Here is a 57,671-nt window from a genome sequence, read left to right as displayed (position 1 = left end):
TCGAGCCAACAGGGCATGACTCAGTATAATTGCCGCCAACGACGCAGACGCCATTAACCTGATAGGGACTCTTTTGCGTACCATTCACCCAGCCAAAGCGGTTATTACCATAACCCACTTCCAGCACTGCAATTCGCAGTTGTGCTCCACCATGATCCTGAGTTGTCGCAAGCTTATTTGGGCCAATATATTCCCAGGCTCCGCCATTTTGCGTTGATGCCACAGCATAGACATAGACAGAACTCAATGCAGGCGCTGGCGCACGAAGAGGCTTATAGTCCTGAGAAGAGGATTCATTTGCAGATGTTGGATTCTCCACAAGGGGAGAGTCGAATGCTGTAATTACCTCCGCTACTGGCTCTTCCAGATCCTGAGAATAAGCCGGAAACATCGCACTAACCAACATACTGAATGCAACTCCAATATATATTTTCTTTCTCATCCTGAGTAATTCCATTTAAATACAGCCAATCGCTGCATGTAAACTATGAATCAAAATGTTATTTTTTTCAGTAAAAAATCACAAAAAAAAACAAAAACATTTAAATTAAAAATAAAATAATTACCCAATTATTTATTTTTATAAAAATTTTAAAAATATTCGCAATATCATTATCATTCATAACGAAATCATACGCATGGAAATTATATTGTATTCTACTATTTAATTACGGTTCTAACCAAAGCGCCCGGTAATATAATCCTCTGTGCGCCGCTGCGTCGGAGAGGTAAACAGATCGTCCGTACGATTGTACTCGATCAGTTTACCCTGATTGATAAACGCGGTGTAATCCGACACGCGAGCTGCCTGCTGCATGTTGTGCGTCACCAGCACCAGCGTGAAATGCTGCTTTAGCGTTCCCATCAACTCTTCAACAATTAGCGTCGAAATCGGATCAAGCGCGGAGGTCGGTTCGTCCAGCAACAACACTTCCGGCTCAATGGCGATCGCCCGGGCGATCACCAAACGCTGCTGCTGTCCGCTGGATAGCGTCAACGCGTTGTCGCTCAACCGATCCTTTACCTCATGCCAAAGCGCCGCTGCACGTAGCGCACGCTCAACGGCATCATCCAGAAATCGGCGATCGCGTAGCCCCTGTAATCTCAGGCCATAAATCACGTTTTCATAGATCGACTTGGGAAACGGATTCGGTCGTTGAAAAACCATACCTACCCGACGGCGCAACGTAGCAACATCCAGCTGCGGGTCGTTGATAAGCATCCCATTCAGCCTGATATCACCTTCGGTACGGCAGTCGTCCACCAGATCGTTCATACGATTAAAGCAGCGTAACAGCGTGGATTTGCCACAGCCTGACGGGCCAATCAGCGCTGTCACCTGATTCTTCGGAATACGAATCGAAATATCGTTCAGTGCCTGCTTATCGCCATAGTAAAGATTCAGATGTTCCACGGTTAACGTCGTCTGCTCATCACTCAGTTGATGAACATCAGGCAGCAGTGCCATCTCCTTTTGTGTCATAAATCCCATAACTTCATCCTACTTTCAGAGTGATAACGAACGGTATTTCTCACGCAGAACATGGCGAATCCCAATCGCTGCAAGGTTCAATCCAACAACAATCAACACCAGCAGCAGTGCGGTGATGTACACCAGTGGTCTTGCCGCTTCGACGTCTGGGCTTTGGAACGCCAGATCGTAGATTTGGAATCCCAGATGCATAAATTTTCGCTCAAGATGCAGATAAGGGAAAATGTCATCAACCGGTAAAACCGGCACCGACTTCACCACGCCGACCAACATCAGCGGCGCGGTTTCCCCCGCGGCACGCGCCACAGCGAGGATTAAACCGGTCATCATCGCGGGAACCGCCATCGGCAGCACAACATGCCACAGCGTTTCGGCTTTGGTAGCCCCCAACGCCAGTGAACCGTGGCGCACAGACATTGGGATGCGCGACAGCCCTTCCTCCGTCGCCACAATCACCACGGGTAGCGTCAGCAGTGCCAGCGTCAGTGACGCCCACAGCAGCCCTGGCGTACCAAACGTCGGATTCGGCAGCGCTTCAGAATAGAATAGTTGGTCCAGCGTGCCGCCGATAAGATAAACAAAAAAGCCTAACCCGAACACGCCGTACACAATGGACGGCACCCCGGCCAGATTGACCACGGCAATCCGCACCCAGCGCGTTAAGCTGTTTTTCCCCGCGTACTCATGCAGATAAACCGCGGCGATCACGCCCAACGGCATCACGACAATAGACATCAGCACCACCATCAGCACCGTGCCAAAAATGGCGGGGAAAAGGTGGCCTGCGCTGTTGCTGTCCGGCGAATAGTGTACCAGCATGAATTTCGCCTGCTCGCCCCAGTGGCTGACTTTTTCCCACAGGTTCATCGCATTAGGGAACCAGGCCTGTTCAATGTCCCTGAGCGGGATAAGATGAACGCTGCCGTTTGCATCCCGCAACTGCACGGTATCGCGATTAATGTCCAGATTGAGTGAGGTTAGCTGGCGCGACAGCTCATCAAAGCGGCGTTGCAGTTCAATGCGCTCAGCCTGAAGACGGGCTACCGTCTGATTATCCAGCGTCTTGGCCTGCTGCCGCTTTTTCTCTTCCAGCCGCAGCGTTTCAAACTGCTGGTTAATCTTCGCCATCTCTCCCATGCGGATGGCCTGCGCCTTCGCCAGCAACCCCTGCACCTGCTCGATGCGATGCTTCAACGTTGCAGGGAGATCCGTCGCCACCAGCGGCTGCTCGCCCTCCAGCATGCCAGCCAGATAGCCATAGGCCGTGCCATTGTTCGTCCGCTTCAACACCAGAATATCGGCAGGTTTATCAAAGCGGACAATATCGCGCGACAGCAGCGAGCGGAAACTCTGCCCATAGATTTCACGCCGACCAATTTTGATCAAATAGCGGGTTTCAGCGTCCCCGGGCGAAGAGGACAAACCGGCCTGTTCCAACTGCTGGGACGAAAGCGTCTGCTCCGCATAAATTTCCCCTATCAGCGCACGCTGCGCACCTTGTTCCGGCTGCAACGTCAGCAACCAAACGGGCTGCGGCCACAGATAGCGCATACCCTGCCCCGCCAGCAGCACGATGATTGCCAGCATCGCCAGCAGGCTAATAGAAATTGACGATGCGGTCAGCCACACCCAGGGCCTTCCCGAACGGAACCAGCGCTTCACGCGTTTTCTCCTTCATCACGGTAGCGTTGACGTAAGCGCTGCCGGATAGTTTCAGCCAGCGTATTCACGATGAACGTGAAAACAAACAGCGTTAATGCCGTTAAGAACAGCACCCGATAGTGACCGCTGTTCGTCACCGCTTCCGGCATTTCAATAGCGATATTCGCCGCCAGCGAACGCAGCCCCTGAAGCAGGCCTTCATCCATAATCGGCGTGTTGCCCGTCGCCATGAGCACAATCATGGTTTCCCCCACGGCGCGGCCAAAACTCAGCATCAGCGCGGCGAAAATCCCAGCGCTGGCGGACGGCAGCACAACGCGCCACAGGGTTTGCCACGCCGTCGCTCCCAGCGCCAACGATCCCTGACTTAAGCGAGCTGGTACGCTGAACAGCGCATCTTCCGCTAGCGAAAAAATCAGCGGGATCAGCGCGAAGCCGAGGGCAACGCCCGCTACCAGCGTATTACGTTGGACAAAATCATCGCCTAACCACTGATATAGCGGCTGTCCCAATACTGCGATTTCGATATGTGGCGCAAGCCAGCAGCCGGCCACAAATGTCAGCAAAATGGCAGGGATAAGGAAGAGCGCGTCCCAGCCAGCAGGGAAACGGGTGCGCCAGCGCGTCGGCAGGCACTCAATCAGCCAGCCGCAGCCGAGCACGGCCAGCATCCATAAAATCGGCATGACCAGAATGGCTGACAAATACGTCGCAAAATGCGGAGCCAGCCAGATGGCGGCAATCAGGCCGACAACCACCGTCGGCAGCGCGCCCATGATTTCTAGCGTGGGTTTAATCCAGCGTCGCAGCGTCGGCGACATAAAGCAGGCGGTATAAATCGCGGCAGACAGCGCCAGCGGAGTCGCAAATAGCATGGCGTAAATCGCCGCTTTCATCGTGCCCAGCATCAGGGGCATCATGCTGAATTTAGCCTGATAGCTGTCATCCGCAGACGTGGATTGCCAGATATAGGCAGGCTCTGGGTAGTTCTCGTACCACAGCTTTTGCCACAGCCCGCGCCAGCCAATATCGGGATACGGGTTATCAACCTGATAGCGATGCCAGCCCTGCGCCGTTTCAACCAAGATGGCAGAACCGCGTGGCGAAAACGCCAGCGTTTGTGCATGGGCTGGTAGCATCTGCGTCAGCAGCGCATGAGACTGTTTACTGGCAAACAGCGACAGTTCACCCTGTGCATTCAATGTGGCAAAGACTCGTCGCTGCGCCTCCGTTGCCAACAACACCGATTCGCCCACAACGTGCGGAAACTGACGCGTCTCCGTCAGCGTGGCACCCTTTTCGCCCGGAACCTCAAACCACTGGCTAATCCGCCCGTCAGCAGCCTGCACCAGCAGCGATCGTCCACCAGACAACAACGCCAGATGCAGCGGTTCCGCCAGTTGTAACTGTCGCTCTTCCCGCAGCGTCAGCGCGTTCGCCCCCACTTGCCACAGCGTTAATGTCTTACCGCTGAGCAAATACACTTGCTGCCCGTCGGGCGTCAGCAGCATTTGGCTAATCGTACCCGCCGGAAGCGTAATCTGCGCCCGTTGCCGCACGCCATTTTTATCAACATCGGCAATAATCAAGGCATTTTCCTGCCCGATCGCCGCAACAACGACATGCTTTTCACCCACCGCAGCCACTGCCAGATGACGCAGCGGCTGCGCGGGTAACCCAAGCGAATACGCCTGCTCACCCAGCGGATAATCCCAGACTGGAGAACGGTTTTCTGTACGCGATAATACGGGCTGAACGAAAATCAGACGGCCATCAGGCTGACTCAGGGCATAAACCTGTCGCTCGCCCTGATTCTGCGCCAGCAAACTCAGCGCGGGAACCAACTGAATACGCGACATAGGCTGGTTTTCCGCAAACGGAATAAACTCGCCATAGCCCTGACTGTCGATGCGAAACCCGATTTGCCCGTTGTCGCTAAGCCCCAGCGCTAGCGACGGCTCCGCACTGTGGCGTTGCACCGTTTTTTGGCCGTTAACAGTGGGGGAAAGGAACAGTGGCGTCACCACATACAGTAGATAGAAGAAGATTAACAACAGCATAGCCAGCACCAGTAGCCCACTGCCCGCAACAATGCGGTGAACCAAACGATCGATCCACGCTCGCCGACGATCCCGATACTGTGATGTGTTGCCTGTGTTTACCATTATTCTCGCCGTTAGAGTGAAGCCGCCAGAGTCGTGTTGCTAACGTATTGCGGGTAGCATATGTTGCCTTTACGCCCATAATATGACAATGGTAAGTCTGTCTATGAATTAGATTTTATCGTCATCAACACGCCATAATGTTGTTGTACCCTATACCCACAGAGGAAGGGTATGAATATTGGATGAACCTTCAGTACATGAGTTGAGCGGAGTGACAATGGGTCAGGACAAACTCTACATAGAGAAAGAATTAAGTTGGTTATCCTTTAATGAACGAGTACTTCAGGAAGCAGCAGATAAAAGCAATCCGTTAATCGAACGCATGCGCTTTCTTGGCATTTACTCCAGCAACCTTGATGAATTTTATAAAGTCCGTTTTGCCGATTTGAAAAGACGCATTCTGATTAACGAAGAACAAGGTCTGGACGGCAATCTGCGACACCTTTTAGGTAAAATTCAGGCGCGCGTACTAAAAACCGATCAAATCTTCGATAGTTTGTACAACGAGCTGTTGCTGGAAATGGCGCGTAACCAGATTTTTCTGGTCAATGAGCGTCAGGTTTCCCCTAACCAGCAAGAGTGGCTGAGGGACTACTTCCGGCAATATCTGCGCCCGCATATCACGCCAATACTCATCTTTAACGAAACCAATCTAGTGGAGTTCCTGAAGGATAACTATACCTATCTTGCCGTCGAAATTATTCGTGGCGATGAGATCAATTATGCCCTGCTGGAAATTCCTTCGGATAAAATACCGCGTTTCGTCAACCTGCCAGCGGAAGCGCCGCGCCGTCGTAAGACCATGATCCTCATCGATAACATTCTGCGTTACTGTCTGGATGATATCTTCAAGGGCTTCTTTGATTACGATGCGCTGAACGCGTACTCCATGAAGATGACGCGCGATGCAGAATACGATCTGGTGACGGAAATGGAATCCAGCCTGTTGGAATTGATGTCTTCCAGCCTGAAGCAGCGCTTAACCGCCGAGCCGGTGAGATTTGTGTATCAGCGTGATATGCCGGACGCCATGGTTACGATGCTACAAGAGAAATTGGGGATCTCTTCCTTTGACTCTGTAATCCCCGGCGGGCGCTATCATAATTTCAAAGACTTTATTTCTTTCCCGAACGTCGGACGCGCCAATCTGGTCAACAAACCGTTGCCCCGCCTGCGACACTCCGGGTTCAACCATTTCCGCAATGGGTTTGATGCGATTCGCGAGCGTGACGTTCTGCTCTATTACCCGTACCACACTTTCGAACACGTATTGGAACTGCTGCGACAAGCCTCTTTCGACCCTAATGTGCTGTCCATCAAAATCAATATTTACCGCGTCGCCAAAGATTCCCGCATCATTACCTCAATGATCCATGCGGCGCACAACGGTAAGAAAGTGACGGTCGTGGTAGAACTACAGGCACGCTTTGACGAAGAGGCAAACATCCACTGGGCCAAGCGTCTGACTGAAGCTGGCGTGCACGTCATTTTCTCGGTGCCTGGGCTGAAGATTCACGCCAAACTGTTCCTGATTTCCCGCCGCGAAGGGGAAAACATCGTGCGTTACGCGCACATCGGCACCGGTAACTTCAACGAGAAAACCGCCCGCCTGTATACGGATTACTCGCTGTTGACCGCTGACGAACGCATTACCAACGAAGTCCGTCGCGTCTTCAACTTCATTGAAAACCCTTACCGCCCAGTCAGCTTCGAGCACCTGCTGGTATCACCACAGAACTCACGTGACAAGCTCTACCAATTGATCGATACCGAGATCGAAAATGCGCTGGCGAATCGTGATGCGGGCATTACGCTTAAGGTAAATAATCTGGTGGATAAAGGGCTGGCGGAAAAGCTGTATCAGGCTTCGTCTGCGGGCGTAAAAATTAATCTGCTGGTACGCGGCATGTGTTCACTGATCCCTAATTTACCGGGGATCAGCGAAAATATTCAGGTCATCAGTATTCTTGACCGCTATCTGGAACACGATCGGGTGTATGTCTTCAACAACGGCGGGGACAAGAAAGTCTACCTCTCTTCTGCAGACTGGATGACACGCAATATTGATTATCGCATTGAAGTCGCAGTGGAAATTCTGGATCCCATTTTGAAAAACCGCGTGCTGGAAACGCTGGATATTCTGTTCAGCGATACGGTGAAAGCCCGTGTCATTGATAAAGAGTCGAGCAACCGCTATGTCTCACGCGGTAACCGGCGTAAAGTACGCGCGCAAAATGCGATTTACGACTACATCAAGGCGTTGGAGCAACCTGGAGATAAGCCTGAATAATGCCGTTAACGAACAATGAAAAAACCGAGATAAAGCCGCAAGAGTTCGCAGCTATCGACCTAGGCTCCAATAGTTTTCACATGGTGATCGCACGCGTGGTAAACGGTGCGCTTCAGGTATTGGGGCGTTTAAAACAGCGGGTGCATCTGGCCGACGGGCTGGACAGCAAAAACATACTCAGCGAAGAAGCGATTCAACGCGGCCTGAGCTGTCTGGCGCTGTTTGCTGAACGCCTGCAGGGCTTCCCTGCGGTGAACGTCTCCATCGTCGGAACGCACGCGCTGCGTCAGGCAGCCAACGCGCAGGAATTTTTGCGCCGCGCGGCGGATATCATTCCCTATCCGATAGAGATCATTTCCGGCCATGAAGAAGCCCGCCTGATTTTTATGGGCGTAGAGCATACACAGCCAGAAAAAGGCCGCAAGCTGGTCATCGATATCGGCGGCGGTTCTACAGAGCTGGTTATCGGTGAGGATTTCGAGCCAATGCTGGTGGAAAGCCGTCGGATGGGGTGCGTCAGCTTCGCACAGCAGTTTTTCCCGAATGGTGAAATTAGCGAAGCCAACTTCAAGCGCGCCCGGCTGGCCGCAGCGCAAAAGCTGGAGACGCTGTCCTGGGAATACCGCATATACGGCTGGAAATTCGCCCTCGGTGCGTCAGGAACGATCAAGGCCACGCACGAAATTCTGGTAGAGATGGGTGAGAAAGATGGCCTAATTACTCCTGGGCGGCTGGAAATGCTATGCACGCAGATTTTGCAGTTTAAGCACTTCAAAGCGCTGAGTCTGCCGGGTCTGTCCGAAGATCGTCAGTCAGTGCTGGTGCCCGGTCTGGCTATTCTGTGCGGTATTTTCGATGCACTGGCGATCAAAGAACTACGCCTGTCCGATGGCGCATTGCGCGAAGGCGTACTGTACGAAATGGAAGGCCGATTCCGCCATCAGGATATTCGTATCCGCACCGCGCAGAGCCTGGCGACCCATTACAATATCGACCGCGAACAGGCACGACGCGTGCGGGAAACCACGCAGCAGCTTTATGCACAGTGGGCAGAGCAAAATCCTAATCTGGTGCATCCACAGCTTGAGGCTATTTTAAACTGGGCCTCCATGCTGCATGAGGTTGGATTGGGCATTAACCATAGTGGCATGCACCGTCATTCCGCTTACATTCTGCAAAATACCAATCTGCCCGGCTTCAATCAGGAACAGCAGCTTGTGCTGTCCCTAATCGTGCGATTGCACCGTAAAGCGATCAAACTGGAAGAGTTGCCGCGGTTGAATCTGTTCAAAAAGAAACAGTATTTGCCCATGATGCAACTCTTACGCCTTGCCACGCTGTTGAATAACCAGCGTCAGGCAACGACAACGCCGGAATCGTTACGGCTGCATACCGATGACAACTACTGGACGCTGACGTTCCCACGCGACTTCTTTACCAATAACACGCTGGTACAGCTGGATTTGGAACGGGAACAGGAATATTGGCAGGACGTCACTGGCTGGAAGCTGATAATTGAGGAAGAAAAAGCCTGATTGATGAAAACGTTACGTGAAAACCCGAACCTACGCCGAACAGTAAAGTGGTGCAAAATCGTGCAGCCGAGCTGGCCGGTGAAGCTCGGTTAACGTAAAGTTTACAGGGATAGGGCCGATACCAAAATGATGGTTGGCGAGAATTTTCGCCAACATCATGCAACCTCGGCGGAAAGGTACGCTTCCTTTCATGCCGGATATGGATCCACTCAGTGTTAAGGAGAGTAAAATGGATGTATCGCAGATTGCATCATTTACTAGCGACCTCAGTACTATGCGTACCAGCAGTGAGGCCAGTGCGCTTATGGTGAAAAAATCGATTGATAATCAAGAAGCTGTCGTCTCCGGTATTTTGAAGGCATTACCCCCTCTGCCAGCAAATCCGGCGATTGGGCGTAACGTCAATACCACGGCGTAATCCCCTTGCACCACACAACCCGCTTATTCATTTTTGAGCGGGTTTTTTACTGATTCCCTTTGTCCCTTATGTCCTTTCCTCTTCGCGCGGGTTTCTCCCCCCCTCTCTCCTTGCACCGAACGTGCGAAAACCGGATCGATCATCATCTTTTTCACTGAGGTAGATTGACCTCGCCTACTGCTTGTGCCTAAATAAACAACAGCGAATGTTCGCTTTCACAGAGGATTAACTGGTAATGTCCACGCTTACCCACAAACGACGATTATCGATACGCCCACGACGAAGTGGCTCTCGGATCGCCCGTGCCGTTTTACTCATCAGCTTCATTATTCTTTTAGGCCGCTTTGCTTACTCCACCATCACCGCGTTTGGTCATCATCAAAACAAACAGCAGCAACATGCCGAACAATTACTGCTCCCTACCAACGTACTTGTCAATCAGAAAGAGTAGCGCTTAACCAACCCGTTTCTTATATTCTCTTTTTTCTTCATCAGGCTTTGTTGCCTTCGTATTCCCGTGCCCGTCATTCACGTCGTTGCCTATTGAGATGATGCCGTACCAATAAAAAAACGTCGGGAGCGTTTTTCAACGTTGCGTAGCAACGGCCCGTAAGGGTGACGGACGAGGATGTCCGTCATAAAAAAACGGCAGTGCGAATCTTCGCAGCCACCGTTTTTATTAATCAATCGTGTTCATCAATCAATCATGAACTTGCTTCAAGCCGGACTTAGACGATAGTCAGGGTCACGTCGATGTTGCCACGCGTTGCATTGGAGTATGGGCAAACGATATGGGCTTTCTGCACTAAATCTTCAGCCACGGCGCGATCCAAGCCTGGCAGGGAAATTTTCAATTCGACTTCAATACCAAACCCTGTTGGGATGGCACCGATGCCTACGCTACCGTTTACCGTGGTGTCAGCGGGTACGGCGATCTTCTCACGCGCACCGACAAATTTCATCGCCCCCAGGAAACAGGCAGAATAGCCCGCGGCGAACAGCTGCTCTGGGTTCGTCCCTTCACCGCCTGCGCCGCCCAGCTCACGTGGGGTCGTCAATTTAATATCAACCGCTTTATCGGAAGACACCGCACGACCATCACGACCACCGGTAGCTTGAGCATGAGCAACGTATAATACTTTTTCAATAGACATAATGTGACTCCAGATAGTTAGGGAATGACCTAAGGCAGTATAGATGCTGCTCAGGCCTAATTAAATAGCGAAAAATAGAATCGCACACTACTTATTTACTTAAAACAAAACACTTAGACATAGACTACTTAGCAAATATGACGCTGTCTGACAGGCTTCGGATGCTCAAGACAACCGCGAGTATCTTCAAAGATGCCCAATCAGATTCTTACGCAGCGTCTCTAAATCTTTTTTGATCGTCTGCAACTGGTCAAGATGACATTCCGTCGCGCAAAACACGCTTTCAGGAATCGCTCGTGCCTGTTGCTGAAGTGCTCGTCCTGCTTCGGTTAACCCGATCAGCACCTGACGCTCATCTTCCGTTCCCCGATTACGCACCACTAAGCCTGCGCTTTGTAACCGCTTGAGCAACGGCGTTAGCGTAGCGGAATCGAGATACAGACGCTCGCCCAACTCAGACACCGTCAAACCATCACGCTCCCACAGCACCAGCATCACCAGATATTGGGGATAGGTCAGATTCAGTTCAGACAGCAAACGACGGTACAGTTTATTCATCGCCAGATTGGCTGAATACAGTGCGAAGCACAGCTGTCCATCCAGTTTGTAAGCGTTGTCGTTCATCGTCTCTGCCATCGGTATCAGTTACGTTTCTGGAACTGACTCTATATCGCCAAAAATTAAGTAGCAAGCGATTTAATAATCCGTTAGATAAATTTTTTCATAAAAAATACGTCTGGGTACACTATCGCACACCTTTCAGACGGCGATTCGTCAGTAATCCTATTCTTAATCTACTGATATTGCGCTACGTTTAATAAAACACGGATAAAAAACAGATCGAGCATAAAACATTATGTCGAGTGTAAAAAAACTTACCGACCTCCGGCGCCGTATCTCCCTTCTGCTATTGGAAAATAAAGAACTGGTTGAAGACATTATCAACCGGCAACCGCGCGTTACAGCAGGCGATGACGCAACGTTGGGCGACAATGCTGCATTAAATAACAACATTAGGCTGCGCGAAAAAAGCATCCTGCTCGATCAGACCGCAGAAATCAGCGAGCTTATCATCGAGCTGCATGCCGCTGACCTTGCCGACCTGCTGGAATCCTTACCACAGGATGAACGGCTGGCGCTCTGGCGGCTTATTCCTATAGAGAAGCGCGGCCGCGTGTTGATTGAGGCCTCTGATAGCATTTCTGACGATCTGATCGGCGATATGCAGGACAAGGAAATCCTCAGGGCGGTTCGGATACTGGATGTTGATGAGCAGGCTCAGCTGTCTCGCCTCGTCCCCCGTCATCTGCTGGGCAGAATACTGACTTCGCTTGAGCCGAAGCAGCGCGCGCAGCTACGTGCCGCCATCAATTATGATGAAGACTGCCTCGGCCACATGATGGATTTCAAACTCATCACCGTGCGCGCTGATGTCACGCTCGCGGCCGTACAGCGCTATCTGCGCTACCGCAAAAAGATCCCCAATTCCACCGATAAGCTGTTTGTTACCGATCGCAAGAACACGCTGATCGGCGAGCTATCGCTGGCCAGCATTCTGCTCCACTCGCCTCAGACTATGGTCAATGACGTCATGGACGATCAGCCGTTGAGGTTTCAGCCTGAAGATAAAGTCGAAGAGGCCGCAGGGGCTTTTGAACGTTACGATTTAATTTCCAGCGCCGTGGTCGATAGCAAAGGGAAACTCATGGGACGCCTGACGATTGAGGATATCCTCGACGTCGTGAACCGGGAAAGCGACAGCAATCTGCGGCGTTCAGGGGGCTTAACGCCCTCTGAAGACGTCTACGCGCCCGTGTATAAATCGTTTCGCAATCGCTGGGCATGGCTGGCCATCAATCTTTGTACGGCGCTCATTGCCTCGCGGGTCATCGGCCTGTTCGAGCATACGCTGTCCCATTTGGTCGCGCTGGCGACGCTCATGCCGATTGTCGCCGGCATCGGCGGGAATACGGGCAACCAGACGATCACCATGATTGTGCGTGCTCTGGCGTTGCATCAGCTTGAACACGGCAAGAAATCGTACCTGCTGCTTAAAGAATTAGGCGTTGCGCTGGTCAACGGGGTGATATGGGGCACGATCATGGGCGTGGTGACCTTCCTGCTCTATGGTAATGCCGCGATGGGGGGCGTGATGATGCTGGCGATTCTGCTGAACCTGCTGCTCGCCGCGCTGATGGGCGTCGCTATCCCGTTAGTCATGATGAAACTCGGTCGCGATCCAGCCATCGGCTCCAGCGTAATGATTACGGCGATCACGGATACTGGCGGCTTCTTTATCTTCCTTGGGCTGGCAACGCTGTTCCTGCTGCCTTAAACATATGCGATGTAAAACACATGAAATGTAAAAAGGGCTTTAATCAAAGCCCTTTTCCCTCATCTTTCCCAGGCTGAACTTAACTCACACGCCCTGCACCGCCGGATGCCTGACACAGATAGATGGACGGCTGAAGGCCGGTGCGCGCCGGATATTCACGTTCGATCACCTGTTTGACCTCGTCTGTCAGCGCCGAGGGGATAAGGGCGACGATGCAGCCACCGAAACCGCCGCCGGTCATACGCACACCGCCCCGCTCACCCACATACTCTTGAATCAGATCCACCAGCGCATCGATCGGCGGCACGGTAATTTCAAAGTCGTCGCGCATGGAAACATGCGATTCCGCCATCAGCGTAAACAAGCGGTGCGCATCCTGACGCGCCAGCGCATCGGCCGCTTCCAGCGTACGGCTGTTCTCGGTAATAACATGGCGCGCACGGCGTACCGCTACCGGATCCAGTCCCTCGATTCCCGCTTCAAACTGTGCGAGTGAAACATCACGCAGCGCCTTGACGTTAAAGTGACGCGCCGCAGCTTCACACTGCTGACGACGTGTGTTGTATTCGCTGTCCACCAGCCCACGACGCACGTTGGAATTCACGATCAGCACGTCAACGCCGTCGAGCATACGCACAGAACGCCCTTCCAGAGAACGGCAGTCGATCAACATCGCCTGATCCGCGCGTCCTTGAGCGGAAATAAACTGATCCATAATGCCGCAGCTACAGCCGACAAAATCGTTTTCCGCCTGCTGACCGTTCAAGGCCACATCTAGCTGGCTGATGTCCAGATTATTCAGTTCTTTGAATGTCTGCCCAATCACGACTTCCAACGAGGCCGATGAACTTAGTCCTGCACCAGAAGGCACATTTCCGGAAACTACCATATCCATACCGCTGAGCGGTAAGCCACGCGCCAGCAAAAACTTCACCGTTCCACGGATATAGTTCGCCCAGGTATAGTCCGGGTGAGGCACGATCTCTTTGGCGAGATCGAATTCATCCTGCTGGTTGTCAAAGTCCACCGCGACCACCCGCACAATGCCATCCTGACGTACCGCCGCGCTGACCACCGTCTGGTAATCGATAGCACAGGGCAAGACAAAACCATCGTTATAGTCGGTGTGCTCACCAATCAGGTTGACCCGGCCGGGAGCCTGAATAGCCGCGTGCGGCGCATAGCCAAATAATCGGACAAAAACAGACTCGGTTAACTGACGTAGAGAATCAATACGGCTCATAAAATGACCTCAAATTTGCTCACGAAAATGGATATCACTCACGCTGCGTAAACATTCAGCGGCCTGCTCTGCCGTCAGATCACGCTGTGCCTCAGCCAACATTTCATAGCCGACCATAAATTTGCGTACGCTGGCGGAACGTAATAACGGGGGATAAAAATGGGCATGCAGCTGCCAGTGTGCGATGTCATCACCCTTGAACGGCGCGCCATGCCACCCCATCGAATAAGGGAATGAACATTGGAACAAGTTGTCGTAACGGCTGGTCAGCTTTTTCAGGAGCCGCGCCAGATCGTCACGCTGAACGTCACGTAGCTGTGGCAACCGCTGTACAGCGAACTTGGGCAGTACCAGCGTTTCAAACGGCCACGACGCCCAGTACGGGACAACCGCCAACCAGTGCTCCGTTTCCACCACGATGCGCGACCCATTAGCCTGCTCGCGTTGAACGTAGTCCAGCAGTAACGGCGAACCGTGACGGGAGAAATAGGCTCGCTGCTGTTCGTCCTCACGTAGCACCTCATTGGGCAGAAAATCGTTAGCCCAAACCTGACCGTGCGGATGGGGATTAGAACACCCCATCATCGTCCCTTTGTTCTCAAACACCTGAACCCACGGATACCGCTTGCCTAGATCTTCAGTCTGATCGCTCCACGTATCGATCACCGCTTTCAGCGCCGGTAATGAAAGCTGAGGCAGACTTTTACTGTGATCGGGAGAAAAACAGATCACACGGCTGACGCCCCGGGCTTGCTGAACGCGAAAAAGCTCGTCGTCGCCCGACGGCGCCTCTGGCGTGTCTTCCATCAGAGCCGAAAAATCATTCGTAAAAACAAAGGTGCCCTGATAGTGCGGGTTGATATCGCCAGTAATACGTTTATTACCCGCACACAGATAGCAGGTCGGATCGTAAGGCGGCGGCGTGGCGCGATCCGGTTCATCCTGCTGCCCTTGCCAGGGGCGTTTGGCGCGATGCGGAGAAACCAGAATCCACTCGCCTTTCAGCGGGTTAAAACGGCGATGCGGATGTTCAGTCGGCTCAAACTGCATAAACTATTCCTCAATACAAAACACAAATTCGGTACAACCGCGGCACCATCCGCAACCCATTGTATGGCGCTAACAGTCCGTCAGAGATCTGGAAGAGGCATCAGGTCAGTCCGTAAACTCAGCCAGAAAACCCCCTTAATGTAATCAGTTTCACACTATGGCATGGATAAAATAGCTGTAATAATGCTAAAGAAAGATAGTCAACTATCGTTTAGCCACCACATGAGTGTAATCGGTTACCCTAAATTTAAACCCCGAAATGGTATTTTGGAAGAGAGAAATGACCGATGATTGTTGATAGCGATCACATAAGTACGGTCTGGATCAAAAAGGAAAGGAGGTCGGGTAGGTAACATCGCCTAAAAACCTGTACATTTATAAATATAAGTAATCGATTTTTTCTTTTAACGTGTGCGTTAGGCTGCGGTTCGCCTCACCACGCATTTGACCGCTCAGGAATGCCAATGGCCACAATAAAGGATGTTGCTCGTCTATCAGGTGTATCAGTCGCTACGGTTTCGCGCGTGATTAATAACTCGCCCAAAGCCAGTACTGCGTCAAGGGAAGCCGTACACAAGGCCATGGCGGAGCTGCAATATCATCCGAACGCCAATGCCAGAGCGCTCGCGCATCAAAGTGCAGAGACTATGGGGCTGGTTGTCGCGGATGTGTCCGATCCCTTTTTCGGAACGATGGTTAAATCTGTCGAACAAATTGCCCAGGCAACCGGCAACTTTCTGCTGATTGGTAACGGCTATCACAATGCCGAGCAGGAAAAGAAAGCCATTGAACAGTTAATTCGCCACCGCTGTTCCGGGCTAGTCGTGCATGCAAAGATGCTTTCAGATGAAGAACTGGCGGCACTGATGAGCCACATTCCTGATATGGTGCTCATCAACCGTACCTTACCCGGTTATGAAAACCGCTGCGTTGCACTCGACGATCGCTACGGCTCCTGGCTGGCAACGCGTCATTTAATTCAGGAAGGACATCAGCGGATCGGTTTTCTCTGCTCTAATCACCAAATTTCCGACTCCGCCGACCGCCTGCAAGGCTATATGGATGCGCTGCAAGAGCACGGCATCGCACGGGATGAACGCCTCATTGCCCGTGCCTCGCCAGACGAGGTGGGCGGCGAATCTGCCATGATGGAGCTGCTGAGCCGGGGCGGCAACATGACAGCAGTCGTGTGTTACAACGATTCCATGGCCGCAGGCGCGCTTTCTGTCCTGAGTGATAACAGCATCAGCGTACCGCAGGATATGTCGGTGATTGGGTTTGATGACGTATTGATCGCTCGCTACCTCCGCCCTCGCCTGACCACCGTGCACTATCCGGTTTCCGCCATGGCAATTCAGGCCGCAGAATTAGCCATCGCGCTATCTCACGGTAAACAACTCAGTGAAACCACGAACATGTTTAGCCCGACTCTGGTACGCCGCCATTCGGTGAGTCCCCCGGCCCGTAAGAAGTAGTCGCCTTTCACCAATGTCGCTTGCCTGACGCAATACTCATTTGCATCAGGCAGGTAGCGACATCATTGCCTTCTGACCTCACCCCCTTGTTTGCGCTTTCCTTTTAACTGACCTCCTTTCCCTCTATTCCAAAAATGTTTCCTACTCGGCATCGCATCACTCCTTTTATGTAACGCCACCGATTCTGACATAAAAAAATTTTATGCTGCATTTTAGACGCACCAGAAAAACGTGTAACCAGTTACACATCATTACACAGCGAATAACACCGCTCCAGTGCTGATAAATAATCAAAACATCATATGTAACATCGTTACATCAGTGTAAATATTGGTGTAACTCTTTTATATTTTGTGAGAACAATCATGTCACGCGCCATTTTATTCCCCCATAATCCTTCGCCATGAGTGGAAACGCTTTACCTCCGTTCACGTCATGTTATTTGGAACATCCACATTCTTACCCGAATAAGCGAAAGGTATATTATGAAAAGAAAACTGCTGACAACATCCATTGCGCTGAGTTTGGCAATGCTGGCAACCCCTTCTTATTCTGTTGATTTTTCAGGATACTTCCGTTCTGGCGTGGGTGCATCAAACCACGGAAAACAACAGGCAGCCGATAAAAGTTATGTGGGAAGATTAGGTAACGAAGATGACACCTACGGCGAAATCCAATTAGGGCAGCAGCTGTATAACGAAAATGGGAAAACGTTTTACTTCGATAGCATGATTTCCATGTTCTCCAATGGCTCGAACGATAATGAAACGACAAAAAACGACGATGCCGAGTTTGGTTTGCGCCAGTTAAACCTTCAGGCAAAAGGCTTTGTACCTGGACTGCCGGATGCCACGGTCTGGGCGGGGAAACGCTACTATCAGCGTCATGACTTGCACATCATCGATACCAAATACTGGAATATCTCCGGTGCGGGTGCCGGGATCGAAAACGTCAAAGCGGGCGAAGGCGCGTTCTCTTTTGCCTGGATCCGTGCCGATGCTGAAAACATGAACGTCGACTGTAGCAACAGCATTAACAGTCAGGAATGTCAAAGCAGAACAGATACCTACGACGATCTGAATATCAACTATCTGGACGCACGCTATGCGGGCTGGAAGCCGTGGGACGGCGCGTGGACGGAGTTTGGTATCTCCTACGCGATGCCAAATGAAGCGGACACGCAGAAAAATATCTTCCTCGCGGAAGGGCAAAAATTCGATCCTAAAAACTCGATGATGATCACGGGTGAGCTCAGCCACTACTTCTCTGGCCTCAAATCCAACCAGAAACTGGTGCTGCAATATGCCGACAAAGGGCTGGCGCACAACATGGTCGATCAGGGCGGCGGCTGGTATGACGTCTGGAGCATCAACGACAGCGCCAAAGGCTACCGCGTCATTCAGACTGGTGACCTACCAATCACTGATAATATTTCTCTTAGCCATGTTCTGACCTACGGTAAAGCGGATGAAATCAGCCGCTGGCGCGACAGCACAGAATTATTGTCTGCGGTAGGTCGCGGCCAATATGTCTGGACCAAGAACCAAAAAACCTATCTGGAAGCCGGCGCATATCAGAAAAAAGATAGCTGGAAAGCGGGTACAGAAACCAAATACAGTGGTGAGAAATACACGCTGGCACACGCCTTCACCGCCGATATTCCCATGATGACACGCCCGGAACTGCGCTTCTTCGTTTCTTACCAAAACCGTGGAAATGAAAACCGCAACACCTTCAACGACGATCGCAGCAATGCAGTGAACTTCGGTATTCAGGCAGAAGCCTGGTGGTAATACCGCACTAACCCTCAGCTCGGTGGGTCCATCATTCCCATCGGGTGTTTCCCAAAAGGCTTTCTACCGAGAGCCTTTTTCTGTTGCGGATGGTATCCGCTGTAAAATGTTCACTGCATCCTGTGTGGTAGTGCGAAAATTTCGTGCGTGTTAACTACCGAGCAAATCTGTGATTTCACCACACGCCCGACAAGGCGCGCTCAATCGCCGCAGCGCCTTGACCACTGGCTTTTCGGCGCTAATTGCGTCGCTACGCGATGCCTTCGGCGTTCGTGGCCGATATTCGGACCGGCAGTGACGCGTTCCCGACGCGGCACTGCCTTTCGCCGCATCCATGCGGCTCACCCGACGGCCATGCCCACCTCAGCGCAATTTTTTACGCCAGAGAAACCCAAAACAGCGGAATATTGAGAGACAGATGATTTTATCAGCAGCAATTAAGGTTGAGCGCCCTTCGCGGGCGCTGTTTAGTAGGGGTTTTGCTATTCAGATCAAGCGATTCAAAAACTTAACTACGCGCTGATACGCAGGCCATCAGCGTTGAACACCAGACAGTTATTCGGGGAGAAGAAGACCTCAATATGTTCATAAGGCTTGAAGGCACTGTCGCCCGCCAGCAGAAGTTTGAAGTTATCGATGCCACAGCATTGGCCGAACAGGTAGGTACTGTTACCTAAACGTTCGACGACTTCACAACCGAATGACAGGCGAATCCCCTCACCTTCCGGTGACACGTGTTCCGGCCGCAGCCCCAGCGTTATCGTGCTGCCAACAGTCAGTTCGCCAGTGCGAATCGGCAGCTCAAGCTGCAACTGCTCAGCAACATTCACCGTCAGGCTATCCGGCGTCCAATCGATGACCTGCGCAGGCAGGAAGTTCATTTTTGGCGAGCCGATAAAACCCGCAACAAACTGGTTAACCGGATGATAATAAAGCTCCATCGGCGATCCTACCTGCTCGACTTTGCCGTAATTCATGACCACGATTTTATCGGCCAGCGTCATGGCTTCGACCTGATCGTGCGTCACGTAGATCATCGTCGTTTTCAATTCCTGATGCAGTTTGGCAATGTGCAATCGCATATCCACGCGCAGCTCTGCATCCAGGTTCGACAGCGGCTCATCAAACAGGAACACTTTCGGGTTACGTACGATGGCGCGCCCTATCGCCACACGCTGGCGCTGCCCACCCGATAGCTCTTTCGGTTTACGCTCCAGCAGGTGAGACAGTTGCAGCGTCTTCGCCACCATCTCGATTTGGTGCTTAATCTGGTCTTTCGGAACGCCATTCACGCGCAGGCCGTAGCCCATATTCTCAGCGACGGTCATGTGCGGGTACAGCGCATAAGACTGGAACACCATCGCCACACCACGGTGAGCGGGGGCAACATCATTCACCACGGCCTCATCAATCATGATTTCACCGCCCGTGACATCTTCCAGCCCGGCAATCATTCTCAGCAACGTCGACTTACCACAGCCAGACGGCCCAACAAAAACGGCGAACTCTCCATCCGCAATCGTCAGATTCACATCGTGAAGCGTAATCGTTTTGCCAAAATGCTTACTCACTCTATCCAACTGGATCGACGCCATAACGGTAACCTCTTGATAATTTTGCTTTTCAGGATATAAGCGCTGAGTCACAACGGCCCAGTGGTCGTCTACTCAAAATGGCTCGGTAGCCCTTCCAGACGCATTAGCATCCGGCCAGATTTACCTGCACGCTGGTCATAATTGCAATATAACAGCATGGTGTAACCGTTTGCACAAACAGGGGGTTACTTTTGTGCATAAGATCACAGCCTTTACATGTTTCGCTGGCAGACGTGGCGCACTCTGCTTAATGTAATCGCCATTGGTGTAACCGTTATCCTAGTTTGTGGAAAACGCGCAACAAAGCGTCAAGCGCCACACAGCGACGATCGCCAAACAACGTGTACTGTTAGATGCCTCATTCCCTTCGGTGTACTGCCGTGTGATGTAACGTTACACCAACATCGCACAGGGACAGCAAAAACGGTGAAAACGGGAAAGTACGCGACAATTTCCGACCATGATTGGCCCACCAGGGCTTTGAGGACTAATGATGAAAATGAAAACACTGACCACCGTCATTATGATTTCACTGGGTATCACCGGCGTACTCAGCAAATCAGCGCTGGCAGCCGACAAAGAACTTCTGGTATGGGAAGATATCAAGAAATCCGACGGCATCGCCGACGCGATCAAAGCCTTTGAAAAACAGAATAATGTCAAAATCAAAGTGCTGGAAACGCCCTACGCGCAGCAGATTGAGAAACTCCGTCTGGATGGCCCAGCAGGAATCGGCCCGGATGTGATCGTGATGCCACACGATCAGGTGGGTACCGCCGTGGTTCAGGGATTGATCAGCGAACTGAAGCTGGACCAGACGTTCCTGTCGAGTTTCACCAAACCAGCGCTGGAAGCACAAACCTATAACGGTAAGCTGTACGGCGTGCCGAAAGCGGTTGAAACCACCGTGCTGGTGTACAACAAAGACCTGATGCCACAGCCGCCGGAAAAATTTGACGATCTGTTCACCTTCTCCAAACAGCAACGTGCGGAAGGCCGCTATGGCCTGCTGGCGAAGTTTGATGAAATTTATTACGCCTATGGCGTCATCGCTGGGATGGGTGGCTACATTTTCGGGCAGAACAGCAACGGTTCACCAAACGTAAAAGACATCGGTCTGGATAAACAAGCCACTATCGATGCCGTCAACTACATCAAGAAATTCTATGCCGATGGCCTGTTCCCACCGGGCATCGTCGGTGAAACCGGCGCTAACGCCATCGATTCCCTGTTTACCGAGAAAAAAGCCGCTGCCGTGATTACCGGTCCGTGGGCGTTCCAGCCGTACAAAAACGCAGGCGTAAACTATGGTGTAGCCCCACTGCCGCTGCTGCCAAACGGCGAGCATCCGCGTTCGCTGCTGGGCGTGAAAGGCTACAGCATCTCCACCTACTCTAAAAACAAAGCGCTAGCGCAGAAATTCATTGAGTTCATCAATCAGCCTGAGTACGCCAAAATTCGCTTCCAGTTAACCGGTGAAATCCCACCTATCGCGGCGCTGGTTGACGATCCGCTGATTAAGGATGACGAAAAATCCCGTGCTGTCGCGATCCAGTCTGGCTATGCCGTTCCTATGCCGAGCGTACCGGAAATGCAGGAAGTCTGGACACCTGCGAACAGCGCGCTGCAACTGAGCGTAACGGGCAAGCAGGACACCAAAGCGGCGCTGGAATCTGCCGTGAAGATTATCAAAATGCAGATCGAAGCTAACCACAGTAACCAGTAATCCCCCGCACCACCGTGGGTCAACATGGGATCCCTTATTTCTCCCCCAATCGGTTTCGGGATGTGAGGGATACCCATGTTTTTAAGAAAATGGAGGTAGATGTGACCGTCAACGCCAGCGGCCTTACGCCACAAGAGAGAGGATGTCGCCACGCCAGAACGGCTGTATTGCTGGCGCTCATCCCCGGACTCGGACAGATTTATAATCGCCAGTTCGTCAAAGGCGCACTTTTCTTTATCGTCATGGTCTGCTTCATCGGCATATTCCATGATTTCCTGCGGAACGGTGCCTGGGGGCTCATCACGCTGGGCACTGAGCTGCCGCGCGATCACTCTATTTTTCTGTTGGCAAAAGGCATTATCAGCGTGATCGTCGCCGCCTTTGGCGTCGGCGTTTACTATTTGAGCCTGCGCGATGCCTACGCGTGCGGTGCCAGACGCGATAAAGGTCTGCCGTTGAATAGCGTGAAGAAGCAATATCAGATGCTGCTGAGCGAAGGCTTCCCTTATCTGATGATCACCCCCGGCTTCATCTTGCTGGTCTTTGTCGTGGTTTTCCCGATTATTTTCGGTTTTTCCATCGCCTTTACCAATTACAACCTCTACCACACGCCGCCCGCCAAGCTGGTCGACTGGGTAGGGATGACGAACTTTATCAACATCTTCCGGCTCGATCTCTGGCGCTCAACGTTCTTTGACGTGCTGCAATGGACGGTGATTTGGACGCTGATTGCGACCACACTCCAGTGCGCCGTAGGCATCCTGCTGGCGATTTTGGTGAACCAGAAAGGGCTGCGTTTCAAGCCGCTGATCCGCACCATCCTGATCCTGCCGTGGGCAGTGCCGGGCTTCGTCACTATTCTGGTCTTCGCGGGGATGTTTAACGAAACGTTTGGCGTGATTAATAACGGCATTCTGGCCGCATTGGGGATTGAGCCTAAAGCGTGGATGACCGACCCGTTCTGGGCCAAGACCGCGCTGATTCTGATGCAAACCTGGTTAGGCTTCCCGTTTGTGTTCGCCATGACCACCGGCGTATTGCAGGCGATTCCTGACGATTTGTACGAAGCCGCAACGATTGACGGCGCCAGCAGTTGGTACAAGCTGACCACCATCACGCTGCCGCTGGTGCTCTACTCCATTGCACCGATCATCATCACGCAGTACACGTTCAACTTTAATAATTTCAACATCATCTATCTGTTCAACAACGGCGGACCGGCGGTGATCGGCTCCAACGCGGGCGGGACGGATATTCTGGTGTCCTGGATTTATAAGCTGACCATGTCTTCTTCCCAATATGCGATCGCAGCCAGCATCACCATTCTGCTGTCGATTTTTGTCGTGGGCGTCGCACTGTGGCAGTTCCGCGCCACCAACTCCTTCAAACAAGACAACATGGCATAGGAAAGCGCGCAGATGAAAAAGCACAGCGTTAAACGCCAGAATTTTATCAAACTCGGCCTGACCTACCTGCTGTTGACGATCGTGGCAATCATCATTATTTATCCACTGATCTGGACGGTTGGCGCGTCGCTGAACCCCGGCAACAGCCTGCTCAACACCTCGATCATCCCAGATAACTTCTCCTTTATTCACTATGAGGAGCTGTTTAACGGCCAGATTGACTACGCGGCATGGTACTGGAACTCGATGAAAATCAGCTTCCTGACCATGATTCTGACGCTAGTCAGCGTCAGTTTCACCGCGTATTCCTTCTCTCGTTTCCGCTTTCGCGGCCGCCAGAATGGGCTGATGTTGTTTCTACTCTTGCAGATGATCCCGCAGTTCTCCGCGCTGATCGCCATCTTCGTACTAGCGCAGATGCTGGGGCTGGTGAACAGCCATATTGCGCTGGTGCTGGTTTACGTCGGCGGCATGATCCCGATGAATACCTATCTGATGAAAGGCTATCTGGATGCCATTCCGAAAGATCTGGATGAGTCCGCGCGTATGGACGGCGCGGGTAACTTCCGCATCTTTATCGAGATCATTATGCCGCTGTCCAAACCGATCATCGCGGTGATAGCTCTGTTCTCGTTTACCGGCCCGCTGGGTGATTTCATTCTCTCCAGCACCATCCTGCGCACGCCGGATCAGTACACGCTGCCCATCGGGCTATACAACCTGGTCTCACAGAAGATGGGAGCCAGCTACACCACCTACGCCGCGGGAGCCGTGCTGATCGCGGTACCGGTCGCCATTCTTTATCTTTCATTGCAAAAGTACTTTGTCTCCGGCCTGACCTCAGGCGGAACCAAAGGGTAATAACTCAACATCTGTACCTATTCCAGGAACGTAAAATGAAAATGAAAAAACGCGTACTGATGGCCGCCATGCTGGCAACTGGCCTGTTGACCTTCTCCCTGCCGCAAACCCTGTATGCCGCAGAGAATGTGACGATCAATAAGTTGACGAACGTCCCTGCCGATTTCATTAAAGGCGCGGATATTTCCATGCTGAACGAGGTGGAAAAGCACGGCGGAAAATTTTATGACGAACATGGCAAACAGAAAGATGCCATGCTGATCCTGAAAGAGAACGGCATTAACTATATCCGTCTGCGCATCTGGAACGATCCGAAAGATGCAGCGGGCAACGGTTACGGCGGCGGTAACAACGATCTGGCGACCACGCTGGCGCTGGCTAAACGCGCCAAAGCGAACGGAATGAAAGTGCTGCTGGATTTCCACTACAGCGATTTCTGGACCGACCCGGCCCACCAAAACAAGCCTAAAGCCTGGTCTGGCCTAAACGCAGCGCAGCTCACGACTGCCCTACATGACTACACCAAAGCCACCATTAGCGAATTCCAGAAAGCGGGCGTCATGCCGGATATGGTGCAGATCGGTAACGAACTGAACGGCGGGATGCTGTGGCCGGAAGGAAAAAGTTGGGGTCAGGGTGGCGGCGAATTCGATCGCCTCGCGGCGATGCTGAAAGCCGGTATTCAGGGCGTGAAGGACGTACAGGGCGCGAATAACGTCAAGATCATGCTGCATCTGGCGGAAGGCACCAAAAACGACACCTTTATCTGGTGGTTCGATGAAATCGTCAAACGTAACGTCCCGTTTGATGTCATCGGTGCCTCGTTCTACACCTACTGGAACGGCCCCATCAGCGCGTTGCAGTACAACATGAACGACGTCACCAAACGCTACAATAAAGACATCATCGTGGTTGAAGCCGCCTATGCTTACACGTTGGAAAACTGCGATAACGCGGAAAACAGCTTCCAGCAAAAAGAGTTGGATGCCGGCGGTTACCCTGCTTCCGTTCAGGGTCAGGCCAATTACCTGCACGATTTGATGCAAAGCGTCATCAACGTACCCAACCAGCGCGGCAAAGGCGTCTTCTATTGGGAGCCAATCTGGCTGCCTACCCTCGGTGCAACCTGGGCCACGAAAGCGGGTATGAAATACAACAACGACGAATGGAAAGAAGGCAACGCACGGGAAAACCAAGCGCTGTTCGACTGCAAAGGCAACGTACTGCCTTCCATCAAAGCGTTTAAGTAAGTCGTAAACCGTATTCAGAGCGTGACAACCCGTTTAACTGAACAAGAGCGGCGATAATGGGATAGAAGAGTAAAGCGTTTGCGCCATGGACAAAAACGTCAGGAACGTTTTTGAACGTCGCTTGCGGCGGCCCTGCAAGGGTGAATCTCAGGGATGAGATTCATATCCGCGCAACCCGAGCGTACAGGGATGTATTCACAGCGTCTTTACGATCTACCCATCATCGCCGCATAAGCACATTGCCAGCTATCTCGAACACGCAAACCGTATTCAACGCGTTGACAACCCGTTTAGGAGAGAACGATGTTCAAATTCCCCCCGCTAAGCAGCAAAGTGCCTGTTCTGCTGCACGGCGCAGACTATAACCCTGACCAATGGCTGGACGACCCAGAGGTTCTGGAAAAAGACATTGAGATGATGAAGCAGACCCAGTGCAACGTCATGTCCGTGGGTATTTTCAGCTGGTCTGGGATTGAGCCGGAAGAAGGTCGCTACGAATTTGGCTGGTTGGATGGCATCCTCGACACGCTGTATGCCAACGGTATCTTCGTTTTTCTGGCAACGCCGAGCGGCGCACGCCCGGCTTGGCTATCGCAGAAATACCCAGACGTACTACGTGTAGGCAGTAATCGCGTGCAGGCGCTGCACGGCGGTCGCCACAACCACTGCCTGAGCTCGCCGAACTATCGCGAGAAAGTAAAACAAATCAACACCCAGTTGGCAAATCGTTACTCGCACCATCCTGCGGTGATCGGCTGGCATATTTCCAACGAATACAGCGGCGAGTGCCACTGCGATACCTGCCGCAGCACCTTCCAGAGCTGGCTGAAAGCGCGCTACGGCACAATAGACGCACTGAATAAAGCGTGGTGGAGTACCTTCTGGAGCCACACCTACACCGACTGGTCACAGTTAGAACCCCCGTCGCCCATCGGTGAAGTATCCATCCACGGCTTGAATCTGGACTGGAAACGCTTTAACACCTCACAGGTCAGCGATTTCTGTGCCGCAGAAATTGCACCGCTAAAAGCCGAAAATCCGTCTCTGCCAACGACGACGAACTTCATGGAATACTTCTATGATTACGACTACTGGCAGTTGGCGAAGGTGATCGACTTCGTATCCTGGGACAGCTACCCGCTGTGGCATAACGCGGAAGATGACTGCACGCTGGGCGCCTACACCGCGATGTATCACGATCTGATGCGTACGCTGAAAGGTGGAAAACCGTTCTACCTGATGGAGTCAACGCCAAGCCTGACCAACTGGCAGCCGATCAGCAAACTGAAAAAGCCGGGCATGCATATCCTGTCTTCGCTTCAGGCCGTCGCGCACGGGTCAGACTCCGTGCAGTATTTCCAGTGGCGTAAGAGCCGCGGTTCCGTTGAAAAATTCCACGGTGCCGTCGTCGATCATGTCGGACATATCGACACCCGCGTTGGCCGTGAAGTGCAGGAATTGGGTGACATACTCAACAAACTCGCACCGGTAGCGGGCAGTCGGGTTGACGCCAAAGTCGCCATCATTTTCGACTGGGAAAGCCGCTGGGCGATGGACAACGCCCAAGGGCCGCGCAACGCGGGGCTGTTCTATGAGAAAACCGTCACCGAGCATTATCGTACGTTCTGGGAACAGGGCGTGGCGGTGGATATCATCAACGCCGATGTCGACCTCAGCGGTTATCAGCTCGTGATCGCACCGATGCTCTACATGGTACGCGATGGCTTTGCCGAACGTGTCGATGCCTTCGTCAAACAGGGCGGTAGCTTCGTCACCACCTACTGGTCTGGCGTCGTCAACGAAACCGATCTGTGTCACCAAAACGGTTTCCCTGGCCCGCTTCGCCCTATCATGGGGATCTGGGCAGAAGAAATCGATGGGCTGTACGATCATGAAAGCAACAGCATTAGCGGTCTGGACGGCAACGAGCAACGTCTGGTCGGCCCGTATCAGGTCACCCACCTGTGCGAGCTAATTCATCTTGAAGGCGCGCGTGCGCTGGCAACCTATGACAGCGATTTCTACGCGGGTCGCCCAGCCGTTACAGTCAATGATTACGGCAAGGGTCAGGCCTATTACATCGCGTCGCGCAACGACCTCGCCTTCCAGCGTGATTTCTTCACCACGCTGATACAGACGCTGGATTTACCGCGTGCGCTACCGACCGATCTGCCTTACGGCATTGTCGCTCATCGTCGTGATGACGGAGAAAGCGAGTTCATCTTCGTACAGAACTACACGGCAACGCCGCAACAGATCGCGCTGCCTGCCACCTACGAGGAAATGACGACGGGCAGCACACTTTCAGGCTCGCTCGACCTGTCAGGCTACGGCTGCCGGGTCCTACGCCGCGCGCTACAGTAAGGCTCATGCTTGTTGGCTAAGCATTACGATACTGGGCGAGCACAGTGCAGACGTTCCTACAGAACCTCATCACCGTGTGTCGCCTAACAGTAATGTTACGCGAACGGCATTATCATACGCACGCTGATAAACAAACGAAGAGGTGACTACGATGGGCAAGATTCACAATTTTCGGAAATTGTTCGCATCAATGTTGGGTAAGCAAATCACCGAGATTGAAATCGCTTCACCGCTAGACAAAGAAAACTTGCAGCAGTTGGTAACCGCCTTTGGCGGCAAAGAAAATATCGTCAGTCTGGATGCCTGTATCACCCGCCTGCGGGTCGAGGTTCACAGCCTGCGGCTGGTTAACAGCGACAGCTTACAAAAACTGGGCGCTATCGGCGTGATCATCGTCGGCCATCAGGTGCAGGCCATCTTCGGCACCCAGTCGGATAACCTGCGGCGCGAGTTAGCCGCCTGGTTTGAGGATGATGGAGCAGAAGCGCGCTAAATGTTCGCTGTCTCTTAGTCACATTTTTATGCCACTGTTGAGGCGGTTTCGTGCGCGATAAATGTTGTAAATGTATGAGTATCTTGCCGTTATCTGGCGTAAAAATTATGCAGCGGTGGGCTTGACCGCCGAGTGAGCGACAGGACGTCGCGAAAACCAGTGCCGCGTCGGGAACGCGTCACTGGTGGCTCGATTAGCGGTCATGAACACCGATGGCACCGCGTAAGCGGCATAATTCCCGCCAAAAGCCGGGGTTCATAGGGGGCTGGCGTAGCCCCCTATGTCGGGCGCGTGCTACGAGGTAGCATGAAAATGGCGGTATGATGGCGCACGAAACCATTTCCACACCCGCATATAAAGTGTAATGAAGAAACACCTGCGAAGAAGGCAATTTCCTAATAGCGACTCGCGCGATTCAACAGTTCGATATCTTCTGCTGGAAGCACCAGCCGCGTCGCGCCCGCCAGTTCAGCAACCTGCTCCAGCGACGTTGCACTGGCGATTGGGGCAGTGATGCTCGGACGTGCGATCAGCCAGGCCAACGCGACCTGCGATGGCGTCGTCTGATGCGCATTCGCCACGCTATCCAACGTTTCCAAAATGGTGCGACCGCGCTCGTTCAGGTATTTTTCTACTACGCCCTGCCCGCGTGCGCTTTTCGACGCATCCTTCGGCTGACGATACTTGCCTGACAGAAACCCGCTAGCCAGCGAATAGTAGCTAATGACTCCAATCCCTTGCTCACGCACCAACGGCTCTAGCGCGGCCTCATAACCCTGCCGATCGTACAAATTGTATTCCGGTTGCAGCGTTTCATAACGCGCCAGATGATTGGCTTTACTGACTTTCAGCGCCTCCGCCAGACGCGTCGCACTGTAGTTAGACGCCCCAATCGCGCGCACTTTGCCCTCTTTAATCAGCTCATCAAACGCGGCCAGCGTTTCTTCCAGCGGTGTATCTTTGTCGTCAGTATGTGCCTGATAGAGATCGATGTAGTCAGTTTGCAAACGCTGTAATGAGGCCTCGACCGCCTGTCGAATATAGCGGGGAGACAGCCCTTTCTTGCCATCGCCTAAATCCATACCCACTTTGGTGGCGAGAATGACCTTGTCACGCTGGCCGCTTTTTTTCAGCCAGTTACCGATGATGGTTTCAGATTCACCGCCCTGATTGCCGGGAGCCCAGCGCGAATAAACATCGGCGGTATCAATGAAATTCAGCCCGTGCGCCAGCAGCGTATCCAACAGGCTGAACGACGTCGATTCGTCAACCGTCCAGCCAAAGACATTACCGCCGAAAGAAAAAGGTGGAACCACGATCCCAGAACGTCCAAGCTCACGTGTGGTATCTGATACTGACATAATCACTCTCCTTTTGAATCATGCAGAAAACATCATAAAAAACCCGCGCCTACCTGACATCTACGGTAGGGCAATGCCACTTTCTGTTTGGGATAAGAATAATGAATGACCAGAAAGACGCAAATAACGAGACGTAGCATTTAGTTTAGATAAAATCCCAAGGTATAATTGTTTTTTTGCGTTCTTCCTCTCATTTTTAATGCACGCGTTACATAAAATGACGTGGAAAATTTGGCCTGCCTCATATTTGGAGCACACATGTCCCTGTCCCATATCGCGCAATTTATTCTGGCGCTGGTTGTTGTTGCGGCGCTGGCACTACTCGTCTGCCGCGATCGTAAAAGTATTCGTATTCGTTTTATTATTCAGTTACTCGTCATCGAAATTTTGCTCGCTTATTTCTTCCTGTACTCCGACATTGGATTAGGCGCAGTCAAAGGGGTCGCAGCGCTGTTCGACAAACTACTCGGATTTGCAGGTCAAGGGACGGACTTCGTATTCGGTGACATGGTTAACAGTGAGAAGAACCTGATTTCCTTCTTCTTTAAAGTACTCTGTCCTATCGTCTTCATTTCCGCGCTGATCGGTATCCTGCAACACATTAAAGTGCTGCCCATCATCATCCGCGCGATTGGTACGGTCCTGTCCAAAGTGAACGGCATGGGTAAACTGGAATCCTTTAACGCAGTCAGTTCACTGATTCTCGGCCAGTCAGAAAACTTCATTGCCTACAAAGACATTCTGGGCAAGATGTCCGAAAAACGCATGTACACCATGTCAGCAACCGCCATGTCGACCGTTTCGATGTCTATCGTCGGTGCGTACATGTCTATGCTGGATGCTAAATTCGTCGTTGCCGCGCTGATTCTGAACATGTTCAGTACCTTCATCGTGCTGTCGCTGATTAACCCCTACAAAGTCGGTGAAGAGCCGGAATTGCAGTTGGGTAATCTGCATGAAAATCAGAGCTTCTTTGAAATGCTGGGCGAATACATTCTGGCAGGCTTCAAAGTTGCCGTTATCGTTGCAGCAATGCTGATTGGCTTCATTGCACTGATTGCCGCAGTCAACGCGATTTTCAGCGCCATTTTTGGCATCAGCTTCCAGGAAGTCCTCGGCTACGTGTTCTATCCGTTCGCCTGGATCATGGGTATCCCGTCTCACGAAGCCCTTCAGGTTGGTAGCATCATGGCAACCAAACTGGTTTCTAACGAATTTGTGGCGATGCTGGAACTGCAAAAAGTAGCAGGCGAACTGTCTCCACGCAGCGTGGGCATCCTGTCTGTGTTCCTGGTGTCCTTCGCCAACTTCTCGTCCATCGGTATTATTGCTGGCGCGATTAAAGGCCTGAACGAACAACAGGGCAACGTGGTTTCCCGTTTTGGCCTGAAACTGGTTTACGGTTCTACGCTGGTGAGCATCCTTTCCGCCGCTATCGCCGGTCTGGTGCTGTAATCCTTCATCACGTTATAAAATTTTTATCTCTATCCGGCAGCCTTGTGCTGCCGGATTCTTTTTCCTACAAACCCTGACATATCTTCCATAATTCCTTCATTTTTGTCCGGCATCCCTTGTTTAAACTAGTAAAATAAGGCCATTGGTCTAATAACGTGCTGGGTATGACAGCCAACGCACATGCAGCGTGAAGTATGCGGCTACGCCGTGCTTCCCGTGCAACCTGGAGAGAGTAATCCATCACTATGAATGCCAAACGTATCCGAGGCCTGCTGGTACTTGCCGCCGTTATCGCTATTGCCGTACTGATCTGGCGCCATTTTACCCAGACACCACCTGCCGCCTCTGGCACGAGTGAACAGCATGCCGCCCGTACGTCACATTCGGGAAGCAACAGCAATGGCGGTGGACGCCGCGCTGCTATGCGCACGTTGGCCCCCGTGCAGGCTGCGATGACGCAATCCGCTTCCGTGCCCTATTATCTGTCAGGTTTAGGCACTGTGACGGCGGCCAACACCGTGACGCTGCGCAGCCGGGTGAATGGTCAGTTGATGGCGCTCCACTTTCAGGAAGGGCAACAGGTTAAGGCTGGCGAGCTGCTGGCGGAAATCGACCCGCGTCCTTTTCAGGTTGAGCTGACGCAGGCTCAGGGACAGTTGGCAAAAGATCAGGCCTCACTGGCTAACGCCCGACAGGATTTAGCGCGCTATCAGCAGTTGGTGAAAACCAACCTGATCTCCCGTCAAGAACTGGATGCGCAGACCGCCGCCGTTCGTCAGGCGGAAGGCACGCTAAAAGCCGATGAAGGTGCCGTCGCCAGCGCACAGCTTCAGCTGGATTACAGCAAAATCACCGCCCCTATCAGCGGTCGGATCGGTTTAAAACAGGTCGATGTGGGGAATTACATCACCAGCGGCGACACCAATGGCATTGTCGTGATTACGCAGACCTACCCTATTGATGTGGTCTTTACCGTACCGGAAGCGGAAATCTCCACGATTCTGAGTGCGCAGAAATCAGGTCAGCCGCCCGTGGTAGAAGCCTGGGATCGCGCTAATCAAAAGAAACTCTCGCAGGGCATCCTGCTGAGCATGGACAACCAGATCGACACCACCACGGGCACAATCAAGCTCAAGGCGCGTTTTGACAATCTGGACGATGCCCTGTTCCCGAACCAGTTCGTGAATATCCGCATGAAGGTCGACACGCTGAAAAATGCCGTCGTCGCGCCATCCGCCGCCGTACAAATGGGCAATGAAGGCCGCTTTGTCTGGATTCTGAATGATAAAAATGAAGTGAGTAAGCGTCAGGTTACCACCAGCATTCAGTACGGCCAGTTGGTTGTGGTGACCGCCGGGCTGGACGCCAATGTTCAGGTTGTGACTGACGGTATCGACCGCCTGACCGAAGGCGCGAAAGTGGAAGTCATTCCCTCAGCGTTGACGGAGAAAACGCCCGCAATCGCTGGAGAGAAATCCTGATGCAGGATACCGTTCCAGCCAGCGGCGGTGGCCCGTCGCGCCTGTTTATCCTGCGTCCGGTCGCCACGACGCTGCTGATGATCGCCATTCTGCTCGCCGGTATTATCGGCTATCGGGCACTGCCAGTGTCCGCACTGCCCGAAGTCGATTATCCGACGATTCAGGTCATTACCCTGTATCCCGGTGCCAGCCCCGACGTGGTGACCTCGGCGATTACCGCGCCGCTGGAACGGCAGTTCGGCCAGATGTCTGGACTAAAACAGATGTCGACGCAGAGCGCAGGCGGCGCATCCGTTATCACGCTTCAATTCCAGCTTGAGCTATCGCTGGACGTCGCCGAACAGGATGTGCAGGCCGCTATCAATGCGGCCAGCAACCTGCTACCTAACGATCTGCCCTATCCACCGACCTACAGCAAGGTAAATCCAGCAGATCCGCCGATTATGACGCTGGCCGTCACCTCCAGCACCATGTCGATGACACAGGTGCAGGACATGGTGGACAACCGCATCGCGCAGAAAATCTCACAGGTGGCGGGCGTCGGTCTGGTGTCATTAGCCGGTGGCCAACGTCCGGCAGTGCGGGTAAGGCTGAACGCCCCTGCGCTGGCGGCGTACGGCCTAACCAGCGAAACGATCCGCACCGCCATTACCGCCGCCAACGTGAATTCCGCCAAAGGGAGTCTGGATGGTCCAACGCGCTCGGTCACGCTCTCCGCCAACGATCAAATGAAATCCGTTGATGACTACCGCAAGCTAATTGTTGCGTGGAAAAATGGCGCGCCAGTGCGGCTTCAGGATGTCGCGACTATCGAACAGGCCGCCGAGAATATTCATCTCGGTGCCTGGGCGAATCGGCAGCAGGCGATCATTATCAACGTTCAGCGCCAGCCGGGTGCCAACGTCATCACGACTACGGACAGCATTAGCAAGATGCTGCCTGCGCTAAAAGCCAGCCTGCCGAACTCTGTCGAAGTCACCACGCTGACTGATCGCACCACCAGCATTCGCGCCTCGGTGAAAGACGTCCAGTTTGAGCTGCTGCTGGCTATCGCGCTGGTCGTGATGGTGATTTACCTGTTCTTGCGTAACGCCGTCGCTACGCTGATCCCCAGCATTGCCGTGCCGCTGTCGCTGATTGGCACCTTTGCCGCCATGTACTTTCTCGGTTTCTCCATCAACAACCTGACGCTCATGGCGCTCACCATCGCCACTGGTTTCGTGGTGGATGATGCCATCGTAGTGATTGAAAACATCGCCCGCTATATCGAAAAAGGAGAGAAACCGCTTAACGCAGCGTTGAAAGGCGCGGGAGAAATTGGCTTCACCATTATCTCTCTGACCTTCTCGCTCATCGCGGTGCTGATCCCGCTGCTGTTTATGGGCGATATCGTCGGACGCTTGTTCCGCGAATTCGCCGTCACGCTGGCGGTATCTATTCTGATTTCCGCCGTCGTTTCGCTCACGCTGACGCCCATGATGTGCGCACGAATGCTGAGCCATCAGTCACTGCGTAAACAGAACCGCTTTACCCGCGCCAGCGAACGTTTCTTCACTCGCCTGATTGATGCCTACGGCGTCTGGCTGCGCAAGGTGCTGAATCATCCGTGGCTGACACTCAGCGTCGCACTCGGTACGTTGCTGCTAACAGTTTTGCTCTATATCTGGATCCCGAAAGGCTTCTTCCCGATACAGGATAACGGCATCATTCAGGGCACCGTGCAGGCACCGCAGACGGTCTCGTTCAGCAATATGGCCGACCGCCAGCAGCGCGTCGCATCCATCATCATGAAAGATCCGACGGTGGAAAGCGTGTCCTCGTTCATCGGTGTTGACGGCACAAACGCCGCGCTGAACAGCGGCCGACTGCAAATCAACCTGAAACCGCTCAGTGAACGCAGCGAACGTATTCCAGAGATCATCAGTCGTCTGCAACAGCAAACTGCCCAGATCCCCGGCATTCAGCTGTATCTGCAACCGGTGCAGGATCTCACCATCGACACCCAGATTAGCCGCACGCAATACCAGTTTACCTTGCAGGCGATGTCGCTGGACGAGCTGAGCGAGTGGGTGCCAAAGCTGATGACCGAGTTGAAAAAACTGCCGCAGCTAGAGGATGTCAGCAGCGACTGGCAAGACGGCGCAGCGGTCGCCTACGTCAACGTGAACCGCGACAGCGCTAGCCGTCTGGGTATTACAATGTCACAGGTCGATAGCGCGCTGTACAATGCCTTTGGTCAGCGACTGGTTTCCACCATCTATACGCAGGCCAGCCAGTATCGCGTGGTGCTGGAGCACGATACGACCAACAACACCGGTCTGGACGCGCTGAATGACGTGCGCCTCATCAGCAGCGACGGCGGAACCATTCCGCTCAGCAGTATTGCTACCATTGAGGAGCGTCAGGGGCCGCTGGCGATCAACCATATCGACCAGTTCCCGTCAACGACAATCTCCTTCAACGTCGCTAAAGGCTATGCGCTGGGCGAAGCCGTTGATGCCATTACGCAGGCCGAGCAGCAGATGAACCTGCCTGCGGATATCACCACTCGTTTTCAGGGCAGTACGCTGGCGTTCCAGTCAGCGCTGAGCAGCACCGTGTGGCTCATCGTGGCGGCGATTGTCGCGATGTACATTGTGCTTGGCGTGCTATACGAGAGCTTTATTCACCCGATCACCATCTTGTCTACGCTGCCAACGGCGGGCGTCGGCGCACTACTGGCGCTCATGATGGCGGGGAATGAGCTGGATGTGATCGCCATTATCGGGATCATTTTGCTCATCGGGATCGTGAAGAAAAACGCCATCATGATGATCGACTTCGCGCTGGCGGCGGAGCGAGAACAGGGCATGAAACCGTATGACGCTATTTATCAGGCCTGTCTGCTGCGTTTCCGGCCGATTTTGATGACCACGATGGCGGCGCTGCTGAGTGCGCTGCCGCTGATGCTGAGTACTGGCGTCGGCGCAGAACTGCGCCAGCCGCTGGGGATCTGTATGGTCGGCGGCCTGATCATGAGCCAAGTCCTGACGCTGTTTACCACACCGGTGATCTACCTGCTGTTTGATCGTCTGGCGACGCGATTCCGCCGTGCGCCACGTCAGGAGGAAGAAACCGAGTGAAGTTCTTCGCCCTGTTCATCCACCGCCCCGTCGCCACCCTGCTGCTGACGCTGGCCATCGCGCTCTGTGGCGTATTAGGTTTCCGCCTGCTGCCGGTGTCGCCGCTGCCGCAGGTGGATTTCCCAGTGATCTCGGTCAGCGCCTCGCTGCCCGGTGCTTCGCCGGAAACCATGGCCTCTGCCGTCGCCACGCCGCTGGAGCGGGCACTCGGCAGGATCGCGGGCGTCAGCGAAATGACTTCCACCAGCTCACTCGGTAGTACGCGCGTTATTCTGGTATTTAATCTCGACAGGGATATCAACGGTGCGGCGCGTGATGTGCAGGCAGCCATTAACGCGGCACAGAATCTGTTGCCGTCCGGCATGTCTAGCCGCCCGACCTACCGCAAAGTCAATCCGTCCGATGCCCCCGTCATGATTCTGACGCTGACCTCGGACACCTACAGTCAGGGACAGCTGTACGACTTTGCCTCTACCCAGCTGTCGCAGAAAATTTCGCAGATGGAAGGCGTTGGCGATGTCTCCATCGGCGGGAGTTCGCTGCCTGCCGTGCGCGTCGCGCTGAATCCGGTGGCGCTGTTTAATCAGGGGATTTCCCTCGATGAGGTGCGGCAGGCTATCGCGCAGGCGAACGTGCGCCAGCCGCTAGGGAACGTGGAAAACAGCCAGAAAAGCTGGCAGATACAAACCAACGATGAACTCAAAACCGCCGATGCCTACGCGCCGCTGATTATCCACTACAACAACGGGGCAGCCGTCCGCCTGAGCGACGTCGCCACGGTAGAAGATTCGGTGCAGAACTCCCGTAACGCAGGGATGGCGAACTCGAAGCCTGCGATTCTGGTGATGATTCGCCGCGCGCCGGATGCCAACATTATCACCACGGTAGACAATATCCGCGCCGCGATGCCGGAACTGCGCGCCAGCCTGCCCGCCGAAATACAGCTGGACGTCGCACAGGATCGTTCACCCACCATTCGCGCCTCGCTGGCGGAGGTCGAGCAATCGCTGATTATCGCCGTCGCGCTGGTTATTCTGGTCGTCTTTCTGTTCCTGCGTTCAGCCCGTGCAACCGCCATTCCAGCGCTGGCCGTCCCGGTGTCGCTTATCGGCACTTTCGCGGCCATGTATCTGTGCGGTTTTAGTCTGAACAACCTGTCGCTGATGGCGCTTACCATTGCCACCGGTTTCGTGGTGGATGACGCCATCGTGGTGCTGGAGAATATTTCCCGCCACATCGAAGCCGGCATGAAGCCGCTACAGGCCTCGCTTCAGGGCGTACGCGAAGTGGGATTTACCGTCTTATCGATGAGTCTGTCGCTGGTTGCGGTGTTCATCCCGCTCCTGCTGATGGACGGGCTACCGGGGCGATTATTCCGCGAATTTGCCGTCACGCTGTCGGTAGCGATCATGATTTCGCTGCTGATCTCGCTGACGCTGACGCCGATGCTGTGCGCCCGCCTGCTACGTGCCGTTCCCAAACGCAGTCAGCCGCGCACCCGTGGTTTTAATCGTGTATTGCTCGCCATGCAGCAAGGCTACGGGCGCTCGCTGAAATGGGTGCTCAACCATGCGCGCTGGGTGTTGCTGCTCCTGCTGGGCACCATCGCGCTCAACGTCTGGCTGTACATCAGCATTCCCAAGACCTTCTTCCCAGAGCAGGACACGGGCCGATTGATGGGCTTCATTCAGGCCGACCAGAGCATTTCTTTTCAGGCTATGACGGTGAAACTCCAGAACTTCATGACCATTGTCAGCAGCGATCCTGCGGTGGATAACGTGAACGGGTTTACCGGCGGATCGCGCACCAACAGCGGGTCGATGTTTATCTCACTTAAGCCGCTGTCCGAACGTGATGTATCGGCACAGCAGGTGATCAGTCGCCTGCGCGTCAAGCTGGCAAAAGAACCCGGTGCCAACCTGTTTTTAATGCCGGTGCAGGATATTCGTATCGGCGGGCGGGAATCGAGCGCGGGATACCAGTACACGCTGCTGTCTGACGATTTGAGCGAGCTGCGCATCTGGGAACCCAAGATTCGTGCTGCTTTCAGCAAACTCCCTGAGCTGGCCGACGTGAATTCCGATCAGCAGGATAAAGGCGCGGAAATGGCGCTCACCTACGATCGTGATGCGATGGCGCAGCTCGGCATCAGCGTTTCTGCCGCTAACGCACTACTCAATAACGCTTTCGGACAGCGCCAGATTTCAACCATTTACCAGCCGCTAAACCAATACAAGGTGGTGATGGAAGTGGACGACGCCTACACGCAAGACGTCAGTTCACTGAACAAGATGTTCGTGATCAATAACGAAGGTAAGCCTATCCCGCTCTCTTATTTCGCCAGTTGGAAGCCGATCAACGCGCCGCTTTCGGTGAACCATCAGGGGCTGTCTGCCGCCTCGACGATATCTTTTAACCTGCCGGAGGGCACCGATCTTTCCAGCGCGACGGCAGCGATAGAAAGAACCATGACGTCGCTGGGCGTGCCGTCAGCGGTACGCGGTCAGTTCTCCGGTACAGCACAGGCGTTCCAGCAGTCGCAGTCTTCCCAACTGTTGCTAATTCTGGCAGCGATTATCACCGTGTATATCGTGCTGGGCGTGTTGTATGAGAGCTATGTGCACCCGCTGACGATTCTGTCTACCCTGCCCTCGGCGGGCGTGGGCGCGCTGCTGGCACTGGAGTGGTTCGGCGCACCGTTTAGTCTGGTCGCGCTGATTGGCATCATGCTGCTGATTGGGATCGTGAAGAAGAACGCGATCATGATGGTGGATTTTGCGCTGGTGGCACAGCGCAGCGGCGGGTTGAGCGCACAGGACGCCATTTTTCAGGCCTGCCTGCTGCGTTTCCGCCCGATTATGATGACCACGTTAGCCGCGCTGTTTGGCGCCCTGCCGCTGGTGTTGACCAGCGGTGATGGTGCCGAGCTGCGCCAACCGCTCGGCATCACAATTGTCGGAGGTCTGGTGATGAGCCAAATCCTCACGCTGTACACCACACCGGTGGTGTATCTGTTTTTCGACAAGCTGAGGAATATTCGGCGCAAAGCACCGGGGAAGGATTTGTCACTATCGTGACGGAATAGGATTAACGTTAGCTATCTAATTAATATGCTATTTATGGGGATATTTCGTGCGCTCAAGCTTCACCGTTTTTCTAATAGCGCCCCGAACGCGCCCGACCAAGGGCGGCTCAATTGCCGTCGCCCTTGGAACCCTGGCTTTTGGCGCTAAATTGTACCGCTACGCGGTGCCTTCGCCGAAAGCCGCCTCTTTACGGGCCGCCAGTGACGCGCTCCCGGCGCGTCAGCGGCGGTCCGAACAGGAGAGCATTGACGACGAAGGAATCGCGAAGCGGCATCATTTCCCGCCAAACAGCCTGGGTTCACAGGGCGGCGGCGACTGAGCGCCCCTGTGTCGTGCGCATACGGAAAGCATGCAGAGAAAAACAAATGTTAAGCGCACGAAACCTCTCCGAGATAATAATATTCGTGCTTTGAGAGCACCATGCGAAATGTGAGGACACCACCAACTATGCCGAATATATCCAACAATCCAGAGGGTCATGAAAGATGACCCAACCAGCCTCCGTCCGCTGGCAGCTCTGGATTGTTGCCTTTGGCTTTTTTATGCAGACGCTGGACACCACCATCGTGAATACCGCGTTGCCTTCGATGGCGGCGAGTCTGAATGAAAGCCCGCTGCATATGCATTCGGTGATTGTTTCCTATGTGCTGACCGTCGCGGTGATGCTGCCCGCCAGCGGCTGGCTAGCGGACCGCATCGGCGTGAAGAACATCTTTTTCGCCGCAATTCTGCTGTTTACGCTCGGGTCGCTGCTGTGCGCCCGTTCGGAAACGCTGAACGAACTGCTGATTTCACGCGTCATTCAGGGCGTCGGCGGCGCGATGATGGTGCCGGTAGGCCGCCTGACAGTGATGAAGATCGTCCCACGTGATCAGTATATGGCGGCGATGACATTCGTGACGCTGCCCGGCCAAATTGGCCCACTAATGGGGCCCGCGCTCGGCGGCTTTCTGGTGGAATACGCCAGCTGGCACTGGATTTTTCTCATCAATCTGCCGGTCGGCATTATCGGCGCGCTGGCAACCTGGTTCCTGATGCCCAATTACACCATGCGCACCCAACGCTTCGATATCAGCGGCTTCCTCTGGCTTGCCGTCGGCATGGCCACACTGACATTGGCGCTGGACGGCAACCGCAGTCTGGGCATTCCGCCAATTGCCATTTTCGCGTTAATCGCCGTCGGGCTGATCGCGCTATTGAGCTACTGGCTGCACGCCCGCCACAACAAACGGGCGCTGTTTAACCTGCATCTGTTCGACACATCCACCTTTTCTATCGGCCTGACAGGCGGGCTATTGGCCCGCATCGGCAGCGGCATGTTGCCGTTTATGACGCCGCTGTTTTTACAGTTGGGAATGGGGTTTTCTCCGTTCCACGCCGGGCTGATGATGGTGCCAATGGTGCTAGGCAGCATGGGAATGAAGCGGATCGTGGTGCAGGTCGTCAACCGATTCGGCTACCGCCGCGTGCTGATTACCTCCACGCTGTTGCTGGCGCTGATTACGGCGCTGTTTGCACTGGTTGCGCTAATGAAATGGATCTGGATGATCCCGATTGTGCTGTTCTTCCTCGGCACGGTGAACGCCGTTCGCTTCTCCACCATGAACACGCTGACGTTGAAGGATCTGCCGGATACGCTCGCCAGCGGCGGCAATAGCCTGCTGTCGATGACCATGCAGTTGTCCACCAGCCTCGGCGTCAGCATCGCAGGCATTCTGCTGGGGATGTTTTCTCAGCCGCACATGGCGGCGGGAGGCACGGAAACACATACGGTGTTTATTTACACCTATCTCAGCATGATCGTTATCATCGCCCTGCCCGTGTTGATTTTTAATCGCGTGCCAATGGACAGCGTCAAGCAGTCAACGCTGCCGCGTAAATCGTGAGGTCGTCATGAAATTCGGAATCACCGCTAAACTGTTTCTCGCGATTTTCGCCACCTGCATGCTGGTGCTGATTACCATGCACTGGGGTGTGCGCGCCAGCTTCGAGCGCGGTTTTATCGACTACATTAAGCGCGGCAACGAACAGCGGGTCACGCAACTGCGCGATGCGCTGGCAGAACAATATCAGCAGCACGGCAACTGGTCATTCCTGCGTAACAATGAACGTCTGGTGTTCAAGATGCTGCACTCGCTGGATCAAAACAACGACACCGACAACAGCATGCAAGGATGGCGAGTCCGGCTTTGGGTGCTCGATACTGGTAAACGCAAACTGTTTGGCTCTCCCGCTCCCATCCCGAACGAAGGCACCTGGCAGCCGATTGAGGTGCAAAATCAAACGGTCGGTTGGATTGTCGCCTCGCCCGTTGAACGCCTGACCCGCAACGCCGACATCAGCTTCGATCAACAGCAACAGCGTACCAGTTGGCTGATTGTCGCACTCTCGACGCTGCTCGCGATTATCGCCACCTGGCTCACCGCACGTGGCCTGCTCGCGCCCGTCAAGCGGCTGGTCAACGGCATGCACAGTTTGGCATCGGGGGATTTCAGTACGCGCGTGACGGCAAGCTCGCACGATGAACTGGGCAGGCTGGCGCAAGACTTCAACCAGCTAGCCATCACGCTGGAAAAAAATGAGCAGTCCCGTCGCGCGTTTATGGCCGATGTCTCTCACGAGTTAAGAACGCCGCTGGCGGTGCTGCGTGGCGAGCTGGAAGCCTTGCAGGATGGCGTGCGCAAGCCCGACTCGAATTCTCTGCATTCGCTCCAGTCTGAAGTCGCGACGCTCACCAAACTGGTGGACGATCTGCATCAGCTCACCCTGTCCGATCGCGGGGCACTGGCCTACCGCAAAACGGCAGTAGACGTGGTGCAAATTCTGCATATTGCTATCGCCGCGTTTCATGAGCGTTTCCAGAAAAAGCAGATTACGCTCACCACCGATTTACCGACTCAGGCTGGCGTTTTTGGTGATCCGGACCGGCTGAGTCAGCTATTTAACAATTTGCTGGAAAACAGCCTGCGCTACACGGATGAGCAGGGTCAGTTGACCATTACGGTTATTCAGCAGCATAAACGCTGGGCGATTATCTGGCAGGACAGCGCCCCCGGCGTGACCGACGAACAGCTCACGCTGATTTTCGAGCGCTTTTACCGTGCAGAAAGTTCGCGTAACCGCGCCAGCGGCGGCTCCGGGCTGGGGTTGGCGATCTGCAATAATATCGTTGAGGCGCATAGCGGACGGCTGTATGCTGAACATTCGCCATTAGGGGGAGTGATGATTACCATCGAGCTTCCCTTGCACGAATCTGATTAAGATCCACACCTAAATAAGCAGAGCTATGACAACCGCACCCGATTTCGCTATGGCATCACCGATTCTGATCGTCGAAGATGAGCCCAAATTGGGGCAACTGCTGGTGGATTACCTTCAGGCAGCGGACTATGCCACGCACTGGCTGCCCAATGGCAACGATGTCGTCGAGTGGGTGCGGCAGCATTCTCCTTCACTCATTTTGCTGGATTTAATGCTGCCGGGCTGCGACGGCCTGACGCTCTGCCGCACCATCCGCCAGTTTTCCAACGTGCCGATTATTATGGTCACCGCCCGCAGCGAAGAGATCGATCGCCTGCTGGGGCTGGAAATTGGTGCCGACGACTATATTTGTAAGCCCTTCAGCCCGCGCGAAGTGGTCGTGCGCGTCAGAACGCTGCTGCGCCGCTGCGGCTGGCAAAATGACGGGCTGAAAGCCGCAGAGAAAACCGAAACGGCCCTGTTGATTGATAAAAGCGGCTTTCAGGCCAGCTATCTGGGGCAGAACCTTGACCTGACGCCAGCAGAGTTTCGCCTGCTCAAGACGCTCTCCACCGAGCCGGGCAAGGTATTTTCTCGCGAGGCGCTGCTGGATAAGCTCTACGACGATTATCGCGTCGTGACCGATCGCACCATCGATAGCCACATCAAAAATCTGCGTCGCAAGCTGGAACAGCTGGACGAAGAGACCTCATTTATCCGCACGGTATACGGCATCGGCTATCGCTGGGAAGCCGCGCCCTGTAATGAGGTGTAACACCCACCGCCTTATGATGTTATGGAGACCATGTTGAACGGACCAGACCCTGATAACCACTACCCCATGGCCGGTTTCCCCCAAGTGTGCTTCATCAAGAACGTTGTCACCAACCCGAATATTGAAATTGGCGACTACACCTATTATGACGATCCCGATGGTGCGGAAAATTTCGAGCAAAATGTGCTCTACCACTATCCGTTTCTCGGCGATAAATTAATCATCGGTAAGTTTTGCGCTATCGCGCGTGGCGCAAAATTTATCATGAACGGTGCTAATCATCGGCTTTCCGGCCTGTCGACTTACCCGTTTCAGATTTTTGGCAACGGCTGGGAGAAAGTGACGCCCAAGCCCGGCGATCTGCCTTACAAAGGTGACACCCTCATCGGCAACGATGTCTGGATTGGCTATGACGCGCTGATCATGCCCGGTATCCGCATTGGAAATGGCGCCATCATTGCGTCACGTGCCGTGGTCACCGCCGATGTGCCCGCTTATACGGTCGTTGGCGGCAATCCGGCCAAAATCCTTAAATCCCGTTTTGCGCCGGATGTCATCGATGCACTGGAAACGCTGTGCTGGTGGGACTGGCCGATAGAAAAAATCACGCGTCATCTGGAAACCATCACGGCTGGCGATATTGCGGCACTGCAAGCTGGCTATCTGCCAGAGTAACCGTTTTCCATTCCACACGAAGAAGAGGCTCCCACGCTAATGACTGCGCTATTTTCCGAAACCACCAAAATCGAGACACCTCGCCTGCTGCTGCGTCCGCTCTATCGTGATGATGCGCCTGCGCTATTCGCCTTTATGTCCGACTCGGTTGTGATGCGCTTCTGGAATCATCCGCCTTGGCAGCACATCGAACAGGCACATGACGCAATTGACGAACACTGGAGCGCGCTGTGCGCCGGGCAGCACATGAAGCTAGGTCTGGAAGTTAAAGAGAGCGGAGAACTGATCGGCACCTGCGTGCTGTTCAACCTTGAGATTGAGTCTAAACGCGCCGAAATCGGCTACTGTCTGGCGGCGAGTGCGCAAGGCAAAGGCTATATGGCGGAGGCGCTCTCTGCGCTGCGGGATTTTGCCTTTGAAACAGCGGGACTCAGCCGACTGGAAGCCGAAATCGATCCCCGCAATGTGGCCTCAGCCCGCTCGCTGGAACGACTGGGATTCACGCAGGAAGGGCTGTTAAAGCAGCGGTGGATCGTGGACGGAGAGGTGTCCGACTCTGCGCTATACGGCCTGCTGGCGGCTAAGCGTTAGCCTAATGTTGATCGTTTAAGGATCGAGATACCGGGGCGACCACGGTGTGAGGCATCCCTGCGGGAACCTCCTCACCGTGTTTCCCCTATAAAATGCAAACGCATTTTAAATGCCGCTTGTGGCAGCCCGTCAGGGCGAGCACAGGGACTGTGCGAGTAAATCCATGCTTAAGTGACTGGTATTAGGCTCTAGCTCCCCGGCCCCTTCCCATGCTGGTCAAAAATACTGTCTGACTTAATGAAAATTTTGTCATTTTATCTTTTCCCAAGGCTGTTACTCTTTTAAGCCTACAATAATAACGGGTATCACCTCGCACACCGTGCGGGACAGGGGTCACCTGCAACAGTACGGATAAGGGGAAAAGTGTATGTCAGGCTTAGTGAATGGCAAATGGGTTAATGGCGATGTCGCAGCGGAAGAGATCAAAAACGGGGCGTTCCACCGCGAAGAAACCAAATTTCGGCAAACCGAGCTGGTGCCAGAGGCTGGTCGTTACCAGCTTTTTGTCTCCTACCTCTGCCCGTGGGCATCGCGCACGCTGATTTTCCGCAAGCTGAAAGGGCTGGAGAACATCATTTCCCTCTCCGTTGCCAACCCGCGTATCGCTGATAACGGCTGGGAATTTGCCACGCCACAGGATGCCGGCGAGCATGTGGGTGAGATAAACTACCTGCACCAGCTGTACACCGCCAGCGTGCCCGACTACACCGGAAAGGTATCGGTCCCTGTGCTGTGGGATCGGGTAGAAGGCCGCATCGTGAATAACGAATCGGCGGATATCATCCGCATGTTGAACAGCGAATTTAACGACCTGACCGGCAATCACCTTGATTTCTACCCGTCAGAGCTGCGCAGCGAGATCGATCGCTGGAACGAAACCGTGTACCACAACGTCAACAACGGCGTGTATAAGACCGGGTTCGCCAAAACGCAGGAACACTATAACGATGCCGTCACCACGCTCTTCGCCACGCTGGACGAACTGGACGATCATCTGGGTAGCCATCGTTATATCATCGGCGACACGCTGACCGAGGCCGACTGGCGTCTGTTTGTGACGCTGGTGCGTTTTGACATGGCCTACCACGGCGCGTTCAAATGTAACCTGAAGCGCATTGCCGACTACCCGAACCTGTCGAACTACCTGCGTGAACTGTACCAGTGGCCGGGCGTCGCAGAAACGGTCAATATCGACCACATCAAAGCAGGCTATTACGGTATTGCCTGGCTGAACCCGACGCAGATTGTGCCGGTTGGCCCACAGGTCGATTTATATCAGCTCCACAACCGCGAAACGTTCGGAAAATCCCGTATCGCTACGCGTTAATACGACCTTATCTGGCCTGTTCCATTAATGGCAGGCCATTCTTTATTTAGGTCAAAAAATTGATTTACGTCAAACGATTGATTTACGTCAAACAAAGGCCCCACATTTCATGTGTCGTCTACTGCAATTTACCCCTATTAGCGCTAGAATCCTCCGCCTTTACTGTTCCCGCCGTGGAGCAGCCTGACTTGTGATCAGAATCGAGAGATACCATGTTTAAACCGGAACTGCTTTCTCCGGCCGGTACGCTGAAAAATATGCGCTACGCCTTTGCCTATGGCGCGGACGCGATTTATGCCGGTCAACCCCGCTACAGCCTGCGCGTGCGCAATAACGAATTCAACCATCAGACGCTGGCGCAAGCCATTAACGAAGCGCATGAGCTGGGCAAGAAATTCTATGTCGTCGTTAACATCGCGCCGCACAATGCCAAACTGAAAACCTTCCTGCGCGATCTGCAACCCGTGATCGAAATGGGGCCGGATGCGCTGATCATGTCCGATCCGGGCCTGATTATGCTGGTACGCGAAAACTTCCCACAGATGGATGTTCACCTTTCCGTTCAGGCCAACGCGGTCAACTGGGCAACGGTGAAATTCTGGCAGCAGATGGGGCTGACGCGCGTGATTCTCTCCCGCGAACTGTCGCTGGAAGAGATTGCAGAAATCCGCCAGAACGTCCCAGATATGGAACTGGAGATCTTCGTTCACGGCGCACTGTGCATGGCTTACTCTGGCCGCTGCCTGCTTTCCGGTTACATCAATAAACGCGACCCGAATCAGGGCACCTGTACCAACGCCTGCCGCTGGGAATATAAGGTTCAGGAAGGCAAAGAGGATGACATCGGGAATATCGTTCATCAGCACGAACCTATTGCGGTGAAAAACGTTGAGCCTGCGCTGGGCATCGGCGAACCGACCGACAACGTCTTTATGCTGGAAGAAAACCTGCGCCCCGGCGAGTACATGAGCGCATTTGAAGACGAGCACGGCACTTACATCATGAACTCCCGCGATCTGCGTGCAATCCAGCACGTTGAGCGCCTGACGCAAATGCAGGTTCATTCGCTGAAAATCGAAGGCCGCACCAAGTCATTCTATTACTGTGCCCGTACCGCACAGGTGTATCGCCGCGCCATTGACGATGCCGTCGCGGGGAAACCGTTCGATCCGACGCTGCTGGAAACGCTGGAAGGCTTGGCGCACCGTGGCTACACCGAAGGCTTCCTGCGTCGCCACGTGCATGAAGATTACCAGAACTACGAATACGGCTACTCCGTTTCCGATCGTCAGCAGTTTGTCGGTGAATTCACCGGCGTGCGCCGCGATGGGCTGGCGGAAGTCGAGGTGAAGAACAAGTTTTCCTGCGGCGACAGCGTGGAGATGATGACGCCAAACGGCAATATTCAATTCACCATCGAATCTATGCAGAATACCAAAGGGCAGCTGACCGATGTGGCACCGGGTAACGGCCATATCGTCTATCTGCACGTGCCGGACGATGTCTCGCTGGATTACGCGCTACTGCTGCGCAATCTGCCGGGCACCACCACGCGTAATCCTAACGCGGAATAAACTGGTAATAGCGCCGGATGTCACGTACATCCGGCAATGCCTCCCACAAGGCAATCCCTTCCTTATCGTATGCCCCCCTATTATCAACCTTTCTCAACCGCGACTCGGTACGTCAATCGCGCGAAGGTATCGTTACAAAGCTCAGGGGTTTTTTACGAATATTAGAAACAGATCACATCAATTCGCCAGTCTTGTGGTTAATATTGCGTCGCTGAGAAAACATAGAACGAAAAACAAGCGTAGTGATACTACTAGGAACCACCTCCTTGGCCAGCTCAATCTCCCTTGAGCTGGCTTTTCTTTTTCTCACGCCCCCCATTTCCCTACCGCAAATACCCTAAATAATTCGAGTTTCAGGACAAAAGGTTAGCGTTTTGAACAACGCAAAGCGTTGGCCCCAGAGGGGTGAGGCCATAAGGCCAAATAACACGGCAAGAGAAGGAATCCCGATGAGCTTACTCAGGTAAGTGATTCGGGTGACAGACAAACCTGCCATAGGCAGGTTTGAACGCTGCTTGCAGCGGCCCCAACGGGGCGAGGCGCACGCAAGTGTGCCGAGTAGCGCAGCCAACGCACATGCAACTTGAAGTATGACGGGCATATTCACCGACTCTTCTGATTTCTACCTACCGATTTAGTGTCTATTATTAATTCCACTATCCTGCTTAGGAGAAATAGGCCATGGAAAAAAATCCGGTGACGCTGCTGATTCTGAATGGGAAAAGCGCAGGTAATGAAGAACTTCGCGAGGCCATTGGTGAGCTACGCAAGGACGGCTATACGCTGCATGTCCGCGTGACCTGGGAATACGGCGATGCCAAACGCTATGTGGAAGAGGCGATTCAGCTCAATGCGGATAACGTGATCGCCGCTGGTGGCGACGGCACCGTCAATGAAGTTGCCGCCGCATTAGCGGTACAGCCGGAAGCGGTGCGTCCGTGTCTGGGAATTGTGCCGCTGGGTACAGCCAACGATTTCGCCACCAGCTGTCAGATTCCGATGGAAATGCACAATGCGTTGACGCTGGCGATCAAAGGCCGCGCCACCGCCATTGATATCGCCAAGGTGAACGACAGCCATTACTTCATCAACATGGCAACGGGCGGATTCGCCACGCGTATTACCACCGAGACACCGGCCAAGATGAAGGCCGCGCTGGGGAGCGCCTCATACGTACTGCACGCGCTCTTTCGCATGGACATGCTGCAAGCCGAGCGCTGTGAGATTCGCGGACCGGATTTTCACTGGTCGGGGGATACGCTGGTTATCGCGGTAGGCAATGGTCGTCAGGCTGGCGGCGGGCAGCAGCTTTGCCCGGAAGCGCTAATCAACGATGGGTTGCTGGAACTGAGCGTGCTGTCGGCAACAGAGCTGCTGCCGAATATGCTTCAAGCCTGGTTTACCGGCAGCGAAAACCAGAACATGATTTCCGCTACCCTGCCCTGGCTGGAGATTACCGCCCCGGACGATATGACGTTTAATCTGGACGGCGAACCGCTCACCGCCAAACGTTTCCATATCGAGGTGCTTCCCGCAGCGATTCACTGCCGGCTACCGCCCCAGTGCTCGCTGCTGGAATAGCGGCGCGTTTCGATTATTCCTGTTTCTACTATTCCCGCTTCAGGCGATTACTGTTTGCCAGATACAGTGTTACCACCAGCAGCAGAATCGCCGCGGAATAAACCAGCGTATCCGATGGGCTTTTGTGATCGACAATAATCAGGCGAATGATAGCCGTAATGCCGATGTAGATAAAATAGCGCAGCGGGAAGTGATAGCCGGACTGAAAATACTTCACGATCAGCGCAATGAACTCAAAATAAAGGAAATAGATCACAATGCCTTCTATCAGCTGATAGGAGGAATCTTTCTCGTTGGAGATCAGCAGCACTTTCGCCAGATGGAACGTTTCCTTGACTAAAAAAATCACCAGAATGGTCGCCAGCACCAGCAGGCCGATATTGAGTATCGTCTGAAGTGCCTTGGCAGCCATCGCACTACGAGCAGAACCTGCCATATGTTATCCCCACATCCTATTTCACATTAACGCCAAGATTTCACAGCAAAGTAACCGGATGCCCCCGCACTGTCACGCCAAAATACGCTTAATTTAGTTTGAAATTACTGGCAAATATGTCACGCAAAGTACAAGTCAATTTACTTATACACGTCAGACTTCAGGCTGCATGTGCGTTTTACCACCAGCGGTGAAAATGATGAACAGGGCCGATGCCGTGCCCAACCTCCAACGTGTCGGCCTGCTGTAACGCCTGCTGTAAATAGTCCTTCGCTACCTTGACCGTCTCCCCCCAGCTATCGTGACGCGGTCGCAGCGCCGCCAGCGCGGCAGACAGCGTGCAGCCAGTGCCATGCGTATGGCGTGTATTCACGCGCGGGGAACTAAAGCGCTGTGGCTCGGCCTGCCGGCTGAACAACCAGTCCGGGCTTTCCGCTTCACTGAGGTGACCGCCTTTCATCAGCACCGCCTGACAGCCCATCGCCAGCAGCGCCTCCCCCTGTTCACGCATTTCCCGCTCGTTGGTGGCGGGTGACGTATTCAGCAGCGCGGCGGCCTCCGGCAGGTTCGGCGTAATCAGGGACACCAGCGGCAACAGCTCACGACGGATCGACTCCACCGCCTCGGGAGCCAGTAGCGGATCGCCACTTTTCGCCAGCATCACAGTGTCCAGCACCACGAAAGGCACGGCGTAGTGACGCAGGCGCTCGGCAACGGTTTCGACAATATCGGTCTGCGCCAGCATGCCAATCTTGGCGCTGTCGATACGCACATCGCTCAGTACGGAATCCAGCTGCGCCGCGACAAAATCTGGTTCAATCCGGTAGACGGACTGCACGCCGCGCGTATTTTGCGCCACTAGCGCGGTAATGACCGACGTGCCGTAAGCACCCAGCGCAGAAAACGCTTTTAAATCCGCCTGAATCCCCGCCCCGCCGCTCGGATCGGTGCCTGCAATCGTCAACGCATTGATACGCTTCATGCCAGATCCTCCGCGCGCAGGGTATAAAGCCGATCGAGAAAGTTGGGAATAAAACTCCCCGTACCTTGCGACGCCGAAGCTGCCTGCTGCCCCGCTAACGCCATGACATAGCACGCCGCCGCTACATGGGATAAGCAATCCCCCTCTAAGGAACAGAAACCCGCGACGACCGCCGACAGCGCACAGCCCGTGCCAACCACCCGCGTCATCATGCTATCGCCGACGGTTACCGCGATATCTCGCTCACCGTCCGTGACATAATCCACCACGCCGGTCACCGCAACAATCGTCCCCACTTGCCGAGCCAGCTCGCGGGCGGCAGGGAGCGCCGCCAGCGAATCATTAGCGCTATCCACGCCACGCCCCTGTGCGGCTAAGCCCGCCAGCGCCATGATTTCAGACGCATTGCCGCGAATTGCTGCCGGTTTCCACGCCAGCAGTTCACGACAGAATTCACTCCGAAAGGTCAAACCACCTACGGCAACCGGATCGAGCACCCACGGCGTACCCGCCTGATGTGCACTGTTTACCGCCGCCCGCATCGCCTCAGCTCGCGTACGTTCCAGCGTCCCGACATTAATCAGCAGCGCATCGGCCACCACGCTGAACTGCGCGGCTTCTTCGAGATCGACCACCATTGCTGGCGACGCATTCAGCGCCAGCAGCACATTAGCGGTAAAAGATTGCACCACATCGTTGGTCAAACAGTGCACCAGCGGCGAGGCAGAACGGAATTGGGTTAGTGATGTTGCTGCCTGAGCGGCAGAAAAGTCGGCGGGTCGCGTGTTCATAAATCTCCCAACCGGCGTGGAAGAAGGCGGCAACCGGTGGGGCATACCGTGACTTCCCTACGCTGGCATTATCCAGATCAGGTGGTACGGGTATTTCTCAGCCTTCACAAAGAAGGGCACCCCGAGTCATTTAAAATCAAAATGTTGCGATTAATGTTTTATTAATCTTCGATCAGGATAATGCCAGTGGGAGGTATTGTAAATGGACATCCAATCCCGCTTGTGTGCCAGAAGTATTGCGATGACCCGCAGTCAGTGGGCTAAACGAGGTTCTAGTTTTCAAGCTTCCCAAACCAGATATCACTACAGGCGCTCTAAAAATTCAGCGAGTTATATTTTTCCGTAAAAGAAATCTACATTCGATCAAATTTTCATTTTTTTTGCGCGTTATTGACATTTCTGTAAGCCTTCTCAGACAAGGGTTGCGCGTTTCTTAACCTGTCGAAATCTAAATTCAACCTCAAAATCAAGCTTTGCACTCAAAAGAATCTCAACTAAAATACCCAGCATGTAGTATTTTAATGAAATTAATACACTACATATAGATATCGCGTTAATGACAGGCATAAAAAAACCGGATTCATAAATTGTGAATCCGGCTTATGAAGCATGACCACCATGAGTTTGCAGACTCATAACGTTTGTTAGCCTCACTTTCATTTCTACGGTTTGATTGTGCCGAGCTTGGATGGTCATGTAAATACCAATTAGTGCTCATAAGGAGCTACACATGACAATCTGTAATAAGTCTCATCGATACAATACGGCTTTCATTAACCTGCCAGATGACCAAGGTGGTGAGGGGCGGCATAAATGTTGTGGCTGCGCCTACGATCAAGGCTACCAATCAGGCTTATCTCGAACGGAACAAGTCTGGGTAAATTTGCATGTTTTACCTGATAGCCAAGCGGGCACTGTACGCCATAAAAGCCCACAAGCAGCATTTGCTGAAGGCTATCGTGATGGTATGCGTGATTCCTACCGCCACGCGGGTTAATGTTGAATGAAGGGGCTTCATGCCCCTTCCTCTTTTAAGGGATAGAAATGGATAAACGTTACCAGGTTTTCGTAAGTTCAACGTTTACGGATTTGGAAGAGGAACGGAAACACGTTATACAGACGCTAATGGAAATGGATTGCATCCCAGCAGGAATGGAGTTATTCCCAGCAATCGATGAAGGTCAATGGGAATTCATAAAAAAAGTAATTGATGACTGTGATTACTATCTGCTGATCATTGGTGGCCGTTATGGCTCTGTCGCAGAAGATGGTTTGAGTTACACTGAAAAGGAATTTGATTATGCGGTCTCAAAAGGTTTACGTGTTGTTGTTTTAGTGCATGAGAATCCGGAAAGTCTACCTTTAGCCAAATCTGAAAAAGATTCTGAACTCAGAGAGAAGCTCGCTGCATTCATCGAGAAGGCATCAACCAATCGCCTCAGGAAAACATGGGCAACAGCTAAAGATTTACCTGGATTGGTTGCGTTAAGCATGAATAAAACGATGAAAACTTATCCGGCAATCGGATGGGTAAGGGCTAATTTAACGTCTTCTGAAAATGATTTACGTGCAATAGTCGATTTACAAAAAGAAAACGAACGATTAAAAAGTGAACTAGCAAAAGCAACATCTCCCTATAACCAAACTCTTGAGTTAAATCTAGCGGATTTCGATGATGTTTTCGATTTTAATTGCCAATCTACTTTTCCTAGAGGGCCATACACAACTGGCGGGATTAAAGTTTGGTCTGTGAGCATGAAATGGAAGGACATATTTCATACAATATCGCCCTACCTCACTAGACATTATCCCGAATCAAGTGTCTCATCCACAATTGCCGAAACAGCGAAAAAAATCGCAGACAAAGGAGGCTCATCCGCTAAAGTTTCCTCTCAGGATCTCAAGACGATAGGCATACAATTGCGCGCATATGATTTCATTAAAATTGAATATTTAAAAACGATTGATGGCAGCATGAATACATTCTGGTCATTAACAGAATCAGGACAGGTTGAGATGCTGAAAACCAGAACGATCAAAAAGCAAAGTCAAATTACAACAGAATAAATTATCTCCATTTCGCCCCAAAGATCTGGGGCGAACTTTGTACCTCAAATGGATATTTACAATATTTTTTTTCCCCTCAGGTTAAGTAAACACCAGCTATCTCCAACCCAGGCCATCAATTACATAGCAAATTGTGGATAACGGGAACGTATGCAGCTAACGCCGAGCTATTCCTGATCCACTTCAGCCAACCGTCAGGCTGCTTGAACGCCCCCGACACAAAATGAAAAACCACAGGCACGTTGTGACATAGAGAAAAACGCCATAACCCTTTAGACTGGTTAATCAAACCCATACTGAGGAAATTGTGATGACGATGATAAAGAGTTATGCCGCACCGGAAGCAGGCGCAGCGCTGGAGTTGTATGAGTTTGATGCGGGTGAACTGCAAGCGGAAGACGTCGAAGTTGTAGTTGATTACTGCGGCGTGTGCCATTCCGACCTGTCGATGATCGATAACGAATGGGGCATGTCGAGCTATCCGCTGGTTGCCGGGCATGAAGTGATTGGCCATGTACACGCGCTAGGTGACGCGGCGAAAAGCAAAGGATTAAAGATTGGTCAGCGCGTCGGTATTGGCTGGACGGCTCACAGCTGTGGGCACTGCGATGCCTGTATCAGCGGTAGCCAAACTAACTGCCAGCAAGGCAGCGTGCCGACCATCCTGAATAAAGGCGGTTTTGCCAATAAGATTCGCGCGAACTGGCAGTGGGCTATCCCGCTTCCTGACTCCATTGATATCGAATCTGCGGGTCCATTGCTGTGCGGCGGCATCACCGTGTTCAAACCGCTGTTAATGCACCATGTCACCGCAACCAGCCGCGTCGGCGTGATCGGTATCGGTGGCCTGGGGCATATCGCGATTAAGCTCCTGCACGCGATGGGCTGTGAAGTCACAGCGTTCAGTTCTAACCCAGCCAAAGAGCAAGAAGTGCTGGCGATGGGTGCCGATAAGGTCGTCAACAGCCGCGACCCGCAGGCGCTGACCGCACTGGCAGGCCAGTTCGATCTCATCATCAACACCGTGAGTGTCGATCTGGAATGGCAACCCTACTTCAACGCGCTCGCCTATAACGGGAAGTTCCATACCGTCGGCGCGGTAATGAAGCCATTCAGCGTTCCAGCTTTCACGCTTATCGCGGGCGACCGCAGCGTTTCCGGCTCTTCTACTGGTTCACCACATGAACTGCGTTCTCTGATGAAGCTTGCGGCTCGTGCCAACGTGAAGCCGCAGACAGAACTGTTCCCGATGTCGAAAATCAACGATGCTATCCAGCACGTACGTGACGGCAAAGCTCGCTACCGCGTGGTACTGAAAGCCGATTTTTAATCGGTAAAGACGCCTGAGCAATCGGGCGTCTGCTTTTTGCCTATCAACACAGCCAACGTCATTCTCTGGGGTATACCGCCCGGCACCACGCGACTCAATGTATTCAATAGGTTTCATGATAGGATTGAAAGGTGATGCAAGAGGAGATCCGCAATGCCTTTTAAAGAATATGACCATGATTTTATTGATAAAAACAAGAAAACCACCTCGTCTGTAAGGCTCGCCCTGTTATCGTCTGTGTTGATCATTATATTCAACGTCTTGTTCTTTAAGCACCGCGACTTTCAGGAACAGCTGCACAATAATCCGGGCTCTTATGCCGATACGATTGCGTTGGTTTTTCTTTTTTTTATCTTGTCATGTACCAGCAAAATATCCCTTAACCATACTTCAGCCTTATCTATTCGCCTCGGACTCCACATCTGGATATGTGCCGCTACGTTTGACTTTATGGATGAGTTTATCTATCAACCCAAGCTGGTCGGGTATTATGTTGAGGATCTGCTGAGAATTATTGGCATGTTTGGCGTCGGATTTGGCGTCTATACCCTGATACAGCAAATTAATAATAAGTATGTCGAAGCTAGAATACAGTCATTTAGCGATGAACTCACGCAACTACCTAACCGTCGGTTTTTTATTAACGAATTAAAAAAACTTGAAGCAAAAACACCCTATTTATTTATTATCGACATCGACAATTTCAAAGCCATTAATGATAAATATGGTCATACGAAAGGCGATGAAATATTAAGTAATTTCGGTCATATTCTTTCTCGCTTCGATAACAGTGAAGTTGTGGCAACCCGAATTGGTGGTGAAGAGTTCGCGATTATTCTGTATGCCGGGACACAGGCTCGGGCAGAAACGCTGGCAAGAGAGGTATTAAAAAACGCGAATAAAATCATTATTAAAAATACACACCACCTTTCTGTCAGTATTGGGGCGGGTAAAAAACAGCCTCAGGAACCCACCGAACACTTTATGAAACGCGTGGATGTCGCACTTTACCAAGCCAAAACCACCGGTAAAGGCAAAGTTGAGTGGGCACTGGAACCGAAAGAAAAAACCCTATAACCCGACGCAGTCTCATTCCGATAATACGGCCACACGGACGCGCCATCCTCTGAAAGACATCAACGCCATTTTCGCTGAAATGAAAGACGGGAAAATCACAGGCCGTATGGTGATCGATCTGCCACGGTAAGCCGCGATTGATTAATATAAAACGAGATAGCACAGCGCTATCCCGTCTGTTTTCTTTATAGCTTAGCTAAGCGTTTGTGTATTACCGGGGCACACGAGCTGCTTACTTTTAATATGGTAAACCTCGACGTCAGGACGCGTGAAAAAGGCAATTTCCCACGGGTTTTTAGTGACGAACTCATGGCGTACTTTTTCATAAAGCGGATTGTCGCGCGCGATAATAAACGCTTCACCTTCAATAATGGTGTAGTTCCATTCAATGGCTCGCTCGAAGGTATAGTGGCTGCGCTCATCCATCGCAAAAAAGCAGTGTGGATTGCGTTTAAGCAACTGGGATTTAAAGGTTTCGGGGAACGTAATCAGAAAGACATCGTTATCCACAGACGACAAGAAGGCCAACACCGTAGTGTGCGGCTGTTCGGCAGCCATGGTAATTAATACGCCAACCTTATTGGAAAAATCCTGCTTCTCCGTCGGCGGAAAATCCACCATCGGTGTCAGGGGCACCGGCATTGACGGGCGATCGTCTTGCGGAAACTGATAGCCCGGTTCGCGGATATCCAGCACGGGCGTGAAACCGTGCAGAAGCTGGCACTCTCTAGGTTCCAGCACGACCCAATCGCCATCACTGGCGACCACACGTCCTTTGTAAGAAGTACGATAAACCTGAATATTGGCATCAAATTCATCAACCCCGGAGCGGTTATCAAGGTGAATAGTTGCCAGGTCGCCAACGGCAAACTCATGCCCGTGTGGGAAAAAAACGCGCAGACTGTTATCCGCATTGGGATAGACGCCGCAAATATGGATGACTACGCCATCCTGCTTATAACCCGCCAGTACACCGAGAGTTTGCTTTCCTAGATAGCTCACGAGACTCATACATCACGCCTTATTCAGATTGGGCTTCAGAGAGGATGCGACCCTGCTTCACTCGGGCCGCTCCAGCAGTGGTCAGGAAACGGAGAAATCATTCACGCTAACCGCATCACTTCCTACCTATCAACGGAGAAAGCGCTGAAAACTTTAGGCTGAATAGGTAGGAATTAAAAGCGCTAAGTAGGATGTATCAGCCAGTTATTTCAGCACCAGCATAGTGATTCCCACGCCGATCAGCATCAGACAAAACGCCCCACGCAGGTAAACAACGGGCAGCTTGTGCGCTAAAGCCACGCCCCAGGAAACACTAAAGATCCCGCCCAACGCCAGTGGTAAACCAATACCCCAGTCAACGTTACCCGCCTGCGAGTAGGATAGCAGCGCAGCCAGTGCACCCGGAACAACGAGTATCAGCGCCATGCCCTGCGCCTGCGTTTGCGCAAAGGCAAACAGCGTAACCAGCACAGGCACCACCACCAAACCGCCACCAACGGTAAAAATGCCCGACATAAACCCGCTCGCCACACCGAGCAACGGTAGATATTTGGTCGATAGCACAATCTCTGACGTTTGCCTGCGCTTCTTGTTATACCACTGCCAGATATAGTACGCCGCCAGCACCAGCAGAAAAGTGGCGAAAGCACGCTGGAGGTTGTGAACATCAATCGATGACGCGATATGGGCAGCAAGGTAGGCAGACCCCGTCGCAAAAGCACACATGGTCAACGCCACCCGCGTATCAATGCGGTTACGCTGGCGATAGCGTAGAAAACCAATCAGCACGTTAGGCGTAATCATCACCAACGCGGTTCCCTGTGCCATATGTTGATCCATCCCGAAGAGCACACCCAAAATCGGAATCGCGATCAGCCCACCGCCAATCCCCAGCATTCCTCCGCAAAATCCCAGCCCGATACCCAAAAGCAAACACAACAAAATATCGCTGAACATCATTAAGCTAAACATAAAAAATGCATGACCTATATATCACAAGACTATCTGGAGAACCGCGTTTCAGGCCGGTAGGCAGACAATGGCTTTAGGGTAAATATTCCGCGATTTCGATCAAATTCAGATCGGGATCGCGCAGATAGAGAGAACGAATTGGCTGCGTTGCACCGGTTCGCATCACCGGTCCTTCGCTAATTGGCCAGAGGCAGCGTGCCAGATGATCCATAACCTGCTCCAGCGGCACCGACGCAATAAAGCACAGGTCGAGCGATCCCGGAACGGGCAGATGCGCTTTCGGTTCATGTTCGGCGCCACGCAGGTGCACATTGATTTTTTGATGACCAAAATGAAAAGCAACGCGCCCATTCGCAAACGTTTCTTCCCGCATTTGCAACACATCAACATAAAAATGTCGGGTCGCCGCAAAATCAACGCAGGTCAATACAAGGTGATC

45 protein-coding genes and 1 riboswitch (2 of these 46 cut by a window edge) are annotated in these 57,671 nt (G+C 53.0%); of the genes, 29 read left to right on the top strand and 16 right to left on the bottom strand.

Annotated elements, in window-relative coordinates; all coding sequences use genetic code 11:
- The 4 genes from JFY74_07115 to JFY74_07100 form a co-directional block, all read right to left on the bottom strand.
- Positions 1-442 carry the 5' portion of a YolA family protein gene (locus JFY74_07115; protein QQG29800.1) on the bottom strand. It extends 122 nt beyond the left edge of the window, so the window shows 442 of its 564 coding nt (coding positions 1-442); the start codon lies at positions 440-442; its stop codon lies beyond the left edge, outside the window.
- Between the two features lie 234 nt (positions 443-676).
- Positions 677-1,492: a phosphate ABC transporter ATP-binding protein gene (gene pstB / locus JFY74_07110; protein QQG29799.1), complete on the bottom strand. Its 816-nt coding sequence runs from the start codon at positions 1,490-1,492 to the stop codon at positions 677-679.
- Between the two features lie 15 nt (positions 1,493-1,507).
- Positions 1,508-3,154: a phosphate ABC transporter permease PstA gene (pstA, locus tag JFY74_07105; GenBank protein QQG29798.1), complete on the bottom strand. Its 1,647-nt coding sequence runs from the start codon at positions 3,152-3,154 to the stop codon at positions 1,508-1,510.
- Positions 3,151-5,319, bottom strand: a complete 2,169-nt coding sequence (locus JFY74_07100) for an ABC transporter permease subunit (protein ID QQG29797.1) — start codon at positions 5,317-5,319, stop codon at positions 3,151-3,153. The genes pstA and JFY74_07100 overlap by 4 nt, the downstream gene beginning before the upstream one ends.
- 217 nt (positions 5,320-5,536) lie before the next feature.
- Between JFY74_07100 and ppk1 the strand changes: the two genes are divergently transcribed.
- From ppk1 to JFY74_07080, 4 genes are all read left to right on the top strand, one after another.
- The gene (gene ppk1, locus JFY74_07095; GenBank protein QQG30474.1) at positions 5,537-7,609 is read left to right on the top strand and encodes a polyphosphate kinase 1; all 2,073 of its coding nucleotides are present in this window, start codon (positions 5,537-5,539) and stop codon (positions 7,607-7,609) included.
- Positions 7,609-9,144 carry an exopolyphosphatase gene (gene ppx, locus JFY74_07090; protein QQG29796.1) on the top strand — a complete coding sequence of 512 codons (1,536 nt, stop codon included), beginning with the start codon at positions 7,609-7,611 and terminating at the stop codon, positions 9,142-9,144. The genes ppk1 and ppx overlap by 1 nt, the downstream gene beginning before the upstream one ends.
- Positions 9,145-9,373: 229 nt before the next feature.
- On the top strand, positions 9,374-9,562 hold the full coding sequence (locus JFY74_07085; GenBank protein ID QQG29795.1) for a YjfB family protein: 189 nt from the start codon (positions 9,374-9,376) through the stop codon (positions 9,560-9,562).
- Positions 9,563-9,797: 235 nt separating this feature from the next.
- Positions 9,798-10,013, top strand: coding sequence for a DUF2633 family protein (locus JFY74_07080; GenBank protein ID QQG29794.1), 216 nt, complete (start codon positions 9,798-9,800; stop codon positions 10,011-10,013).
- A 277-nt stretch (positions 10,014-10,290) separates the two neighbouring features.
- Here JFY74_07080 and JFY74_07075 read toward each other — a convergent pair whose 3' ends face one another.
- Positions 10,291-10,716 carry an organic hydroperoxide resistance protein gene (locus tag JFY74_07075; protein ID QQG29793.1) on the bottom strand — a complete coding sequence of 142 codons (426 nt, stop codon included), beginning with the start codon at positions 10,714-10,716 and terminating at the stop codon, positions 10,291-10,293.
- A 186-nt stretch (positions 10,717-10,902) separates the two neighbouring features.
- On the bottom strand, positions 10,903-11,352 hold the full coding sequence (locus tag JFY74_07070) for a MarR family transcriptional regulator (protein QQG29792.1): 450 nt from the start codon (positions 11,350-11,352) through the stop codon (positions 10,903-10,905).
- 220 nt (positions 11,353-11,572) lie between these two features.
- Here JFY74_07070 and mgtE point away from each other — a divergent pair, with 220 nt between their 5' ends.
- Entirely contained in the window at positions 11,573-13,051 is a 1,479-nt protein-coding gene (mgtE, locus tag JFY74_07065) for a magnesium transporter (GenBank protein ID QQG29791.1), read from the top strand.
- Positions 13,052-13,130: 79 nt separating this feature from the next.
- On the opposite strand, the gene galK is transcribed toward mgtE, so the two are convergent.
- Together galK and galT are read right to left on the bottom strand one after the other, a co-directional pair.
- Complete coding sequence (gene galK / locus JFY74_07060; protein ID QQG29790.1) at positions 13,131-14,294, bottom strand: galactokinase; 1,164 nt, start codon at positions 14,292-14,294, stop codon at positions 13,131-13,133.
- A 9-nt stretch (positions 14,295-14,303) separates the two neighbouring features.
- On the bottom strand, positions 14,304-15,344 hold the full coding sequence (gene galT / locus JFY74_07055) for a galactose-1-phosphate uridylyltransferase (GenBank protein QQG29789.1): 1,041 nt from the start codon (positions 15,342-15,344) through the stop codon (positions 14,304-14,306).
- A 464-nt stretch (positions 15,345-15,808) separates the two neighbouring features.
- On the opposite strand from galT, the gene galR reads away from it, so the two are divergent.
- Together galR and JFY74_07045 are read left to right on the top strand one after the other, a co-directional pair.
- Positions 15,809-16,819, top strand: coding sequence for an HTH-type transcriptional regulator GalR (gene galR, locus JFY74_07050; GenBank protein ID QQG29788.1), 1,011 nt, complete (start codon positions 15,809-15,811; stop codon positions 16,817-16,819).
- Between the two features lie 485 nt (positions 16,820-17,304).
- Entirely contained in the window at positions 17,305-18,612 is a 1,308-nt protein-coding gene (locus JFY74_07045; GenBank protein QQG29787.1) for a maltoporin, read from the top strand.
- A gap of 512 nt (positions 18,613-19,124) precedes the next feature.
- Here JFY74_07045 and ugpC read toward each other — a convergent pair.
- A complete protein-coding gene (gene ugpC / locus JFY74_07040; GenBank protein QQG29786.1) occupies positions 19,125-20,207 on the bottom strand; it encodes a sn-glycerol-3-phosphate ABC transporter ATP-binding protein UgpC in 1,083 nt (360 codons plus the stop codon).
- Between the two features lie 493 nt (positions 20,208-20,700).
- Between ugpC and JFY74_07035 the strand changes: the two genes are divergently transcribed.
- The 6 genes from JFY74_07035 (at position 20,701) to JFY74_07010 (ending at position 28,307) form a co-directional block, all read left to right on the top strand.
- Entirely contained in the window at positions 20,701-21,933 is a 1,233-nt protein-coding gene (locus tag JFY74_07035; GenBank protein QQG29785.1) for an extracellular solute-binding protein, read from the top strand.
- A gap of 89 nt (positions 21,934-22,022) precedes the next feature.
- Complete coding sequence (locus JFY74_07030) at positions 22,023-23,339, top strand: sugar ABC transporter permease (GenBank protein ID QQG29784.1); 1,317 nt, start codon at positions 22,023-22,025, stop codon at positions 23,337-23,339.
- A 12-nt stretch (positions 23,340-23,351) separates the two neighbouring features.
- Complete coding sequence (locus JFY74_07025) at positions 23,352-24,200, top strand: sugar ABC transporter permease (GenBank protein QQG29783.1); 849 nt, start codon at positions 23,352-23,354, stop codon at positions 24,198-24,200.
- Between the two features lie 35 nt (positions 24,201-24,235).
- On the top strand, positions 24,236-25,450 hold the full coding sequence (locus JFY74_07020; GenBank protein QQG29782.1) for an arabinogalactan endo-beta-1,4-galactanase: 1,215 nt from the start codon (positions 24,236-24,238) through the stop codon (positions 25,448-25,450).
- Between the two features lie 303 nt (positions 25,451-25,753).
- Entirely contained in the window at positions 25,754-27,814 is a 2,061-nt protein-coding gene (locus tag JFY74_07015; GenBank protein QQG29781.1) for a beta-galactosidase, read from the top strand.
- A 151-nt stretch (positions 27,815-27,965) separates the two neighbouring features.
- Entirely contained in the window at positions 27,966-28,307 is a 342-nt protein-coding gene (locus JFY74_07010) for a PTS transporter subunit EIIB (protein QQG29780.1), read from the top strand.
- Positions 28,308-28,702: 395 nt separating this feature from the next.
- Here the strand turns inward: JFY74_07010 and JFY74_07005 are convergent, their stop codons facing one another.
- Complete coding sequence (locus JFY74_07005; GenBank protein ID QQG29779.1) at positions 28,703-29,668, bottom strand: aldo/keto reductase; 966 nt, start codon at positions 29,666-29,668, stop codon at positions 28,703-28,705.
- A 258-nt stretch (positions 29,669-29,926) separates the two neighbouring features.
- Here JFY74_07005 and JFY74_07000 point away from each other — a divergent pair, with 258 nt between their 5' ends.
- The 12 genes from JFY74_07000 (at position 29,927) to yegS (ending at position 48,575) form a co-directional block, all read left to right on the top strand.
- Positions 29,927-31,123, top strand: a complete 1,197-nt coding sequence (locus JFY74_07000; protein ID QQG29778.1) for a NupC/NupG family nucleoside CNT transporter — start codon at positions 29,927-29,929, stop codon at positions 31,121-31,123.
- A gap of 245 nt (positions 31,124-31,368) precedes the next feature.
- Positions 31,369-32,604, top strand: coding sequence for an MdtA/MuxA family multidrug efflux RND transporter periplasmic adaptor subunit (locus JFY74_06995; GenBank protein ID QQG29777.1), 1,236 nt, complete (start codon positions 31,369-31,371; stop codon positions 32,602-32,604).
- Complete coding sequence (locus JFY74_06990; GenBank protein QQG29776.1) at positions 32,604-35,726, top strand: MdtB/MuxB family multidrug efflux RND transporter permease subunit; 3,123 nt, start codon at positions 32,604-32,606, stop codon at positions 35,724-35,726. Before JFY74_06995 ends, JFY74_06990 begins: the two co-directional genes overlap by 1 nt.
- Complete coding sequence (gene mdtC, locus JFY74_06985) at positions 35,723-38,803, top strand: multidrug efflux RND transporter permease subunit MdtC (GenBank protein QQG29775.1); 3,081 nt, start codon at positions 35,723-35,725, stop codon at positions 38,801-38,803. The genes JFY74_06990 and mdtC overlap by 4 nt, the downstream gene beginning before the upstream one ends.
- Positions 38,804-39,297: 494 nt before the next feature.
- Complete coding sequence (locus JFY74_06980; protein ID QQG29774.1) at positions 39,298-40,698, top strand: MFS transporter; 1,401 nt, start codon at positions 39,298-39,300, stop codon at positions 40,696-40,698.
- 7 nt (positions 40,699-40,705) lie between these two features.
- Entirely contained in the window at positions 40,706-42,073 is a 1,368-nt protein-coding gene (gene baeS, locus JFY74_06975; GenBank protein ID QQG29773.1) for a two-component system sensor histidine kinase BaeS, read from the top strand.
- A gap of 25 nt (positions 42,074-42,098) precedes the next feature.
- The gene (gene baeR, locus JFY74_06970; GenBank protein ID QQG29772.1) at positions 42,099-42,827 is read left to right on the top strand and encodes a two-component system response regulator BaeR; all 729 of its coding nucleotides are present in this window, start codon (positions 42,099-42,101) and stop codon (positions 42,825-42,827) included.
- Positions 42,828-42,848: 21 nt separating this feature from the next.
- Entirely contained in the window at positions 42,849-43,502 is a 654-nt protein-coding gene (locus JFY74_06965; GenBank protein QQG29771.1) for a Vat family streptogramin A O-acetyltransferase, read from the top strand.
- A gap of 39 nt (positions 43,503-43,541) precedes the next feature.
- Positions 43,542-44,093, top strand: coding sequence for a GNAT family N-acetyltransferase (locus JFY74_06960; protein QQG29770.1), 552 nt, complete (start codon positions 43,542-43,544; stop codon positions 44,091-44,093).
- Between the two features lie 367 nt (positions 44,094-44,460).
- Positions 44,461-45,420 carry a glutathione S-transferase family protein gene (locus JFY74_06955; GenBank protein QQG29769.1) on the top strand — a complete coding sequence of 320 codons (960 nt, stop codon included), beginning with the start codon at positions 44,461-44,463 and terminating at the stop codon, positions 45,418-45,420.
- Between the two features lie 212 nt (positions 45,421-45,632).
- A complete protein-coding gene (locus tag JFY74_06950; protein QQG29768.1) occupies positions 45,633-46,994 on the top strand; it encodes a tRNA 5-hydroxyuridine modification protein YegQ in 1,362 nt (453 codons plus the stop codon).
- Positions 46,995-47,675: 681 nt separating this feature from the next.
- Complete coding sequence (gene yegS / locus JFY74_06945) at positions 47,676-48,575, top strand: lipid kinase YegS (GenBank protein QQG29767.1); 900 nt, start codon at positions 47,676-47,678, stop codon at positions 48,573-48,575.
- A 28-nt stretch (positions 48,576-48,603) separates the two neighbouring features.
- Here the strand turns inward: yegS and psiE are convergent, their stop codons facing one another.
- The 3 genes from psiE to thiM all read right to left on the bottom strand — a co-directional run bounded on the left by psiE (position 48,604) and on the right by thiM (position 50,784).
- The gene (gene psiE / locus JFY74_06940; GenBank protein ID QQG29766.1) at positions 48,604-49,011 is read right to left on the bottom strand and encodes a phosphate-starvation-inducible protein PsiE; all 408 of its coding nucleotides are present in this window, start codon (positions 49,009-49,011) and stop codon (positions 48,604-48,606) included.
- A 178-nt stretch (positions 49,012-49,189) separates the two neighbouring features.
- A complete protein-coding gene (gene thiD / locus JFY74_06935; GenBank protein ID QQG29765.1) occupies positions 49,190-49,993 on the bottom strand; it encodes a bifunctional hydroxymethylpyrimidine kinase/phosphomethylpyrimidine kinase in 804 nt (267 codons plus the stop codon).
- Positions 49,990-50,784 carry a hydroxyethylthiazole kinase gene (gene thiM / locus JFY74_06930; protein ID QQG29764.1) on the bottom strand — a complete coding sequence of 265 codons (795 nt, stop codon included), beginning with the start codon at positions 50,782-50,784 and terminating at the stop codon, positions 49,990-49,992. Before thiM ends, thiD begins: the two co-directional genes overlap by 4 nt.
- Before the next feature lie 37 nt (positions 50,785-50,821).
- A riboswitch (TPP riboswitch) is annotated at positions 50,822-50,918 on the bottom strand.
- Between the two features lie 596 nt (positions 50,919-51,514).
- On the opposite strand from thiM, the gene JFY74_06925 reads away from it, so the two are divergent.
- The 4 genes from JFY74_06925 (at position 51,515) to JFY74_06910 (ending at position 55,258) form a co-directional block, all read left to right on the top strand.
- Positions 51,515-51,781 carry a hypothetical protein gene (locus JFY74_06925; GenBank protein QQG29763.1) on the top strand — a complete coding sequence of 89 codons (267 nt, stop codon included), beginning with the start codon at positions 51,515-51,517 and terminating at the stop codon, positions 51,779-51,781.
- Positions 51,782-51,828: 47 nt separating this feature from the next.
- Positions 51,829-52,851 (top strand): DUF4062 domain-containing protein, encoded by a 1,023-nt coding sequence (locus tag JFY74_06920; GenBank protein ID QQG29762.1) that lies wholly within the window; start codon positions 51,829-51,831, stop codon positions 52,849-52,851.
- 310 nt (positions 52,852-53,161) lie between these two features.
- Positions 53,162-54,181 (top strand): NAD(P)-dependent alcohol dehydrogenase, encoded by a 1,020-nt coding sequence (locus tag JFY74_06915; GenBank protein ID QQG29761.1) that lies wholly within the window; start codon positions 53,162-53,164, stop codon positions 54,179-54,181.
- 153 nt (positions 54,182-54,334) lie between these two features.
- Positions 54,335-55,258, top strand: a complete 924-nt coding sequence (locus JFY74_06910; protein ID QQG29760.1) for a GGDEF domain-containing protein — start codon at positions 54,335-54,337, stop codon at positions 55,256-55,258.
- Positions 55,259-55,450: 192 nt separating this feature from the next.
- On the opposite strand, the gene JFY74_06905 is transcribed toward JFY74_06910, so the two are convergent.
- The 3 genes from JFY74_06905 to JFY74_06895 all read right to left on the bottom strand — a co-directional run.
- Positions 55,451-56,269: a hypothetical protein gene (locus JFY74_06905; protein QQG29759.1), complete on the bottom strand. Its 819-nt coding sequence runs from the start codon at positions 56,267-56,269 to the stop codon at positions 55,451-55,453.
- 195 nt (positions 56,270-56,464) lie between these two features.
- Positions 56,465-57,217, bottom strand: coding sequence for a sulfite exporter TauE/SafE family protein (locus JFY74_06900; GenBank protein QQG30473.1), 753 nt, complete (start codon positions 57,215-57,217; stop codon positions 56,465-56,467).
- An 88-nt stretch (positions 57,218-57,305) separates the two neighbouring features.
- A protein-coding gene (locus JFY74_06895) for a VOC family protein (GenBank protein ID QQG29758.1) crosses the window boundary here: on the bottom strand, positions 57,306-57,671 show its 3' portion. It continues 21 nt past the right edge of the window; 366 of the gene's 387 nt are visible here — the last part of the coding sequence; its start codon lies beyond the right edge, outside the window; the stop codon is at positions 57,306-57,308.

This window comes from Pectobacterium carotovorum (assembly GCA_016415585.1).
Lineage (GTDB): Bacteria > Pseudomonadota > Gammaproteobacteria > Enterobacterales > Enterobacteriaceae > Pectobacterium > Pectobacterium carotovorum_K.
This window is presented reverse-complemented; position numbering and strand designations above follow the sequence as displayed.

Bases quoted from the DNA above. Each gene is read 5' to 3' on its own strand.
- JFY74_07100 (QQG29797.1), bottom strand. From the start codon at position 5,319: ATGGTAAACACAGGCAACACATCACAGTATCGGGATCGTCGGCGAGCG.
- mgtE (QQG29791.1), top strand. From the start codon at position 11,573: ATGTCGAGTGTAAAAAAACTTACCGACCTCCGGCGCCGTATCTCCCTT.
- baeR (QQG29772.1), top strand. From the start codon at position 42,099: ATGACAACCGCACCCGATTTCGCTATGGCATCACCGATTCTGATCGTC.
- JFY74_06910 (QQG29760.1), top strand. From the start codon at position 54,335: ATGCCTTTTAAAGAATATGACCATGATTTTATTGATAAAAACAAGAAA.
- JFY74_07080 (QQG29794.1), top strand. From the start codon at position 9,798: ATGTCCACGCTTACCCACAAACGACGATTATCGATACGCCCACGACGA.
- JFY74_07020 (QQG29782.1), top strand. From the start codon at position 24,236: ATGAAAATGAAAAAACGCGTACTGATGGCCGCCATGCTGGCAACTGGC.
- baeS (QQG29773.1), top strand. From the start codon at position 40,706: ATGAAATTCGGAATCACCGCTAAACTGTTTCTCGCGATTTTCGCCACC.
- JFY74_07000 (QQG29778.1), top strand. From the start codon at position 29,927: ATGTCCCTGTCCCATATCGCGCAATTTATTCTGGCGCTGGTTGTTGTT.
- JFY74_07005 (QQG29779.1), bottom strand. From the start codon at position 29,668: ATGTCAGTATCAGATACCACACGTGAGCTTGGACGTTCTGGGATCGTG.
- JFY74_07085 (QQG29795.1), top strand. From the start codon at position 9,374: ATGGATGTATCGCAGATTGCATCATTTACTAGCGACCTCAGTACTATG.
- JFY74_06960 (QQG29770.1), top strand. From the start codon at position 43,542: ATGACTGCGCTATTTTCCGAAACCACCAAAATCGAGACACCTCGCCTG.
- pstB (QQG29799.1), bottom strand. From the start codon at position 1,492: ATGGGATTTATGACACAAAAGGAGATGGCACTGCTGCCTGATGTTCAT.
- JFY74_06990 (QQG29776.1), top strand. From the start codon at position 32,604: ATGCAGGATACCGTTCCAGCCAGCGGCGGTGGCCCGTCGCGCCTGTTT.
- JFY74_06925 (QQG29763.1), top strand. From the start codon at position 51,515: ATGACAATCTGTAATAAGTCTCATCGATACAATACGGCTTTCATTAAC.
- JFY74_06965 (QQG29771.1), top strand. From the start codon at position 42,849: ATGGAGACCATGTTGAACGGACCAGACCCTGATAACCACTACCCCATG.
- JFY74_06900 (QQG30473.1), bottom strand. From the start codon at position 57,217: ATGTTCAGCGATATTTTGTTGTGTTTGCTTTTGGGTATCGGGCTGGGA.
- JFY74_06980 (QQG29774.1), top strand. From the start codon at position 39,298: ATGACCCAACCAGCCTCCGTCCGCTGGCAGCTCTGGATTGTTGCCTTT.
- JFY74_06950 (QQG29768.1), top strand. From the start codon at position 45,633: ATGTTTAAACCGGAACTGCTTTCTCCGGCCGGTACGCTGAAAAATATG.
- JFY74_07010 (QQG29780.1), top strand. From the start codon at position 27,966: ATGGGCAAGATTCACAATTTTCGGAAATTGTTCGCATCAATGTTGGGT.
- JFY74_07035 (QQG29785.1), top strand. From the start codon at position 20,701: ATGAAAATGAAAACACTGACCACCGTCATTATGATTTCACTGGGTATC.
- JFY74_07070 (QQG29792.1), bottom strand. From the start codon at position 11,352: ATGGCAGAGACGATGAACGACAACGCTTACAAACTGGATGGACAGCTG.
- galK (QQG29790.1), bottom strand. From the start codon at position 14,294: ATGAGCCGTATTGATTCTCTACGTCAGTTAACCGAGTCTGTTTTTGTC.
- yegS (QQG29767.1), top strand. From the start codon at position 47,676: ATGGAAAAAAATCCGGTGACGCTGCTGATTCTGAATGGGAAAAGCGCA.
- JFY74_06920 (QQG29762.1), top strand. From the start codon at position 51,829: ATGGATAAACGTTACCAGGTTTTCGTAAGTTCAACGTTTACGGATTTG.
- JFY74_07015 (QQG29781.1), top strand. From the start codon at position 25,754: ATGTTCAAATTCCCCCCGCTAAGCAGCAAAGTGCCTGTTCTGCTGCAC.
- JFY74_07025 (QQG29783.1), top strand. From the start codon at position 23,352: ATGAAAAAGCACAGCGTTAAACGCCAGAATTTTATCAAACTCGGCCTG.
- psiE (QQG29766.1), bottom strand. From the start codon at position 49,011: ATGGCAGGTTCTGCTCGTAGTGCGATGGCTGCCAAGGCACTTCAGACG.
- JFY74_06955 (QQG29769.1), top strand. From the start codon at position 44,461: ATGTCAGGCTTAGTGAATGGCAAATGGGTTAATGGCGATGTCGCAGCG.
- JFY74_07045 (QQG29787.1), top strand. From the start codon at position 17,305: ATGAAAAGAAAACTGCTGACAACATCCATTGCGCTGAGTTTGGCAATG.
- ppk1 (QQG30474.1), top strand. From the start codon at position 5,537: ATGGGTCAGGACAAACTCTACATAGAGAAAGAATTAAGTTGGTTATCC.
- galR (QQG29788.1), top strand. From the start codon at position 15,809: ATGGCCACAATAAAGGATGTTGCTCGTCTATCAGGTGTATCAGTCGCT.
- thiD (QQG29765.1), bottom strand. From the start codon at position 49,993: ATGAAGCGTATCAATGCGTTGACGATTGCAGGCACCGATCCGAGCGGC.
- ppx (QQG29796.1), top strand. From the start codon at position 7,609: ATGCCGTTAACGAACAATGAAAAAACCGAGATAAAGCCGCAAGAGTTC.
- JFY74_07030 (QQG29784.1), top strand. From the start codon at position 22,023: ATGGAGGTAGATGTGACCGTCAACGCCAGCGGCCTTACGCCACAAGAG.
- ugpC (QQG29786.1), bottom strand. From the start codon at position 20,207: ATGGCGTCGATCCAGTTGGATAGAGTGAGTAAGCATTTTGGCAAAACG.
- JFY74_06905 (QQG29759.1), bottom strand. From the start codon at position 56,269: ATGAGTCTCGTGAGCTATCTAGGAAAGCAAACTCTCGGTGTACTGGCG.
- JFY74_07075 (QQG29793.1), bottom strand. From the start codon at position 10,716: ATGTCTATTGAAAAAGTATTATACGTTGCTCATGCTCAAGCTACCGGT.
- thiM (QQG29764.1), bottom strand. From the start codon at position 50,784: ATGAACACGCGACCCGCCGACTTTTCTGCCGCTCAGGCAGCAACATCA.
- galT (QQG29789.1), bottom strand. From the start codon at position 15,344: ATGCAGTTTGAGCCGACTGAACATCCGCATCGCCGTTTTAACCCGCTG.
- JFY74_06995 (QQG29777.1), top strand. From the start codon at position 31,369: ATGAATGCCAAACGTATCCGAGGCCTGCTGGTACTTGCCGCCGTTATC.
- JFY74_06915 (QQG29761.1), top strand. From the start codon at position 53,162: ATGACGATGATAAAGAGTTATGCCGCACCGGAAGCAGGCGCAGCGCTG.